48 protein-coding genes are annotated in these 56877 nt (G+C 73.7%); 28 read left to right on the top strand and 20 right to left on the bottom strand.

The features are described 5' to 3' along the window. Positions 1-41: 41 nt before the first annotated feature. The 5 genes from AB0J08_RS19375 (at position 42) to AB0J08_RS19355 (ending at position 3606) form a co-directional block, all read left to right on the top strand. Complete coding sequence (locus AB0J08_RS19375) at positions 42-503, top strand: SRPBCC family protein (protein ID WP_360635158.1); 462 nt, start codon at positions 42-44, stop codon at positions 501-503. 220 nt (positions 504-723) lie between these two features. Beyond that, positions 724-1383 (top strand): hypothetical protein, encoded by a 660-nt coding sequence (locus AB0J08_RS19370; protein WP_360635155.1) that lies wholly within the window; start codon positions 724-726, stop codon positions 1381-1383. Between the two features lie 93 nt (positions 1384-1476). Beyond that, positions 1477-2316, top strand: coding sequence for a thioredoxin domain-containing protein (locus tag AB0J08_RS19365; RefSeq protein WP_360635152.1), 840 nt, complete (start codon positions 1477-1479; stop codon positions 2314-2316). Further along, positions 2313-2927, top strand: a complete 615-nt coding sequence (locus tag AB0J08_RS19360; protein ID WP_360635149.1) for a vitamin K epoxide reductase family protein — start codon at positions 2313-2315, stop codon at positions 2925-2927. Before AB0J08_RS19365 ends, AB0J08_RS19360 begins: the two co-directional genes overlap by 4 nt. A 61-nt stretch (positions 2928-2988) precedes the next feature. Then, positions 2989-3606 (top strand): dihydrofolate reductase family protein, encoded by a 618-nt coding sequence (locus AB0J08_RS19355; RefSeq protein WP_360635146.1) that lies wholly within the window; start codon positions 2989-2991, stop codon positions 3604-3606. Here the strand turns inward: AB0J08_RS19355 and AB0J08_RS19350 are convergent. Further along, entirely contained in the window at positions 3579-4577 is a 999-nt protein-coding gene (locus AB0J08_RS19350; RefSeq protein WP_360635143.1) for an adenosine deaminase, read from the bottom strand. The genes AB0J08_RS19355 and AB0J08_RS19350 overlap by 28 nt on opposite strands. 261 nt (positions 4578-4838) lie before the next feature. On the opposite strand from AB0J08_RS19350, the gene AB0J08_RS19345 reads away from it, so the two are divergent. Further along, positions 4839-5123, top strand: a complete 285-nt coding sequence (locus AB0J08_RS19345) for a DUF6158 family protein (protein WP_360635140.1) — start codon at positions 4839-4841, stop codon at positions 5121-5123. A 124-nt stretch (positions 5124-5247) separates the two neighbouring features. Further along, positions 5248-6636, top strand: a complete 1389-nt coding sequence (locus AB0J08_RS19340) for an NADP-dependent succinic semialdehyde dehydrogenase (protein ID WP_360635137.1) — start codon at positions 5248-5250, stop codon at positions 6634-6636. Positions 6637-6684: 48 nt separating this feature from the next. On the opposite strand, the gene AB0J08_RS19335 is transcribed toward AB0J08_RS19340, so the two are convergent. Together AB0J08_RS19335 and AB0J08_RS19330 are read right to left on the bottom strand one after the other, a co-directional pair. Then, positions 6685-6966 (bottom strand): hypothetical protein, encoded by a 282-nt coding sequence (locus AB0J08_RS19335; protein ID WP_360635134.1) that lies wholly within the window; start codon positions 6964-6966, stop codon positions 6685-6687. Between the two features lie 40 nt (positions 6967-7006). Continuing rightward, a complete protein-coding gene (locus tag AB0J08_RS19330; RefSeq protein ID WP_360635131.1) occupies positions 7007-8083 on the bottom strand; it encodes a Ku protein in 1077 nt (358 codons plus the stop codon). Positions 8084-8238: 155 nt separating this feature from the next. Here AB0J08_RS19330 and AB0J08_RS19325 point away from each other — a divergent pair, with 155 nt between their 5' ends. Both AB0J08_RS19325 and AB0J08_RS19320 read left to right on the top strand, forming a co-directional pair. Further along, positions 8239-8448: a hypothetical protein gene (locus tag AB0J08_RS19325; RefSeq protein WP_360635128.1), complete on the top strand. Its 210-nt coding sequence runs from the start codon at positions 8239-8241 to the stop codon at positions 8446-8448. A 167-nt stretch (positions 8449-8615) separates the two neighbouring features. Further along, complete coding sequence (locus AB0J08_RS19320) at positions 8616-10865, top strand: MMPL family transporter (RefSeq protein ID WP_360635125.1); 2250 nt, start codon at positions 8616-8618, stop codon at positions 10863-10865. A gap of 47 nt (positions 10866-10912) precedes the next feature. Here the strand turns inward: AB0J08_RS19320 and AB0J08_RS19315 are convergent, their stop codons facing one another. Continuing rightward, positions 10913-12169, bottom strand: a complete 1257-nt coding sequence (locus tag AB0J08_RS19315) for a metallophosphoesterase (RefSeq protein ID WP_360635247.1) — start codon at positions 12167-12169, stop codon at positions 10913-10915. A gap of 407 nt (positions 12170-12576) precedes the next feature. Here AB0J08_RS19315 and AB0J08_RS19310 point away from each other — a divergent pair, with 407 nt between their 5' ends. From AB0J08_RS19310 to AB0J08_RS19295, 4 genes are all read left to right on the top strand, one after another. Further along, positions 12577-13902 carry an amino acid permease gene (locus tag AB0J08_RS19310; protein ID WP_360635244.1) on the top strand — a complete coding sequence of 442 codons (1326 nt, stop codon included), beginning with the start codon at positions 12577-12579 and terminating at the stop codon, positions 13900-13902. A 176-nt stretch (positions 13903-14078) separates the two neighbouring features. Next, the gene (locus AB0J08_RS19305) at positions 14079-15098 is read left to right on the top strand and encodes an EI24 domain-containing protein (protein WP_360635122.1); all 1020 of its coding nucleotides are present in this window, start codon (positions 14079-14081) and stop codon (positions 15096-15098) included. Positions 15099-15661: 563 nt separating this feature from the next. Then, positions 15662-16327: a transglycosylase SLT domain-containing protein gene (locus tag AB0J08_RS19300; protein WP_360635119.1), complete on the top strand. Its 666-nt coding sequence runs from the start codon at positions 15662-15664 to the stop codon at positions 16325-16327. Between the two features lie 239 nt (positions 16328-16566). Next, positions 16567-17601, top strand: a complete 1035-nt coding sequence (locus AB0J08_RS19295; RefSeq protein ID WP_360635116.1) for a glycosyltransferase — start codon at positions 16567-16569, stop codon at positions 17599-17601. Positions 17602-17665: 64 nt separating this feature from the next. Here the strand turns inward: AB0J08_RS19295 and AB0J08_RS19290 are convergent, their stop codons facing one another. After that, on the bottom strand, positions 17666-18292 hold the full coding sequence (locus AB0J08_RS19290; RefSeq protein WP_360635113.1) for a hypothetical protein: 627 nt from the start codon (positions 18290-18292) through the stop codon (positions 17666-17668). A 121-nt stretch (positions 18293-18413) separates the two neighbouring features. Here AB0J08_RS19290 and AB0J08_RS19285 point away from each other — a divergent pair, with 121 nt between their 5' ends. The 3 genes from AB0J08_RS19285 (at position 18414) to fxsT (ending at position 25684) form a co-directional block, all read left to right on the top strand. Beyond that, positions 18414-21308, top strand: a complete 2895-nt coding sequence (locus tag AB0J08_RS19285; RefSeq protein WP_360635110.1) for an FAD-binding and (Fe-S)-binding domain-containing protein — start codon at positions 18414-18416, stop codon at positions 21306-21308. A 135-nt stretch (positions 21309-21443) separates the two neighbouring features. Then, on the top strand, positions 21444-21935 hold the full coding sequence (locus AB0J08_RS19280) for a hypothetical protein (RefSeq protein ID WP_360635107.1): 492 nt from the start codon (positions 21444-21446) through the stop codon (positions 21933-21935). A gap of 44 nt (positions 21936-21979) precedes the next feature. Then, positions 21980-25684, top strand: coding sequence for an FxSxx-COOH system tetratricopeptide repeat protein (gene fxsT, locus AB0J08_RS19275; protein WP_360635104.1), 3705 nt, complete (start codon positions 21980-21982; stop codon positions 25682-25684). Between the two features lie 61 nt (positions 25685-25745). On the opposite strand, the gene AB0J08_RS19270 is transcribed toward fxsT, so the two are convergent. After that, positions 25746-26210 (bottom strand): CBS domain-containing protein, encoded by a 465-nt coding sequence (locus AB0J08_RS19270; RefSeq protein ID WP_360635101.1) that lies wholly within the window; start codon positions 26208-26210, stop codon positions 25746-25748. Continuing rightward, on the bottom strand, positions 26207-27247 hold the full coding sequence (locus AB0J08_RS19265) for a slipin family protein (protein WP_360635098.1): 1041 nt from the start codon (positions 27245-27247) through the stop codon (positions 26207-26209). The genes AB0J08_RS19270 and AB0J08_RS19265 overlap by 4 nt, the downstream gene beginning before the upstream one ends. A 149-nt stretch (positions 27248-27396) precedes the next feature. Here AB0J08_RS19265 and AB0J08_RS19260 point away from each other — a divergent pair, with 149 nt between their 5' ends. Continuing rightward, a complete protein-coding gene (locus AB0J08_RS19260; RefSeq protein ID WP_360635095.1) occupies positions 27397-28206 on the top strand; it encodes a uracil-DNA glycosylase in 810 nt (269 codons plus the stop codon). A gap of 154 nt (positions 28207-28360) precedes the next feature. Here AB0J08_RS19260 and AB0J08_RS19255 read toward each other — a convergent pair whose 3' ends face one another. From AB0J08_RS19255 to AB0J08_RS19245, 3 genes are all read right to left on the bottom strand, one after another. Beyond that, a complete protein-coding gene (locus AB0J08_RS19255) occupies positions 28361-30328 on the bottom strand; it encodes an anthranilate synthase family protein (protein WP_360635092.1) in 1968 nt (655 codons plus the stop codon). Beyond that, positions 30325-30999: an isochorismatase family protein gene (locus tag AB0J08_RS19250; protein ID WP_360635089.1), complete on the bottom strand. Its 675-nt coding sequence runs from the start codon at positions 30997-30999 to the stop codon at positions 30325-30327. The genes AB0J08_RS19255 and AB0J08_RS19250 overlap by 4 nt, the downstream gene beginning before the upstream one ends. A gap of 115 nt (positions 31000-31114) precedes the next feature. Then, positions 31115-32329, bottom strand: coding sequence for a 3-deoxy-7-phosphoheptulonate synthase (locus tag AB0J08_RS19245; RefSeq protein ID WP_360635086.1), 1215 nt, complete (start codon positions 32327-32329; stop codon positions 31115-31117). A 535-nt stretch (positions 32330-32864) separates the two neighbouring features. On the opposite strand from AB0J08_RS19245, the gene AB0J08_RS19240 reads away from it, so the two are divergent. Continuing rightward, on the top strand, positions 32865-33629 hold the full coding sequence (locus AB0J08_RS19240; protein ID WP_360635083.1) for a glucose 1-dehydrogenase: 765 nt from the start codon (positions 32865-32867) through the stop codon (positions 33627-33629). A 144-nt stretch (positions 33630-33773) separates the two neighbouring features. Here the strand turns inward: AB0J08_RS19240 and AB0J08_RS19235 are convergent, their stop codons facing one another. Then, complete coding sequence (locus AB0J08_RS19235) at positions 33774-34676, bottom strand: ScbA/BarX family gamma-butyrolactone biosynthesis protein (RefSeq protein ID WP_360635080.1); 903 nt, start codon at positions 34674-34676, stop codon at positions 33774-33776. A gap of 136 nt (positions 34677-34812) precedes the next feature. Between AB0J08_RS19235 and AB0J08_RS19230 the strand changes: the two genes are divergently transcribed. From AB0J08_RS19230 to AB0J08_RS19220, 3 genes are all read left to right on the top strand, one after another. After that, positions 34813-35466, top strand: a complete 654-nt coding sequence (locus AB0J08_RS19230) for a ScbR family autoregulator-binding transcription factor (protein WP_360635077.1) — start codon at positions 34813-34815, stop codon at positions 35464-35466. Between the two features lie 288 nt (positions 35467-35754). Then, positions 35755-36909 (top strand): transposase, encoded by a 1155-nt coding sequence (locus AB0J08_RS19225; protein WP_360635074.1) that lies wholly within the window; start codon positions 35755-35757, stop codon positions 36907-36909. Positions 36910-37485: 576 nt separating this feature from the next. Further along, complete coding sequence (locus AB0J08_RS19220; RefSeq protein WP_360635071.1) at positions 37486-38955, top strand: transposase; 1470 nt, start codon at positions 37486-37488, stop codon at positions 38953-38955. Positions 38956-39036: 81 nt separating this feature from the next. On the opposite strand, the gene AB0J08_RS19215 is transcribed toward AB0J08_RS19220, so the two are convergent. The 3 genes from AB0J08_RS19215 to car all read right to left on the bottom strand — a co-directional run bounded on the left by AB0J08_RS19215 (position 39037) and on the right by car (position 44698). Then, a complete protein-coding gene (locus tag AB0J08_RS19215; protein ID WP_360635068.1) occupies positions 39037-39744 on the bottom strand; it encodes a ScbR family autoregulator-binding transcription factor in 708 nt (235 codons plus the stop codon). Between the two features lie 545 nt (positions 39745-40289). Continuing rightward, complete coding sequence (locus tag AB0J08_RS19210) at positions 40290-41000, bottom strand: methyltransferase domain-containing protein (RefSeq protein ID WP_360635066.1); 711 nt, start codon at positions 40998-41000, stop codon at positions 40290-40292. A 209-nt stretch (positions 41001-41209) separates the two neighbouring features. Further along, positions 41210-44698: a carboxylic acid reductase gene (car, locus tag AB0J08_RS19205; protein ID WP_360635063.1), complete on the bottom strand. Its 3489-nt coding sequence runs from the start codon at positions 44696-44698 to the stop codon at positions 41210-41212. A gap of 491 nt (positions 44699-45189) precedes the next feature. On the opposite strand from car, the gene AB0J08_RS19200 reads away from it, so the two are divergent. Continuing rightward, entirely contained in the window at positions 45190-46593 is a 1404-nt protein-coding gene (locus AB0J08_RS19200) for an MFS transporter (protein WP_360635060.1), read from the top strand. A 154-nt stretch (positions 46594-46747) separates the two neighbouring features. Here the strand turns inward: AB0J08_RS19200 and AB0J08_RS19195 are convergent, their stop codons facing one another. From AB0J08_RS19195 to AB0J08_RS19185, 3 genes are all read right to left on the bottom strand, one after another. Next, positions 46748-47623: a CHAD domain-containing protein gene (locus tag AB0J08_RS19195; RefSeq protein ID WP_360635057.1), complete on the bottom strand. Its 876-nt coding sequence runs from the start codon at positions 47621-47623 to the stop codon at positions 46748-46750. Between the two features lie 90 nt (positions 47624-47713). Beyond that, entirely contained in the window at positions 47714-48100 is a 387-nt protein-coding gene (locus AB0J08_RS19190) for a hypothetical protein (RefSeq protein WP_360635054.1), read from the bottom strand. Further along, positions 48097-48522, bottom strand: coding sequence for a hypothetical protein (locus tag AB0J08_RS19185; protein ID WP_360635051.1), 426 nt, complete (start codon positions 48520-48522; stop codon positions 48097-48099). Before AB0J08_RS19185 ends, AB0J08_RS19190 begins: the two co-directional genes overlap by 4 nt. A gap of 500 nt (positions 48523-49022) precedes the next feature. Between AB0J08_RS19185 and AB0J08_RS19180 the strand changes: the two genes are divergently transcribed. The 3 genes from AB0J08_RS19180 (at position 49023) to AB0J08_RS19170 (ending at position 51481) form a co-directional block, all read left to right on the top strand. Then, entirely contained in the window at positions 49023-49700 is a 678-nt protein-coding gene (locus tag AB0J08_RS19180; protein ID WP_360635048.1) for a hypothetical protein, read from the top strand. Between the two features lie 226 nt (positions 49701-49926). Further along, on the top strand, positions 49927-50757 hold the full coding sequence (locus tag AB0J08_RS19175; protein ID WP_360635045.1) for a thioredoxin domain-containing protein: 831 nt from the start codon (positions 49927-49929) through the stop codon (positions 50755-50757). A gap of 64 nt (positions 50758-50821) precedes the next feature. Further along, positions 50822-51481: a vitamin K epoxide reductase family protein gene (locus AB0J08_RS19170; RefSeq protein WP_360635042.1), complete on the top strand. Its 660-nt coding sequence runs from the start codon at positions 50822-50824 to the stop codon at positions 51479-51481. Positions 51482-51543: 62 nt separating this feature from the next. Here AB0J08_RS19170 and AB0J08_RS19165 read toward each other — a convergent pair whose 3' ends face one another. From AB0J08_RS19165 to AB0J08_RS19155, 3 genes are read right to left on the bottom strand one after another with little or no spacing between them, the layout of a single operon-like run. Beyond that, positions 51544-52656: a serine hydrolase domain-containing protein gene (locus tag AB0J08_RS19165; protein ID WP_360635040.1), complete on the bottom strand. Its 1113-nt coding sequence runs from the start codon at positions 52654-52656 to the stop codon at positions 51544-51546. 58 nt (positions 52657-52714) lie between these two features. Continuing rightward, the gene (locus tag AB0J08_RS19160; RefSeq protein ID WP_360635037.1) at positions 52715-53254 is read right to left on the bottom strand and encodes a GNAT family N-acetyltransferase; all 540 of its coding nucleotides are present in this window, start codon (positions 53252-53254) and stop codon (positions 52715-52717) included. A gap of 24 nt (positions 53255-53278) precedes the next feature. Next, entirely contained in the window at positions 53279-53698 is a 420-nt protein-coding gene (locus tag AB0J08_RS19155; RefSeq protein WP_360635034.1) for an ankyrin repeat domain-containing protein, read from the bottom strand. Positions 53699-54127: 429 nt separating this feature from the next. Here AB0J08_RS19155 and AB0J08_RS19150 point away from each other — a divergent pair, with 429 nt between their 5' ends. The 3 genes from AB0J08_RS19150 to AB0J08_RS19140 all read left to right on the top strand — a co-directional run bounded on the left by AB0J08_RS19150 (position 54128) and on the right by AB0J08_RS19140 (position 56714). After that, positions 54128-54322: a hypothetical protein gene (locus AB0J08_RS19150; RefSeq protein WP_148646425.1), complete on the top strand. Its 195-nt coding sequence runs from the start codon at positions 54128-54130 to the stop codon at positions 54320-54322. A gap of 114 nt (positions 54323-54436) precedes the next feature. Beyond that, positions 54437-56059, top strand: coding sequence for a hypothetical protein (locus AB0J08_RS19145; RefSeq protein WP_360635031.1), 1623 nt, complete (start codon positions 54437-54439; stop codon positions 56057-56059). Between the two features lie 280 nt (positions 56060-56339). Further along, the gene (locus tag AB0J08_RS19140; RefSeq protein ID WP_030396357.1) at positions 56340-56714 is read left to right on the top strand and encodes an RNA polymerase-binding protein RbpA; all 375 of its coding nucleotides are present in this window, start codon (positions 56340-56342) and stop codon (positions 56712-56714) included. Positions 56715-56877 lie beyond the last annotated feature (163 nt).

The raw sequence follows: 56877 nt of genomic DNA, 5'->3' as shown, positions 1-56877 counted from the left end.
TGCACCACCGGAGGGCCCACCCGAGGAGGTCCGGTCCCGTCATGAGCACGCTCGAGGAACAGATCGACATCGATGCCCCGGTGCTGGCGGCCTGGGAGCAGCTGCACCGGGTCCACGACTACCCGCGGTTCGTGGGCGGGGTGCGCAGCGCCTACCCGCACGGCAGCAACCTCGCACACCTCGGTGTGGAGGTCGACGGCGCCGAGCGGGACGTCGAGACCGAGATCACCGACCGGGGCCGGGGCCGGGTGATGGCCTGGCGGACGCGGGACGGTCTGCAACTGCACGGCGCGTTCGCGCTGCTGCCGCTCGACCGGAGCCACACCCGGCTGCAGATCCGCGTCGAGTACGACCCGGAGGCGGTGCAGCAGGTGTTCGGCGGGCCGCGCGGCTTCGCCCAGGCCGGGGCGATCGAGCGGGTGGTCCGCGCCGATCTGGAGCTCTTCCGGGAGATCGTCGAGGCCCGGACGGCCGCCGCCCGGCCCGGGCCGGCCACGGCGTAGGGCCGGCCGCTCAGGCCCCGCCACCGCGTAGAGCCGACCGCTCAAGGCCGGCCGCTCAAGGCCGCGCAGGCTCGGGGGCACCGGCCGACGCCTCCGGCCGGCCTCCCGGGGTCGACCCGTAAGAAACGGATAAGCCCAGCTCAGAGGCGGTCGTGAGGATCTTCACAGGAGCCCTCCGCCCCGGTCGTCCAGCATTCAACCTGTGGCAGACTCGGATGTCATGAGTACCGGCCCGGGCCCCAGGACGCTTCGCGCGGCGATCTTCGCCGCGCTGGTGGTGCTGCTCGCCGGGCTCGGCCAGGTGCTGGTCACCGGGCGCCCGCTGCCGTTCGGCACGCTGGCCGTGGCCGGCGGCGCCGTCTTCGCGGTGGCGTTCGCCCTGGCGGGATCCGAGCGCGGTTACCCGGCGATCGCGGCGGTGTTCCTGCCGCTGGAGCTGGGCCTGAGCGCGCTGTTCGACCTCGCCCAGAGCACCTGCCCCACGCTCCCGCCCGGCTCCGCCCGCGGCTTCGAGCCGCTGCTGTGTGGCGGCGGCTCGCTCGGCGGGGTCCTGCTGGGTCACGGGGTCTCCCACTCCGCCGCCCTGCTGGCACTCCTGGGGCTGCATTCCGTGATCGCCCTGGCCGCGGCCTTCTGGCTGCGCCGCGCCGACGCCGCGCTGCACGGCCTCGCCCGCTCCGCGCGGGTGCTCGGCGACTTCGCACAGCGCTTCCTGACCGCCGCCGGCCGCTGGCTGCTGCTGCTCGCCGCGCCCGTCCCGGCCCGCCCGGTGGTGCGGATGCCCTTCCCGCGCGCCAGCCGGGTCCGTGTCCCCGTCGAGGACGTCCTGCTCAGCCCCGCCGTCCGCCGCGGGCCTCCGGTGCCCGCCCCGGCCTGCTGAGAACCCCCTCCCGCTTTCTCCGCCGGTCGTTGCCGCCGCGCGCCCCGCGCGCCCGCCCGTCCCACCGACCGAGAGCACAGGACGACACCCACCATGAGCAAGAAGTCCCAGCCCACGTCCAGCACGTCCGCCGGCACCACGTCCGCCAAGGCCACCCGCAGCGCCGCCCGGCGCGCCGCCACCGACCGGATGCGCGAAGAGCGCGAGCGGACCGAGCGGTCGGCGCGGATCCGCCGCCGGACCGTCGTCGGCGCCGCCTCCGCCGCCGTACTCGCCCTGGCGGCGGGTGGGGCCTTCGCCGTCGGCGGCTCCTCCGGCTCCGCCGACACCGCCGCCGCCGGACCGCTGGTCACCCCCGCCCACGCGGGCGGCGCCGACGGCACCGTGATCACCTACGGCAAGGCCGACGCCCCGCACACCCTGGAGATCTACGAGGACTTCCGCTGCCCGTACTGCGAGCAGCTGGAGACCACCAACGGCACGACCATCCAGCAACTCGCCGACGACGGCAGGTACAAGATCGAGTACCACCTGGCGACGTTCCTGGACCAGGGCCTGGGCGGCAAGGGCTCGCGCACCGCGCTGGCCGCCGCCGGCGCGGCGCTGAACGAGGGCGTGGACAAGTTCAAGCAGTTCCACGACGTGCTGTACGCCAACCAGCCCGACGAGCGCAACGACGGCTTCGCCGACGTGAACCGGCTGCTCGACCTGGCCGGCCAGGTCCCGGGGCTGAAGACCGACGCCTTCGTCAAGGCCGTCCAGGCCGGTACCTACACCCCGTGGGCCGACCAGGTGAACAAGGCCTTCGACAAGAGCGGCGTCACCGGCACCCCGACGGTGAAGCTGGACGGTACCAAGCTCGACGTCTTCGCGAACGGCGCGCCCGTCACGCCCGAGCGGTTCACCGCGATGGTCGGGCAGGTGACCGGATGACCTCCCCCACCCCCGCCCGGACCTACGGCGCGAGCAGGCCGTTCGCCTTCCTGCTGCTGATCGGCGGGGCGATCGGGCTCTTCGCCTCGGCCGTCCTCACACTGGACAAGATCCGGCTGCTGAAGGACCCGTCGTACGTCCCCAGCTGCAACATCAACCCGATCATCAGCTGCGGCTCGATCATGCGCAGCGACCAGGCCGAGGCCTTCGGCTTCCCCAACTCGCTGCTGGGGCTGGTCGGCTTCGCCGTGGTGGTCGCGATCGGCGCGGGTCTGCTCGCCGGGGCGACGTACCGGCGCTGGTTCTGGCTCGGCCTCCAGGCCGGGACGGTGTTCGGGATCGGCTTCGTGACCTGGTTGACGTACCAGGCGCTGTACCGGATCGGGGCGCTCTGCCCGTACTGCATGGTGGTCTGGGCGGCCATGATCCCGCTGTTCTGGTACACCACCCTGCACAATCTGCGCTCCGGCGTGATCCCGACCCCGCGCGCCCTGCGCCCTGCGGTGCGCGAGGCCGCCCGCTACCACTGGGTGGTGCCGGCGCTCTGGTACGCGGTGATCGCGCTGCTGGTCCTCAACCGGTTCTGGTACTACTGGAGCACTCTGGTCTGAGCCTCCCGTCGGCTCCGGGCCCGTCGTGGCCCGGAGCCCGCGACCCCCTCCGGAGGGCACCGTGCGAAAGATCATCCTCTTCATGTCGATCTCCCTCGACGGCTTCATCGAGGGCCCGGACCACGACATCGGCTGGCACCGGGTGGACGACGAACTGCACACCTACCTCAACCGGGAACTCGCCCGGATGGGCGGCTTCGTCAGCGGGCGGGTCACCCACCAGCTGATGGCCGACTTCTGGCCCACCGCCGACCAGGACCCTGACATCAGCGCCCCGATGGCCGAGTTCGCCGGGATCTGGCGCGCGATGCCGAAGACGGTCTTCTCCCGCACGCTTCAGCACGCCGACTGGAACACCACGATCGTCCGCGAGGTCACCCCCGCGACCGTCGCGGCCCTGACCGCCGGCCCGGGCGGCGACCTCGCCCTCAGCGGCGCGGACCTCGCCGCCGCCTTCCTCCGCCACGACCTGATCGACGAGTTCCGGATCCACGTGCACCCCGTGCTGGTCGGCCGGGGCAAGCCCCTGTTCCCCTCCGCCGACCACCTCACCGCCCTCACCCTGCGCGAAACCCGCCCCTTCCCCAACGGCGTCGTGCTGCTGCGCTACGACCGGACCGGGGAGAGGCGGGCGGGCACCCCCGGCGCGGGTCAGGCGCCGGCGGGTTCGAACGCGTAGGCCGCCACCTCGGCCAGCAGGGCCGCCCGGCGGTCCTCGTCCAGGAAGGACGCGCGGAAGGAGTTGGCGGCGAGCAGGCGCAGCGTCTCGGGGGCGAGGGCGAGGGCCGCCTCGACGGCGCGGAAGTTGTCGTCGACGTAGCCGCCGAAGTACGCGGGGTCGTCCGAGTTGACGGTGACCAGCAGGCCGGCCGCGAGCATGGCGCGCAGCGGGTGGTCGGCCAGGGTGTCGATGCAGCGCAGGCGCACGTTGGAGAGCGGGCAGAGGGTCAGCGGGACCTGCTCGCGGACCAGGCGGTCGACCAGTGCCGGGTCCTCCAGGCAGCGCAGGCCGTGGTCGATCCGCTCGACGCCCAGGACGTCCAGTGCCTCGGTGATGTACGCGGCCGGGCCCTCCTCCCCCGCGTGGGCGACCCGGTGCAGCCCGGCCTCGGCGGCGCGCCGGTAGACCTCGCGGAACTTGGCCGGCGGGTGGCCGACCTCCGCCGAGTCGAGCCCGATCCCGGTGATCCGGCCGAAGTACGGCCGGGCCGCCTCGAAGGTATCCAGCGCGGACTCGACGGACTCGTCCCGCAGGAAGCACATGATCAGGCGGGTGCTGATCCCGTACCGCTCCTCGCTGCGCTCCAGCGCCCGCCCGAGGCCCTCCACCACCACGCCCAGCGGCACCCCGCGCGCCGTGTGCGCCTGCGGGTCGAAGAAGATCTCGGCGTGCCGCACCCCCTGCTCGGCGGCCCGGGCCAGGTACGCGTCCGCGAGGTCCGCGAAGTCGTCCTCGGTGCGCAGCACCGCCATCAGCGCGTAGTAGAGGTCCAGGAACGACTGCAGGTCACTGAAGGAGTACGCCCGGCGCAGCTCCTCGGTGTCGCCGTACGGGAGCGTGACACCGTTGCGCCCGGCGAGCGTGAAGGCCAGCTCGGGCTCCAGGGTGCCTTCGATGTGCAGGTGGAGTTCGGCCTTGGGGAGCGGCATGGGTGATCGATCCGAGCTCTGGGAGGGGGATGAAAGGGTGTTCAGAAAGTAATCGTACGATCCGACCCGCCCTGCCATGCCGGAGGCGGGTCGCGCACGGCCCGCAGCGGCGGGGCCGCGCCTGGCGAAAGCCGCCGGGGGCGACGACACTGCCGGTACGGGACTTCCTGTCGATACTCCGGCGAACCCCGCGAACGGTGTACCGGTCACGGTGACGGGGCACTCGGGTAGCGGGGGCCCTACGCCGAGGAGGTGGTGGACATGCGGCACGCCGACGACGCTCCGCACATCAGGCCCGCGGGCATCTCCGCGCACGCCCTGGGCAACGACACGCTGCTGCACGAGCTGGAGCAGCTGCACCGGACCAGGCACGAGACGTTCCTGTACGGCTCCGAGGAGGCCCTGAAGCGGCACACGCTGCGGACCGGGCAACTGGAGGCCGAGTACCTGCACCGGTTCCCGAACCGGATGGTCACGGCCGGCCGGACCAGGGCCGGTGCCCGCGCGCGGGAGGCCGCGGCGCGGGTGGAGTCGCTGCCGGACTGAGGCCCGGGCGGCCGGTGCCCGGCGGGACACGCCGGGCGGCGGTGGTGCGCACGGGGCGGGGTGTCGGCCAGGGTGGAGCAACGACTCCGGAGCAACCCCCCACGGACACCTGGGAGCCCACCGCATGGCCATCGCAAGCGTCAACCCCGCGACCGGCGAGACCCTGGAGACCTTCGAGGCGCTGGACGCCGCCGGCATCGAGCAGCGGCTGGCCCGCGCCGACGCGACGTTCCAGACCTACCGCACCACGTCCTTCGCGTACCGTGCCGAGCGGCTGCGCCGCGCGGCCGACCTCCTGGACGAGGACCGGGAGGCCGTCGCCCGCACGATGACCGAGGAGATGGGCAAGCCGCTCGCGGCCGCCCGCGCCGAGGCCGCCAAGTGTGCGAAGGCGATGCGCTGGTACGCCGAGAACGCCGAGGCGCTGCTCGCCGACGAGCACCCCGCCCCGGCCGACGTCGCCGACTCCGGCGCCGCCCGCGCCTACGTCCGCTACCGCCCGATCGGCGTGGTGCTGGCCGTGATGCCGTGGAACTTCCCGTTCTGGCAGGTGGTCCGGTTCGCGGCCCCCGCCCTGATGGCGGGCAACGTCGGCCTGCTGAAGCACGCGTCCAACGTGCCCCGCACCGCGGTGGCGCTGGAGGAGCTGTTCCGCCGGGCCGGGTTCCCGGAGGGCTGCTTCCAGACCCTGCTGATCGGCTCGGGCGCGGTGGAGGGCATCGTCCGCGACCGCCGGGTCGCCGCGGTGACGCTCACCGGCAGCGAGCCGGCCGGGCGGGCGGTGGCGGCCGCGGCCGCGGACGAGGTGAAGAAGGCGGTGCTGGAACTCGGCGGCAGCGACCCGTTCGTGGTCCTGCCGAGCGCCGATCTGGACGCCGCCGTGGCCACCGCCGTCCGGGCCCGGGTGCAGAACAACGGACAGTCCTGCATCGCCGCCAAGCGCTTCATCGTGCACACGGACGTGTACCGGCCGTTCACCGAGGCGTTCACCGCCGCGATGCGGGCGCTGACGGTCGGCGACCCGATGGACGAGGCGACCGAGGTCGGCCCGCTGGCCAGCAGCCAGGGGCGGGACGACATCGAGGAGCTGGTCGAGGACGCCCGGGCGCACGGCGCCGGGGTGGAGTGCGGCGGCCGGCGCCCCGAGGGCCGGGACGGCGGCTGGTTCTACGAGCCGACGGTGCTGACCGGCATCACCCCGGCGATGCGGATCCACCTGGAGGAGACCTTCGGCCCGGTCGCCACCGTCTACGAGGTCGCCGACCTGGACGAGGCGGTGGCACTGGCCAACGACACGCCGTTCGGGCTCAGCTCCAGCGTCTGGACCACCGACCCGGCCGAGCAGGAGCGCTTCGTCCGGGACGTCCAGGCGGGCGGGGTGTTCTTCAACGGCATGACGGCCTCACATCCGGCACTGCCGTTCGGCGGCGTCAAGCGCTCGGGCTTCGGGCGGGAGCTGGGGGACCACGGGATTCGCGAGTTCTGCAACGTCACCACCGTCTGGGTGGCCTGAACCCCGGCCTGACCCGGCCGGGGTCCGGCAGCCGCCGCCCCGGCCGGGTCAGGAGGCCATCCGGTGCCTGCCCTGGCCGGGAGTCATCCAGCGCGCGACCATGCCGCAGAGCGCGATCAGGGTGATGCCCCACACGATGCTGAAGACGATCAGCCACGCCAGCGAGGTCACCTGGGCCCCGACGGCACCGAGGCCGAGCGAGAACGCGAGCAGCAGGATCACGGCCGTCGGGCCGAGGCCGAGCAGGCCGTGCCAGGCACGGTGCGCCAGGCTCGGGTGCTTCGGCGCGTCGGGGCCGGTGTCGAGCGCCTTGTAGGTCAGTAGGTCCATCTGGATCGCCTCCGGACGTCGGTGACTGCCGGTGATCAGCTCACGAGGCCTTGCGGGGAGCTGCGGACTTCCTGCTGGTGGTCTTCCTGGCGGTGCCGGCCGACTTGCCGGTCCCGGCCGACTTCGCCGTACCGGCCTCGGCCTTGCCCGCCGTGGTCCTGGCGGAGGTGGACTTCGTGCCCGTGGACTTCGTGCCCGTGGACCTCGTGCGCGTGGCCTTCTCGGCCACCGCCTTCTCGGCGGCGGACGCGCGTCCGCGGGGGGCCGGCTTCTCCTCGGCGGCCGGCCCGTGCTCCGCCGCCGGCTGCTCGGGTTCCGGCTCGGCCCGGCGGCCGCGGTGCCCGCCCTTGGCCTCCTTGAGGCTGCTGCGCAGCGCCGCCATCAGGTCGATGACGTTGTCCGGCGCTTCGCCGGGCTCCTCCTCGTGGGGCACCTCGACACCCTGGATCCGGGCCTCGATGACCTGCTGCAACGCCTGCTGGTAGTCGTCGTGGAGCTGGGAGAGGTCGAAGTCCTCGGAGAGCGTGTCCATCAGCGAGCGCGCCATCTTCAGCTCCTGCGGCCGTACGGTCACCTGCTCCTCGGGCGCGATCCCGGCCGCCGACCGGACCTCGTCGGGCCAGATGCAGGTCTGCAGCACCAGCGTCCCGTCGTGCACCCGCAGCACCGCCGGGGACTCCCTGGTCCTCAGCGCGATCTTGGTGACCGCGATCTGGCCGGACTCGGTGAGCGCGTCGCGCAGCAGCGCGTACGGCTTGGCGGCGGCCTTGTCGGCGACGCCGACGTAGTACGCCTTGGAGAACATCAGCGGGTCGATCTCGGCCGCGTCCACGAACGCCAGTACGTCGATGACCTTCTTGCTGGGCAGCGGCAGGTCGGCGAGGTCCTCGTCGGTGAGGGTGACGGTGCGTCCGTCGGGCGACTCGTAGCCCTTGGCGATCTCCCCGTACGGGACCTCCTTCTCCTCCTGCTCGCAGTACCGCTTCATCCGCACCCGGCCGCCGTCCTTCGCGTGCACCTGGTGCAGCGGGACGTCGTGCTCCTGGGTGGCGGAGTACAGGTGGACGGGGATGCTGACCAGCCCGAAGCTGATCGTCCCCTTCCAGGTGGTCTGCATGGGGTCGCCCCTTCCCGGACGGCTCCCCCTACCGGAGATATCCCACTCTGCCCGGATTCGCCCCGATCGGCCACACGGTCCCGGCCCGGGCGCACCGGGCCGCCGCAGCGGGCCGCGGCGGCGGACAATGGGCGGCGGAGCGAGGAGGTGGCGCCATGCCGGGGACGGACGTGCCCCCGCCGCCGGAGCGGACCACGTACGCCGTGTCCTACGCCGTGGCCGGGGAGCCCGGGGTGCGGCGGGCGGAGGTGACGGTGGTTCCCGGGTACTCGCAGGAGAGCGACATCCCGCGGATCCTGGCCGCCCGCCTGACCGGGCGGCCGGACGGCGGGCGGGTCGTCGTGCTGGAGCTGCGCCCGGCCTGACGTCCCGCTGGCCCGGGAGCCCGGGCCCGACCCGCCGAACGGAGGCACCGGCGCGTGTCACCCGGGGATCGGAGCGGATCACCCGGCTCCGCCCCCTAGCATCGGGACTTCGCGGTCTCGCCCGAGCAAGCGTGACAGAGCGTCACCTCCGGCCCCCAGGAGCGTCCATGCCCACGTCCCCGGGCGGCCAGGCCCGCATCCCCGGCCCGGCCCGGCCCGCGCAACCGCCCCGGCCCGGCTCCCTGCGCAGACTCGGCGAGTGGTGCGCGCGCCACTCCGTCCTGGTGATCGTGCTCTGGCTGGTCGCGCTGGCCGGCGTCCAGGTGATCGACCGCGCGGTCGGCGGGACGTTCTCGGACGACTTCTCGCTCTCGAACACCCAGGCGCAGGAGGGTCGCAACGTCCTCCAGGCGCACGAGCCCTCGGTCGGTGGCACCAGCGCCCAGGTGGTGCTGCACGACGCCCAGCCGCTGACCGGCTTCCAGAGCCAGGTCGACCAGGTGGTCGGCTCGCTGCGCGAACTGCCGCACGTGCAGTCCGCGCAGAGCCCGCTGCCGCCGGCCGGCCAGCCCGCCCCGCCCGGCGGCCCGCTCGCGGCGGATGGCCTCACCGGCTACATCACCGTCCGTTTCGACGTGAACCCCACGACCCTCGGCGCCGACTACCTCGACGGCGTGGACGCGGCCGTCGCCCCGCTGCGGGCGGCCGGGGTGGAGGTCGAGTACGGCGGGCCGCTCGGTGAACTGGCGCGTCCGGCGGCCGACGACCGGGTCAGCGAACTGATCGGCTTCGGGGTCGCGATCGTCGTCCTGCTGATCGGCTTCGGCAGCGTGATCGCGGCCGGCCTGCCGTTGCTCACCGCCCTGATCGGCGCCGTCGTCGGTCTCGGGCTGCTCGGCCTGCTGGCCGCGGCCACCACCTTCGCCACCGTGGCCCCGACCCTGGCGACCATGATCGGCATCGGCGTCGGCATCGACTACGCGCTCTTCCTGCTCACCCGGCACCGGCAGAGTCTGATGGACGGCAGGGACCCGGTGGCCGCCGCCGGGCATGCCGTGGCGACCAGCGGCCGCGCGGTAGTGGTCTCCGGCTGCACCGTGGTCATCGCCCTGGCCGGCCTGGTCGTCTCGCGGGTCAACTTCATCGCCAAGCTCGGCGCCGCCGCCGGGGTGACCGTGATCTCCGCCGTCCTCGCCGCGCTGACCCTGCTCCCCGCCCTGCTGGGCCTGATCGGCCGCCGGATGGACCGCTGGACGGTGCACCGGCCGGTCGCCGAGACCGGGGCCGCACCCGGGGAGGAGATCACCGGGACGTGGCACCGCTACGCCCAGCGGGTGGAGCGCCGCCCGTGGTGGTTCCTGACGGCCGGGGTCGTCGTCGTCGGCATCCTCGCCGTCCCGCTCTTCGCAATCCAGCTCGGCCACATCGACGACGGGGCCGACCCGACCAGCTTCACCGACCGGCGCGCCTTCGACCTGATGTCCGAAGCCTTCGGCCCGGGCTCCAACGGCCCGATCACCGTGGTGGTCGACCAGAGCGCCGTCCCGGCCGACGCCCGGCCCGCGCTGCAGAACTCCGTGCAGCAGGCGCTGGCCGGCACGGCCGACACCGCCGGCGTCACCCCGCTCCAGACCAGCTCCGACGGTGACGTGCTGTTCAACACCGTCACGCCCGCCCAGCGGCCGCAGGACGAGCAGACCACCCAGCTGGTCGGCCGGCTCTCCGACACCGTCCTGCCGCAGGCCGTGGCGGGGACCGGCGCCACGACGTACGTCACCGGCACGACGGCCGCCCAGGTCGAGTTCGGCGACATCGTCGCCGCACGCCTGCTGCCGATCATCGCCGTGGTGGTCGGCCTGGCCTTCCTGATCATCCTGCTCGTCTTCCGGGGCCTGCTGATCGCGGTGAAGGCCGCCGTGCTCAACCTGATCTCCATCGCCGCCTCGTACGGCGTCCTGGTGGCGGTCTTCCAGTGGGGCTGGGGCGGGCCGGCGCTCGGGGTCTCCGGCACCGTGCCGATCGAGAGCTACGTCCCGATGATGATGTTCGCCATCGTCTTCGGCCTCAGCATGGACTACGAGATCTTCCTGCTCTCCCGGGTGCACGAGGCCTGGCTGCGCACCGGGGACAGCAGGGGCAGCGTGGCCCACGCCCTGGAGATCACCGCCCGGGTGATCAGCTGTGCGGCGCTCATCATGGTCAGCGTGTTCGCCGCCTTCATCGTGAGCGACAACATCGTGATCAAGATGATGGGCCTCGGGCTGGCCGTCAGCGTGCTGATCGACGCCACCGTGGTGCGGCTGCTCCTGGTACCGGCCGTGATGACCCTGCTCGGGCCGGCCGCCTGGTGGACGCCCCGCTTCCTGGACCGGGTGCTGCCGCACATCGACACCGAGGGCGAGGGCGAGCAGGCCTGAGGGAGAGCGGGGCCCGGGAGCGAGCGGATCCCGCGCCCGCGCGACCCTCAGGCCTGGAGCGAGGCCAGCGTGACGACGGTGATGTCGGACGGGGCGCCGACCCGCACCGGCGGACCCCAGGCCCCCGCCCCCCGGGTCACGTAGAGCTGGGTGTCTCCGTAGCGTTCCAGGCCGGCGACGGTGGGGTTGGCCAGTTCCGCCAGGTAGTTGCCGGGCCAGAGCTGGCCGCCGTGGGTGTGGCCGGAGAGCTGGAGGTCGACGCCGTGCCGGACGGCGTCGTGGATGGTGACCGGCTGGTGCGAGAGCAGCACGGAGGTGCGGGCCCGGTCGCGGTCGCCGAGCGCCTTGCCGAAGTCCGGGCTGTCACCCTCGGTGCGCCCGGCGATGTCGTTGACCCCGGCCAGGTCGAACCCCGCGAGCTCCACCCGGGCGTTCTGCAGCGGGTGGACGCCCAGCTCGCGGACGAAGTCCACCCAGGGCGCCGCACCGGAGAAGTACTCGTGGTTGCCGGTGACGAAGTACGCGCCGTCGCGCGCCCGAAGCTGCGCCAACGGCTCGGCGGCGCGGCCGAGTTCGGGCACCGTACCGTCCACCAGGTCGCCGACGATCGCGATCAGGTCGGGCTGCGCGCCGTTGATCGTGTCGACGATCCGCCGGGTGTGCCCGCGACCGAGGATCGGCCCGAGGTGGATGTCGCTGACCACGGCGATCCGGTAGCCGTGCGACCGCGCGTGCAGCTTCGCCAGCGGCACGGTGACCTGCTTCAGGCGCGGCCCACGCAGCACCCCGTACGCGCCGGTACCGACCACGGCGGCCGCGGCCCCCGAGGCACCGATGGCGAGCGTCCGGGCGACGAAGAGCCGGCGCCCCGGCGACGGCGCGGCGGCCGACGACTCGGCGGCGGGCGGCGCGGCGGCCGACGGCGCGGCGGGCGGCTCGGCGGCGGCCACCGGGTGCTCACCCGCCGGCTCCGACGGGGCGGCGGCCCGCGGGCGCGGCAGCCGGAGCAGCAGCGGCCGGACGGCCTCGCCGACGGCCAGCGCCATCAGCAGGTACAGCAGCACCGCGAGCCAGAGGTAGCCCGGCCAGGCCAGCCAGCGCTCGACGGAGAGCGGGAGGGCCCGCCCGCCGACCAGCGCGCCCACCGAGAGCAGCGGCAGGGCGACGGCGAGCACGGTGCCCGTCCGGCGCCACCACCCGCCGGGAGCGGAGACGTCGCGCACCAGGCGCCGCCAGAGGTACCAGTGCGCGAGGGCCAGGACGGCGAGGACGGCGAGCAGACCGAGCACCACGAGGACGATCATCACGCGGCCAGTATGAACGGCCGCCCACCGCGCCCGGACGACGGCCCCCGAGGCCGCCCGACCGGCTGGTGCTGTGTCAGATTTGAGCTTTCCGCCTCCTCGCTTCACCTGCTCTGACCTGGCACTTTGCGTCCGCTGAGCGGACATTTCCCGAGGCCTTGTTCCGATACTCGTAGGGAGAAGTTAAGTTGCACCGCAATGCGCGGGTCCGTCCTCCCACCCTCCGGCGTACGAGCCGAGGGGCAGCCGCGCTGGAAAGGCACAGGGCACCCTCGATGAGTGCGGAAACCACCACCTCGGCCGGCTCGCCGCCGGCTGACGCCGCTCCGCAGCAGCAGAAGCAGCTCCACTCCGGTCACGGCGGCGACGGCCACCTGAAGGCCGGGCTCAAGAACCGCCACCTGTCGATGATCGCGATCGGCGGTGTGATCGGCGCCGGCCTGTTCGTCGGCTCCGGCGCGGGCATCGCGTCGACCGGCCCCGGCATCCTGCTCTCCTACACCCTGGCCGGCGTGCTGGTGGTCCTGGTGATGCGGATGCTCGGCGAGATGGCGGCCGCGGACCCGCAGAGCGGATCGTTCTCGGCGTACGCGGACCGGGCACTCGGCCGCTGGGCCGGCTTCTCCATCGGCTGGCTGTACTGGTTCTTCTGGGTCGTGGTGCTGGCCGTCGAGGCCACCGCCGGCGCGAAGATCCTCAACAACTGGGTGCCCGGGGTGCCGCAGTGGGGGTGGGCGCTGATCGTGATGGCGGTGCTGACCGCCACCAACCTCTTCTCGGTGGCCTCCTACGGCGAGTTCGAGTTCTGGTTCGCCGGCATCAAGGTGGTGGCGATCGCCGCCTTCCTGGTGATCGGCACGCTGGCCGCGTTCGGGCTGCTGCCCGGCACCCACGCGGTCGGCACCGAGAACCTGACCGGCCACGGCGGCTTCCTGCCACACGGCGTGGGCGCGGTGTTCACCGGCATGCTCACCGTCGTCTTCGCCTTCATGGGCAGCGAGATCGTCACCCTGGCCGCCGGTGAGTCGGAGGACCCGGAGAAGGCGGTCAGCAAGGCCACCAACAGCGTGATCTGGCGCATCGGGATCTTCTACCTGGGCTCGATCCTGCTGGTCGTGACCCTGCTGCCGTGGGACTCCGCGGCTGTCAAGGGCAGCCCCTACGTGGCCGTGCTGGAGCACGTCGGCATCCCGGGCGCCGGCCAGGTGATGGACGTGATCGTGCTGACCGCCGTGCTCTCCTGCCTCAACTCGGGGATGTACACCGCCTCCCGGATGGCCTTCTCGCTCGGTCAGCGCGGCGACGCCCCCAAGGCCTTCGCCTCCGTGACCGACCGCGGTGTGCCGCGCGTCGCGATCCTCGCCTCGGTGGTCTTCGGCTTCGTGGCGGTGTTCTTCAACTACACCTCGCCCGACACCGTCTTCTCCTTCCTGCTCAACTCCTCGGGCGCGGTGGCGCTCTTCGTCTGGGTCGTGATCTGCTTCTCCCAGCTGAAGATGCGCAAGATCATCGAGCGCGAGTCGCCCGAGCGCCTGACCGTCCGGATGTGGCTGTACCCCTACCTCACCTGGGCCGCGATCGGCATGATCGGCTTCGTGATGGCGTACATGTTCACGGACGCCGACGGGCGCAAGCAGATGTACCTGTCGCTGGTCGCCGCAGCGATCGTGCTGACGGCGTCGGCCGTGGTGGGCCGCCGGCGACGGGCCGCGGCGGTGGCACCGGCCGCCTGATCCGGGGACGCCGCCCGCACACCGGGCCCGGGAGCCGTTGCGGAGGCTCCCGGGCCCGCTGTCGTCCCCGGACGTGGTCGCGCACCGGAGGGCAGCGGCCCGGGCGCCGCCGCCGGTACCGGATCATGACGGGCCGGAGATGACCCGCCGACGGGCGAGCCCCTAACCTTCCCCCTATGCGAGATCTTGCAGCGGGGTTGGGGTACCTGGCCAAGGGCCAGAAGTGGGTGGGCCGGCACGGCCGCTGGTGGGCGTTCGGGATGCTGCCCGCACTGATCACCCTGGTCGGGTACGTGGTGGCACTGGTGTTCCTCGGCGACTGGTCGGAGGACCTCGCGCAGTGGGCCACGCCGTTCGCCGACGGCTGGGGCTCGCCCTGGCAGGGCCTGCTGCGCACCGCGCTCGCCGCGATCGTCTTCGGCGGCGGGCTGCTGATCTCCGTGATCACCTTCACCGCGGTCACCCTGCTGGTCGGCCAGCCGTTCTACGAGTCGCTCTGCGAGAAGGTCGAGGAGACCGAGGGCGGCGCGCCCACCCCGCCGGACGTCCCGCTCTGGCGCGAGCTGTGGATCGCCACGCGCGACAGCCTCGCCGTGCTGGTCCGGGTGCTCGGCTTCGGCGTTCTGCTGTTCGCCTGCGGGTTCATCCCCGTGGTCGGGCAGACTCTGGTACCGGTGGCCGGGTTCCTGGTGTCCGGGTTCTTCCTCACCGTCGAGCTCACCGCCGTCGCCCTCCAGCGGCGCGGGGTCCCGCAGCGCGAGCGGATCCGTCTGCTGCGCGCCCGGCTCGGGCTCGCCCTCGGCTTCGGCGTGCCGCTGATCCTGGCCTTCCTCGTCCCGCTGGTGACCGTCCTCGCGATGCCCGGCGCGGTGGCCGGCGCCACCCTGCTGGCGCGCGACCTGGTGCCGGTGGAGGAGGCCGGGGACGAGCAGGACGAGCAGGACGCGCAGGAGCAGCAGGACTCGCCGGACGGCTCGGGTACGGCGCCCGGCTCCTGGGGGCCCGCCCCCGAGGTCCCCGGGTACGGGTACGGGCCCGGGTACGGCGGGCAACGGCCGGCGCCGGGGAACCCGTACGCGACGGGCCCGGAGGGTGTGAACGCCGACGTGACCACTCCTTATGCGACGAACCCCTACGCGACGGCCCCGGAGGCGGCCCGGCCGTACGGCGGGCAGAACCCGTACTCCGCCCGCTGAGGGCCCCGCGGCGGTGACCGCCCGGTCACCGCGCGTCGCACCGGGGCCGTCGCGCTGTGAGGCCGCCCACAGGGCTCCGCACCACTACTGCCCTCGATAGTTGTCGATGGGCCCAGGTCGGCCGACGTGCCCGCGGAGCGGTACCGACGGGCCCCGCCGGTCAGGCGGACTGCGCCGGACCGGACCGCGAAGAACGCAGGCCACCGCGCCGATTCACCCACGGCTCCGACGGACGGGCGGGCGATCGGCCGTCGGCCGGAGGGTTCGGCCCCCTCACCTCGAAGCGCCCGGCTGCGGCCGGGCGCTTCGCCGTTCCGGCCGCCCCATCCACTACCCGGCGTAGTAGCCGCCGCCTTTGCCGCCCCCGCCGGGCTCTGCGAAGAATGGCAGGTCGCCAGGCAGCGCGGACCGGTCCGTCCGTCGCGCGTCCCGCCCGCCCCGCCGTCACGGCCGGGGTGCCATGGCCGTCCCGGACGGCATCGCGGGCCCTGTCCGCCCGTGTCCTCGTGCCGGAGCCCCCGTGCTCCCGGCACGGCCCCCGACGGAAAAGGATCGTCCGCTCCATGCAGCTCAGCCATGCCCGCCGCAACTCGCTGATCACCGGTATCACCACCCTCGTGGTGGCGGGTGCGGCCACCGCCGCCCTCGCCGTCCCGCAGAGCGGCGGCAACGTCGCCGAGGCGGCCGCCCCGGTGGCCGGTGTCTCCGTGGACGGACAGCCGGTGGCCGCCCAGGCCGACGCGGCCGCGGCCGACGCCGCTGCTGCTGCCGCCGCGCAGGCGCAGGCGCAGGCGGACGCCGCCGCCCAGGCACAGGCCGCCGCCCGGGCGCAGGCCGAGACCGAGGCGAAGGCCCAGGCGGACGCCAAGGCCAAGGCCGACGCGGAGGCCGCCGCCTCCCGCTCGCAGGAGCGCGCCGCGCTGAACGCGAAGCCCGCCTACTCCGGCAGCCCCCGCGAGATCGCCGCCCAGATCGTCCCGGCCGGCCAGCTGCAGTGCTTCAGCAACATCGTGTCCCACGAGAGCAGCTGGAACCACCTCGCCGTCAACGCCTCCTCCGGCGCCTACGGCCTGGTCCAGGCCCTCCCCGGCTCCAAGATGGCCTCCGCCGGCTCCGACTGGCGCACCAACCCCGCCACCCAGATCAAGTGGGGCCTGGACTACATGAACTCCCGCTACGGCAGCCCCTGCGGCGCCTGGTCCTTCTGGCAGACCCACCACTGGTACTGAGCCGACCCCGGCACCAGGATGCGAGGACCTCGCGCGGCAGAGCCCGCGCGAGGTCCTCGCCCGTTGCGCCTCCCGAGGTCTCGCCCGCGCCGCCGGCCCCGATGCGATGCCGACGTGGACGCGTCAGGCATGACGAGTGAAGATATGGCGCACGCTCGTACGATTTGACGCGGATTGCTCAGAATTACAGGCCGTCAGGGCTTTGCCACCTTCCGCGTGCGCTCCTACGCTCCGGCCTCATGCCCTCACCCCTGATCAGCGTCGTGCTCCCCGCCTACGACCAGCAGAAACAGCTGGCGGAATGCCTGGACTCGCTCCTCGCGCAGTCCTTCCGCGACTTCGAGGTCATCCTGGTCGCGGACCGCTCCCCCACCTCCCCGGCCGACCTCGCCGACGCCTACGCGGCACGGCATCCGCGCGTCTCGGTGCTGCACCTCAACGCCGCCGTCGGCGTGGGCGTCAGCCGCGACGCGGGCGCCGCCCGGGCAGCCGGCGAGTACCTGCTCTTCCTGGACGCCGACCACCTGCTGCCCCGGGACGGGCTGCAGGCGCTCGCCGACCGGCTGGAGCAGACCGGGCCGGTGGACGTGCTGCTGTTCGGGCACACCCGGCGGCACGGCGGGCGCGACTGGCCGGGCGGCGCGGAGGCGCTGCTGGCCGACGCCGGGCCCGACGTGACCGGCCCGGCGGGCCGCCCCGAGCTGCTCGGCGCGCCCGCGCTGATCTGGGACCGGCTGCTGCGGCGGGACTTCTGGCAGGACCGCGGGCTCGCCTTCCCGGACGGCCGCTACGAGGAGATCCCGGTCGTCCACCAGGCCATGCTCACCGCCGGGCGGATCGCCGTGCTGCCGCGCGCCTGCGTCCAGCTGCGGCGGCGGGAGACCGTCCACCCGGTCGGCTCGCCCGGCAGCAGCCAGTTCGACATCTTCGACCAGTACGAGCGGAGCTTCGCCCTGGTCGACGAGGTGGCGGCCTGGCAGCCGGAGCTGGAGGCGGTCCGCGACGCCCTGTTCACCCGGATGATCCGGCACTACCTGTTCGTCTTCGACCTGGCCGGGTGCGTGGCGCGGGCCGAGCGGCCGCAGTTCTTCCACCGCGCCGCCGAGCACCACCGCCGCTTCCAGCCGGCCGGGCACCGGCGGCCCGGCGGCCGCGAGGGAGTGAAGTTCTCCCTGCTGGCCGGCGGCGCCTACCCGGCCTTCGAGATGGCCAAGCTCTCGCACATCGCCAAGGGCACCCTCACCGGATCGGCCCGCCGCAAGGCCTCGATCTGACGCCGGGCCGCCGCCTCACACCAGCCGGTGCCCGACGGCGGGCCGGCCGCGGCCCGACGGGCCGCTACACGTGGGCGGTGCCCCCGTCGGCGGCCATCGCGGCGGCGATCCGGCGGGAGGTGTCGGCCCACTCCTCGGCGGGGGCGGGCGGCAGGGCGTCCATCCACAGCGCGAGGGTGGACCCACGCAGCTGCATCATGCCCGCGGGCCTGGCCATCAGCCAGAGGTGCAGGTGCGTGGCACCGTCGCCCCACTTGTTGACGTGCACCCGGGCGATGCCGCCGAGCGACATCAGCGCCGCCTCGACCCGCTGGAGCATCGGGCCGAGTTCGACGGCGCGCTCGGACGGGAGGTCCAGCAGGTCGTGGTGGGCGCGGGGCTGGAGCAGCACGACGGCGGGCAGCCCGGAGGAGGCGTTCGGGGCGCTCAGCCGCCAGTGCGCGTCCGTCCAGAGGAAGTCCTCGTCCGGGCGGGCGCACTGCCCGCAGGCGTCCGGTCCGTCCTCCCCGTGCCGGGGCGGCTCGGGCAGCTCGGGCGCGTCCAGCACCTTGATCCGGATGTCGCCCTCGTACGGGAAGATGTCCCAGGACTGGGCCCCGTCGGCGCGCAGCGGCGGCCGCTCGCCGATCGGCAGCCGGGCGAGGAAGCGGCCGGGGTCGGCGGCGTCGCCGGCCGAAGTGTCGGTGATCATGACAGTCGAGCGTGCCAGATGACACCTCGTCGGCCGCACACCGGGGTGGCCGGAGGCGGCCCGCCCGTCCGGCTGGGATGATCGGCGGCGGTACGCCAGCCCGCCCCCCGGGAGGACCCACGTGAGCCGACCGTCCGCCGCCCCCGGCGCCGACCTCGCCCGGGAGCTCGCCGCCACGCTGCGCGGCGACGTCCGCTTCGGCGCCGCCGAACGCACCGTCTACAGCCACGACGCTTCCAACTACCGCCATCTGCCGCTCGGCGTGGTCAAACCGGCCGACCTGGACGACGTACGGACGGCCGTCGCGCTCTGCCGCCAGTACGGGGTGCCGGTGGTGCCGCGCGGGGCCGGTACCAGCATCGGCGGCCAGGCGATCGGCCCGGGCGCGGTCGTCCTGGACTTCCGGCGCCACCTGGGCGCGGTCCTCGGCGTGGACCCGGAGCGCCGCACCGCCCGGGTCGAGCCGGGCACCGTGCTGGACCACCTCCAGCGGGCCGCCCGCCCGCACGGACTGCGGTTCGGACCGGACCCGTCCACGCACAGCCGGTGCACCCTCGGCGGCATGATCGGCAACGACTCCTGCGGCGCCCACTCGGTGGTCTGGGGGCGCACCAGCGACAACGTCGAGTCCCTCGACCTGCTGCTCGCCGACGGCACCGAGCTCACCGTCGGCGGCCCGCTCGGCCCCGCCGAACGCGCGGCGCTGCGTGCCCTGCCCGGGCGGCCCGGCCAACTCCACCGCGACCTCCAGGAGTTCACCGAGCGCAACCTCGCGGTGATCCGCCAGGGCATGCCGGATCTGCCGCGCCGCACCTCCGGCTACCCCCTGGACGCCCTGCTGCCCGAGCGCGGCCACCACCTCGCCCGGGCGCTCACCGGCACCGAGGGCACCTGCGCCCTGCTGCTCGGCGCCACCGTCCGGCTGGCCGAGGAACCTCCCGCCCGCGCCCTCGTGGTGGCGGGCTACCCGGACGAGACGGCCGCCGCCGACGCCGTGCCCGCGCTGCTGCCGCTGCGCCCGCTGACCGTCGAGGGCATGGCCGCGGACCTGATCGCCGCGCTGGTCGCCGCCGGGCCGCGCCCACCCGCCCTGGACCGGCTGCCCGGGGGAACGTGCTGGCTCTTCCTGGAGGCCGGCGGCGCGACGCCCGCCGAGGCACTCGACGCGGCCCGCCGACTCGCCGACGCCGTCCGGCGGGAGCGCTCCGCCACCACCGCCGTCGTCACCGACCCGGGCGAGCAGCGCCAGCTCTGGGGCGTGCGCGAGGCCGGCGCCGGAATCGTCACCCGGCTGCCCGGAGGCGGCGAGGCCTGGCCAGGCTGGGAGGACTCGGCCGTCCCGCCGGAGCGGCTCGGCGACTACCTGCGCGACCTGCGGGCGCTGCTGCGCCGGCACCACCTGCGCGGCGTCCCGTACGGGCACTTCGGCGAGGGCTGCGTCCACCTGCGGATCGACTTCCCGCTCACCACGCCGCACGGGCCGGCGGTGTTCCGGGAGTTCCTGGAGCAGGCCGCCGACCTCGCGGTCTCGTACGGCGGCTCGCTCTCCGGGGAGCACGGCGACGGGCAGGCCCGCGCCGAACTGCTGCCCCGGATGTACCGGCCCGAGATCATCGCGCTCTTCGGCGAGTTCAAACGGATCTGGGACGGCGGCAACCTGTTCAACCCGGGCGCCCTGGTGGATCCCCGCCCGCTCGACGCCGACCTGCGCCTGAGCGGACCGGTGCGCCTGCTGCCGCTCGCCCTCCCGTACGAGCAGGACGACGGCAGCCTGGCCAAGGCCGTGCACCGCTGCGTCGGGGTGGCCAAGTGCGTGGACCCCGACACCGGCGTGATGTGCCCGAGCTACATGGCCACCGGCGAGGAGCGCCACTCCACCCGCGGCCGGGCCCGGCTGCTCGCCGAGATGCTGCGGGGCGGGGCGGGAGCGATCCCCGACGGCTGGCGCTCGACGGAGGTCCGGGAGGCGCTGGACCTCTGCCTCGGCTGCAAGGGCTGCGCCGGCGACTGCCCGGTCCACGTCGACATGGCGACCTACCGCACCGAGTTCCTGTACCAGCACTACCGGCGCCGGCCCAGGCCCCGGCCGCACTACTCGATGGGGTGGCTGCCGCTCTGGCTGCGGGCCGTCGCGCTCGCCCCCGGCGCGGCCAACCTGCTCGCCCGCTCGCCCGCCGCGGGCCCGCTGAAGCGCCTCGGCGGGGTGGACCGGCGGCGGGTGATCCCGGTCTTCCCGCCCGAGACCTTCACCCGCTGGTACCGACGCCACCGCGCCGCGCGGCCGGCCCCGGCGGACGCCCGGCCCGTCCTGCTCTGGCCGGACACCTTCTCCGACCACCTCCAGCCGAACGTGCTGCGCGCCGCCGTCGAGGTGCTGACGCACCTGGGCTTCGACGTCCGGCTGCCCGCCGGCCCGGTCTGCTGCGGGCTCACCTGGTACTCCACCGGCCAGCTCGGCACCGCCCGGCGGGTGATGCGGCGCAGCCTGCGGGCGCTCGCCGCCACCGGCCTGCCCGCCGACACGCCGGTGGTCGGCATGGACCCGAGCTGCACCGCCACCCTGCGCGAGGACCTTCCCCGGCTGCTGGGCGACGACGGCCGGCCGCTCGCCGCACGAACGCGCACCTTCGCCGAGTTCATCGACCAGTACGCGCCCGACGCCCCGCTCCCCCGCCTCCCGTTCGACGCCGTCACCCAGACCCACTGCCACCAGCACGCCGTCCTCGGCACCGCCGCGGACCGCCGGGTGGAGGCCCGGACGGGTCTGCGCAACCGCGTGCTCGACTCCGGCTGCTGCGGCCTGGCCGGCAACTTCGGCTTCGAGCAGGGCCACTTCGAGGTGTCCGAGGCGATCGCCGAACGCGTTCTGCTGCCCGAGGTGCGCGCGGCGGACCAGGACACCGTGATCCTGGCCGACGGCTTCAGCTGCCGCACCCAGATCGCCCACCTCGCCGAGGGCCGCCGGGCCCTGCACCTGGCCGAACTGATGCAGCGGGCCCTGCGCGAGGAGACCTGACGGCCCGGCGGTCGCAGGCCGGCTTCCGTCGCCGGCCGGTACCGTCGAAGGTCTTCTCCTGGTGGAACCATGGGAGTTGAATGGCCGTCACGACGACGGGCGAGATCCTGCTCCGATCTGCAGGGGGTTGCGGGGATGCTGGTGGAGGCTTTCACGGCGCTGGCGGCGGCCGGCGGGGCGGGGATCGTCCAGGCCGCCGGGACGGACGTGTGGACGGCCGTCCGGGAGCGGGCGGCCCGTCTGCTGGGGCGGGGCCGGCCGGAGGTCGAACAGGCCGCGCTGGAACGCCTCGACCGGACCGGGCAGGCGCTGGAGTCGGCCGCTCCCGAGGAGCGGCAGGGCGTCGCCGGCCGGCACGCGGCTGCCTGGCAGACCAGGCTGGAGGACTTCCTGGACGGGCTGGACCCGATCGAGCGGGCGGCGGCCGGCGCACAGCTCCGGGCCCTGATCGACCTGGCCGCGACCACCGCCGCGCCCGACCGCGTCCAGGTACGGGCGGCGGACAGCGGGGTGACCGTCGGCGGGGCCGTCACCAACCACGGCGGCGCCATCGGCCGCGACTTCGCCGGCCCGGTCACCATCGGCGTCCCCGACCGCCCTACCCCGCCGGGAGCGGCTCCGCGCTGACCGCTCCCGGGGCAGTTCCCGGCCCCGCCGCCCCGCAGGGCGGCGTGTCCAGCCGGCGCGATCTCGTCAACTCGGGCGGCGTGGTGGCGGCGCGCATCCGCGACGTCCACCTGCACGGCCCGCACGCCGTCGCCGTACCCGTCGACGGCCGGCCGGTCCAGATCGGTACCGTCCCGATGCTCGCCGACTGCTTCCGCCACCGGGCGGCCGTCGACGGTGCGCTCGCCCTCCCCGGTGCCGCCGGCCGCGCCGGTGCGGCCGGCACCCTCCCGTCGGTGGTGCTCAGCGGCCCGGCCGGCACCGGAAAGACCCAGGCCGCCGCCCACCACGTCCAACTGGCGCTTCGCACAGCGGCGGTGGACGTGGTGGTGTGGGCGGACGCGGTCAGCGGCGCGTCGATCCGGCACGCCTACGCCTCGGCCGCACAGCGGCTCGGCCTCGGAGCCGGGGCCGGGGCGGAGGAGCTTCTGCTCGCCTGGCTGAACACCACCGACCGACGCTGGCTGATCGTCCTCGACGGCCTGGCGCACCCCGCCGACCTGCTCGGCCTCTGGCCCGCCCCGAGCGCCACCGGCCGGCTCCTGGTCACCACCCGCCGGGCCGACCAGGGCCTGCGGACCAGCCGGCGCCGGCTGGTCCGGGTCGCGCCCTTCACACCCGAGGAGGCGGCCGGCTACCTGGCCGACCGGCTGGCCGTGCACGACCTGGCCCTGCCCGCCCGGGAGCTGTCCGAGCTCGCGGCCCGCGTCGGGCCGCTCCCCGCCGACCTGGCGGAGGCGGCCGCCCGGATCCTCGCCGGCCCCGACGCCGGGGCCGGGATCCACCCGCGCCGGGGCGCCCCGCTCCCCGGCGCGGGTGGATCCCGGTTCAGCGACTGCGCACTGTGCCGGCTCCCGTTCGAGAGCGCCGCGGTCACCCTCGTCCACGCTCCCGAGGACGCGCTCTGGGCCCGCTGGGCCGAAGCCGTCCTGCGCCGGGCGGGCCTGACCGTCCTCCCGGAGTCGGCCGACCGGACGGTCACCCTGCTCTCTCCCGCCCTGCTACGCGATCGCGCCGTCCGGGCCGGGACGGAGGACCCGCCCGGAGCCCGGCCCGAGGCCCCGCCGGCCGACGGCCCGGCCGTCACCGTCCGCATCGAGCCGGTACCCGTCGACGGCCCGGTGGTGGACCTCGTCGGGCTCGACCCCGGCCAGGCCGCCGCGGCCCTGCTCGCCGCGCTGGGCGGCGGCCAACAGGTTCCCGACCTGACCGGCCTGCGCCACCCCGGCTCCGTCCCGACGCACTTCAAGGTGCCGCCACGCCACCCGTCCTTCACCGGCCGCCGGGCGGTGCTGGAGCATCTGCACCACCGGCTCGGCGCGGGCGTGGCCGCCGTCCTGCCGACCTCGCAGACCCTCTACGGGCTGGGCGGCATCGGGAAGACCCAGCTCGCCCTGGAGTACGCGCACCGGTACCGGGCCGAGTACGACCTGATCTGGTGGATCGACGCCGAGCAGACCGAGTCGGTGGCCCTCGCGCTGGCCGGCCTGGCCAGGCGGCTCGGGCTGCCGGTCGGCGACTCGGTCGCGGAGGCCGCCGAGGCGGCCCGCGAGGCGTTGGGCCGCGGCACTCCGACCACGCGGTGGCTGCTGGTCTTCGACAACGCCGATGAGCCGGCCGACCTCCGTCCCTACTTCCCCGACGGGCCGGGCCGGATCCTGGTCACCTCACGCAACCTCGGCTGGACCAGGGCCGCCGACGCCCTGGAGGTCGATGTCTTCACCCGCCGGGAGAGCGCCGAGCACCTGCGTCGCCGGGTGCGCGGGCTCACCACCGGTGACGCGGACGCGGTGGCCGAGGCGCTCGGCGACCTGCCGCTGGCCGTCGAGGTCGCCGCCGCCTGGCTGGACGCGACCGCGATGCCCGTGCCCGCGTACCTCGCCCAGCTCCGGCACGCACTCTCCGCCGAGGGCGCCTTCGACTACCCGCGCTCGGTGGCTGCCACCTGGGGCGTCTCGATCAGCCGGCTGCGCGTGCAGTCCCCGGCCGCCGCAAGGCTGTTGCAGCTCTGCGCCTACTTCGCGCCCGAGCCGATCTCCACCGGCCTGCTCTACGGCGACCGGATGGTCGAGGCCCTCGGCGAGGCCGATCCGGCGGTGACCGACGCCTTCGCCGTCGCCGCCGCCGTCCGGGCCCTCGGCCGCTACTCCCTCGCCCGGGTGGACGCCGAGGCCGGCGGGCTCCAACTGCACCGGCTGGTCCAGGCGGTGGTGCGGGACGAGCTCGGCACGCCACTCGACCGGGCCCTCGCCAAGCACACCGTGCACCGGATCCTCACCGGCGCCCGGCCACTCGTCGGTGAGACCGACGACCCGGCCAACTGGCCCGCCTTCGAGGAGATCTGGCCACATCTGGAACCGTCCGAGGCACCGCTATGCGACGAGCCGGAGACCAGGGTGCTGCTGATCGACCGGGTCCGCTACCTCTGGAAACGTGGCGAGCTGAACCAGGCGCTGGCCGTCGGGCGCTCGCTCGACGCCCTCTGGGTCGAGCAACTCGGCTCGGACGACGAACAGACCCTGCTGCTGCGCTTCCAGACCGCCAACGTGCTGCGCGCCCAGGGCAAGCACGCCGCCGCACTCGCCCTGGACGAGTTCACACTGGCCCGCCAGCGGGCACTGCTCGGCGAGCACCACCCGCACACCCTGCTGACCGCCGGCTCGCTCGCCGCCGACTGCCGGGCCCTCGGCCGGTTCCGGGAGGCGCTCGACCTGGACCGGCGGACCCTCGACCAGGTCCGAGCACTGTTCGGCGACGAGCACCCGCGCACCCTCGCCATGGCGAACAACCTGGCGATCGACCACCGGCTGGCCGGCGACAGCGCGGCCGCCCGCGACCTGGACCGGGAGAACCTGGAGCGACGCACCGCGGTCCTCGGCCCGCGGCACCCCTACACCCTCTCCACCAAGACCTGCCTCGCTCGGGACCTGCGCGAACTCGGCGACCACGAAGGCGCGATCGAGCTCCTCGGGGAGGTGATGGCCGACCTCGACGGTGTCCTCGGCCCCGATCTGCCCGAGCACCTGCGCAACGCGACCCTGCTGGGCGCCGCACTTCGCCGCGCCGGCCGGCTCACCGAGGCCAGCCGGATCACCGCTGAGACCTTCGAACGCTACCGGGACCGGTACGGTCTCGAGACACCCGACGCGCTGGTCTGCGCGCTCAGCCGGGCCGCCGACCACAGCGCCGCCGGCGACCAGACGGCCGCCCACGAGCTGACCGTCCGCGTCCACGGCGCGTACCGGCGGATGTTCGACGACGAGCACCCGTTCACCCTCGCCTGCACCAACAACCTCGGCGTCTACCTGCGCCGCGCCGCCGACTCCCGCTCGGCGGTCCGGCACGGCCGCGCGACGGCGGACGCCCTGCACCGGGCGGTCGGACCGGCGCACCCCTTCACTCTGGCCGCGACCGCCAACCTCGCCAACGCGCTGGCCGACGAGGGCGGTTGGGACGAGGCCGAACAACTGCACCGCCGCGCCCTGGTCGGCCTGACCGGCCGCTACGGGCCGGACCACCCGGACGCCCTCGCCGGCAGGGCCGACCTGGCGCTCACCCTGATGCGGAGCGGGGGCGACCCGGCGGCCCCGGAGCGGCACCGCCGGGCGGTCGCCGACCTCGCCCGGCGCCTCGGCGAGGAGCATCCGGACACCCGCGCGGCACGCGCGCTGCGCCCCATCGACCGTGAACTGGAGACCCAGCCGACCTGACCGGCCCCGCCCCCGGCCACCGCCCCGACCTCCACCCCATGACCCGGACTCCGACCAGCTCCTACCCGGCCTGCGGCTGCTGCACCTCCGTCGATCGCGGCGGATCCTCCGCGCAGACCGCCGAGACGAACTCCGCCAGCCGGGCCTGCGGCAGCCCGCGCGCGATGTCCGCCTCGCTGATCATCCCGACGATCTGGTGCTCCGGGTGGCTGATCACCGGCAGCCGGCGCACCCGGTACTGCTCCATCATCCGCAGCACCTGTTCGGCGTCCTCGTCCGCCTCGACCGTCATCGGGCGGCCCTGGGCGAGTTCGCCCGCCGTCACCTGCGCGGGGTCGCGGCCCTCGGCGACGCACTTCAGCACGATGTCGCGGTCGGTCACGATGCCCAGCAGCTTCTGCCTCTCACCGCAGATGGGCAGCGCCCCGACGTCGCGTTCCCTCATGATCCGGGCGGCGGCGGCGAGGGTCTCGTGCTCACGGACGCACTCCGCACCCGGGTGCATGATGTCGCTGGCTTTGGTCATGATCGGCCTCCTGACGTGCCTGCCACTCCCGTTACTCCATCGTGGGCCGGGCCCGGGGGCGCCGCCACCGGGCCCGGCACGTCGCGCTCGGACCCGTTCGTCACCCGGTCGGCCTCCTCGGCCGCTGCCCGGTCGGCGCCGTCCGGCCCGTCGAGCGGTGAGTGCTCCAGCAGCTCCTCCAGCGGCGGCAGTTCGAGCTGCTCCACCTCCGGACCACGCGGCGGCCCGACCGGCGACTCCCCCGACGCCTCCTCGCCGCCCGTGCCCGCCGTCTTGCGGTTGACCTCCACCGCGCTGTCCAGGAACCGCAGCAGCTCCACCGGGAACGGCAGCACCAGGGTCGAGTTCTTCTCCGCCGCCACCTCGACGACGGTCTGCAGCAACCTCAGTTGGAGTGCCGCCGGAGTCGCGCTCATCACCGCCGCCGCCTCCGACAGCCGCGCCGAGGCCTGGTACTCGCCGTCCGCCGTGATGATCCGCGCGCGGCGCTCCCGCTCGGCCTCCGCCTGCCGGGACATCGAGCGCTTCATCGACTCCGGCAGGGCGACGTCCTTGATCTCGACCCGGTCGATCTCGATGCCCCAGCCCAGCGCCGGGCTGTCGATCATCAGCTCCAGGCCCTGGTTGATCGGCTCGCGGTTGGCCAGCAGGTCGTCCAGCTCGCTCTTGCCGATGATCGACCGCAGCGAGGTCTGGGCGACCTGCGAGATCGCGAAGTTGTAGTCCTGGACGTTGACGGTCGCCTTCACCGGGTCCTCCACCCGGTAGTACACGACCGCGTCCACCCGGACGGTCACATTGTCGCGGGTGATGCCCTCCTGGGCGGGGATCGGCATCGTGACGATCTGGACGTTCACCTTGCGCAGCCGGTCCGCCACCGGTACCAGCCGCACCAGCCCCGGCGCCCGGACCTCCTCCCGCACCCGGCCGAAGCGGAACACCACGCCCCGCTGGAACTGCTGCACCACCCGGACGCTCAGCCCGGCCCACACCGCCACCAGCACGACGGCCGCCAGCACCGCATCGAATATCAGCATCGCGGTCTCCTCGCGCGCGCACCACCGCCCCGGCGGTCGCCGCCCCGGCCCTGCCGGGGGCCGCCGGAGCAGCCGATTCCACGCTACGCCTGCGGGGGCGCCACCGGAACGGCCGCCTGCCCGCGGCCGCCGGCCCTAGGATCGTCCTCATGTCCCAGCCTGCCGACGAAGGCCCGGCCACCGACCCCGCGGACCCGCACCACCCGGCCGGGGCCGCCGCCCGCGCGGACGGCATCGCCGCGCTGGACCGCGTCGTCACCGGTTGCCGCGCCTGCCCCCGCCTGGTCGCCTGGCGTGAGGAGACCGCCCGCACCAAGCGCCGCGCCTACCTGGACTGGGACTACTGGGGCCGCCCGATCCCCGGTTTCGGCCCAGCGGACGCGCCGCTCGTCCTGGTCGGCCTCGCCCCCGCCGCACACGGCGGCAACCGGACCGGCCGGATCTTCACCGGCGACCCGTCCGGCGATCTGCTCTACGCCGCGCTGTACGAGCTCGGGCTGGCCAATCGCGCCGAGTCCGTCCGGCACGGGGACGGCCTGCGCCTGCACGGCGTCCGGATCACCGATCCGGTGCGCTGCGCGCCGCCCGACAACAAGCCGACCACCGCCGAACGGGACACCTGCCGCCCGTGGATCACCCGGGAGCTGGAGCTGCTGCGGCCGACCGTACGGACCGTCGTCGCGCTCGGCGGGTTCGCCTGGCAGGCGCTGCTCCCGGCGGTGGCGGCCGCCGGCTGGCAGGTGCCCCGGCCCCGGCCGGCCTTCGGCCACGGCGCCCACGTCATCCTGCCGGCCGCCGACGGCGGACCGCCGCTGGAGCTGTACGGGTGCTACCACGTCAGCCCGCGCAACACGAACACCGGCCGGCTGAGCACCGTCATGCTGCGCGGACTGCTCCGCACAGCCGCCCGCTCGGCCGGCCTGGACCCGCACCCGGAGCGGCCGGCCCCCGTCGGCTGAACACGGGCCGAGCACCGGCCGGGGCCGGCCGAGAAACGGCCGGGCGGGGTCGAGCGCCGGCCAGGGACGTGGCTGCGGTGCCCGCACTCCCCTGGTACCGGTCCCGCCTCCGGCCCGCACCCCGCCGAGGAGCTGACCCCGCCGTGCTCGCGGCTCAGCCGGCCAGCACCTCGGTCAGCAGCCCGCCGACCAGCCGGACGCCGTCCTCGGTGAGGATCGACTCGGCGTGGAACTGCAGCGAGGCGAAGTGCGGCCCGCGCAGCGCGTGCACCTCGCCGGTCTCCGTGTCCCGGCTCACCTCCACCAGGCCCACCCCCTCGCACTCCACCTTGGCCTCGACGCTGCGGGCGGCGAAGGTGTTGTAGAAGCCCACCCGCTCCCGGGCGCCGAAGAGGTCGATCTCCCGCTGCACACCCTGGTTGGGCGCCTCCCGGCGCACCAACGGGAGGCCGAGCCGCAGACCGAGCACCTGGTGGCTGAGGCAGACCGCGAAGAACGGTCGCCGCTCCTGGAGCAGCACGTCGATGGTCGACCGCAGCCGCGCGATCTTGGGGTGCCCAGTCTCGCGCGGGTCGCCCGGTCCGGGGCCCATGACGACGAGGTCGTACCCGTCCGGCGGGTGCGGCTCGTTGAACCGACGGACCGTCACCGAAAGCCCGAGCGCCCGGAGTTGGTGGTCGATCATCGCCGTGAAGGTGTCCTCCGCGTCCACCACCAGCACCCGGCGCCCGGTCAGGAGCGGCTCCGGCCGGGCCCGCGCCGCGGCCGGAGCCAGCCAGAAGCCGGCGATCGTCGCATTGCGCCGCTCCAAGGCGGCCAGGACGTCCGGGTGCCCGGCGAACCGGACCGGACCGTCCGCGGGCGGGACCCCGGGAACGGCGGCCCGAGCGGCGGGGGCGGTGCCACGGCCCGCCGGACCGTCCGCCCGCAGGGCCGCGAGCAGCCCGGCCGCCTTCGCGCTGGTCTCGGCCACCTCCTGGTCGGGATCGGAGTGGCGCACCAGCGTGGCGCCCACCCCGATCCGCACCCGGCCCGCGGCGTCGATGTCGGCGGTCCGGATCAGGATCGACGAGTCCAGGGCGGCGCCGCCGTGCTCGTCGCGCCCGATCAGGGCGACCACGCCGCTGTAGTAGCCACGGCCCTGCGGCTCGTACCGGCGGATCACCCGGCAGGCGCTCTCCAGCGGGCTGCCGGTGACGGTCGGCGCGAACATCGTCTCGCGCAGGATCTCGCGCGGGTCACGTGTGCTGCGCCCCTCGATGACGTACTCGGTGTGGGCGAGCCGGGCCATCTCCTTGAGGTGCGGGCCCACCACCCGGCCGCCCGTGTCGCAGATCCGGGCCATCATCTTGAGTTCCTCGTCGACGACCATGTACAGCTCGTCGGCCTCCTTGCGGTCGGCGAGGAAGTCCATCACCTGCGGCAGTGTGGGGCCCGCGGGCGGGTACCGGTAGGTGCCGCTGATCGGGTTCATCACCGCGTTGCCGCCGGACAGGCTGAGGTGCCGCTCGGGGGTGGCACCGACGAAGGTGCGCGCCCCGGTGTGGACGATGAAGGTCCAGTAGGCGCCCGACTCCCCCCGGACCAGCCGCCGGAAGAACGACAGCGCGCTGTGCGTCGTGTAACCGGTGATGTCGGCGAGGAACGAGCGCTTGATGACGAAGTTCGCCCCCTCGCCCTGGCCGATCTCGTCCGCGACGACCCTGCGCACCGTGTCGGCGTAGGCCTCGTCGGCCACGTCGAAGTGGCCGCCGGCCAGCGTGATCGGCACGTCCGGGAGCCGCCGCAGCACCTCGGCCAGCGGCAGGACGCCCTGATCGGTGACGGTCATCGCGATCAGCGGCTCGCCGTCGTCGGCGCAGGCGAAGCCGCGCTCGGTGATCTGCCGGTAGGGGACGACCGCCAGCACCTCGTGCCGCGCCCCGCCGGTGGGCGCGGGCCCCTCGGGTACGGGGAGGTCGGCCAGCGTACCCGGCGTCGACACCGTGCCTACCAGCACGTCCAGCGCGTCCGGCCCGGTCGACTCCGGGCGGTGGATGAGGGCGAAGGCGGGCGGCAGCGGCGCCAGGACGCGGTCGAGCAGGTCCACGGCGAACGCCGGCGGCGCCCCGGCCCCGGTCATACGCCGGCCTCCCGGACGCCGCCGGCCGCGACGGCGGACGGTCGGAGCCGGGCGAGGACCTCGTCGGCGGTGACGACCACGGCGCAGCGCTGCGCCGCGTAGTCGAGGGCCAGCCGGTGGTACTCCTCGGAGAAGTCGGCGGTCGCGTCGGCGACCAGGAACGGCTGGATGTCGTTGGTGAACGCCTCGACCGCGCTCATCAGCACGCCGACGTGGGCGTAGACGCCACAGATGACGAGCTGGTCGCGGCCGCGCTCGCGCATCCGCTCCAGCAGGTCGGAGCGGAAGAACGCGCTGTAGCGCCACTTGGTGAACACCCAGTCGTCCGGCGCCGGTTCGAGCGGCTCGACGACCTGCCGGTCGACCGGGTCGACCCGCATGCCCGGTCCCCAGAAGTCCTTGAGCAGGCCGCGCTGCTCCTCGGTCATGCCGCCGGGCTGCGCGGTGTAGGCCACCGGGATGCCCAGCGCGGCGCTGCGCTCGCGCAACCTGGCTGCGTTGCCCACGAGTTGGTCACGGACGGCCTCGGGGAACGGCCGCAGGAAGTAGCGCTGCATGTCGTGCACGAGCAGCACCGCCCGGGCCGGGTCCACGGTCCACCGGGCGGTGTTGCGGGGCAGGTCGGCCGCGGTCGGCATCGGGTACGGCGCGATGGGGGGTATGCCCGCCATGGCCTTCCTCTCCTGGATCGGATCGCTGGTGGGGAGCCGGGAGTTCCGGCGCAGTCGGACGTGCCGGCGTGGTGGGACGCTCCGGCGCTGCCGCCGTACGTGGTCTCGGCCGGGGTCAGGCCTGGACGCCGGCCGCGCCCACCGGGGTCGACCGGCCGGTCAGCCACCAGGCCGACACCACGGACAGGGCCTGGCCCGGGTTGAGTCGCGGGTCGCAGAAGCTGGTGTACTTGGCCCCGACCTCGTCGAGCCAGGCTTCGCTCTGGACGCATTCGGTCACGTCGTCGGGGGTGGTCTCCAGGTGGAGCCCGCCCGGCGTTCCACCGGCGTTGCGGACCGCGTGCTGGAACTCCCTGACCTCACGCGAAATCGCCTGTACGAAGCGGGTCTTGAGCCCGTCCGGAGTGCTGACGGTGTTGCCGTGCATCGGGTCGGTGAGCCAGATCACCGGGTGCCCCGCGCCGCGGACGGCCGCGACGAGGGCGAGCAGCCGCTCGGCCACCGCCTCGACGCCCATCCGGGCGATCAGCGTGAGCCGGCCCGGCTCACGCCGGGGGTCGAGCCGTTCGCACAGGGCCAGCAGTTCGTCGACCACCATCGTCGGGCCGACCTTGCAGGCCACCGGGTTGATCACCTCGGCGAGCAGTGCGACATGGGCTCCGTCGATCTGCCTGGTCCGCTCGCCGATCCAGGGCCAGTGCGTGGAGGCGAGGAGCAGCCGCCCCTCGTCGTCCCGGCGCAGCATGGGGACTTCGTAGTCGAGCAGCAGCGCCTCGTGGCTCGTCCAGACGGGCGTACCGACGGAGAGCGGACCGCCGCGGCTGCGCCACCCCAGGTATCCCATGACGTCGTGGGCGGCCTGATAGCCAGTCAGAAGTCTCAACGGGTCGGGACGACGCAGCTCGGGGTCGGGCTCCGGGCTGTTGACCATGTGTCCGCGATAGACCGGCAGTTCGACGTTCCCGACCCGCTCGGTGGGGTTGGAGCGGGGCTTGGCGAACTGTCCGGCCATCCGGCCGGCGCGCACCACCGGCTTGCAGGTGTCCAGTTGGAGCGCTCCCGCGAGCAGGTCGAGCACAGCGACCTTGCGCGCCACGTAGCCGGGGGTGCATTCGGCCGGGTCCTCGGCGCAGTCGCCCGCCTGCACGACGTGGGCCTCGCCCGCGGCGACCCGGGCCAGCAGCGCGCGCAGCGTGCGGACGTCCTCCGCGTCGACGAGCGCGGGCCGGGTCGCCAGTTCCCTCCTCACCTGTCGGACCAGCGCAGCGTCTTCCCAGGGCGGCTGCTGCAACGCGCTTTCCAGTCGGATATCGAGCAGAGTACCTTCCACCGATTTCTCCAAATCGCGAACGGGCGATGGGCGCAGTCGCCCCACGGCCGAGCAGGCGGGCATTTCGCGCAACTGTCAACGGAGCCGGAAATCGAATCCACACGGACCGGGGCCGCAGTCGCCGCAGGGGCGGCGCGGCCGTGGATCTCCTCGCTCACCCCGCGTGAACATCGATGAAACACGAGAGAGCCGCGGGCGGAGAAGGCGAACTGAACCGCTGTACCGAATCGATTGGCACCGAACCGTCCGCGACCCCCGCAACCCCCTGAATCATGTAACAGAACGGTGGGGCCGCCAACGTTCGTCGCCGCACTTCGTCAGGTGACCGGCAGTTCGTCAGGTGACCGGTACTCCGTCAGGTGGCGAGTAGTCCGTCAGGTTGTCGCGGGCTCGTAGCACCGCCGTCCGCGCACGGGGCCATCGGAGCAGTCGGGGGAACCGTCCGAGCGATCTGAGTCATCGTCATATTCCTTGGTGAGTACGGGTAGAGGCGAACCTCGCGACCCCCTCGGCGATGGCCTGCGAGACTTCAGCCATGGACAACGATCTCCTTTCCGGCAAAGTCGCCCTCATCACCGGCGCGAGCAGCGGCATCGGCGCGGCAGCGGCCCGGGTCTTCGCCCGGGAGGGCGCCGCCGTGGTCCTCACCGCCCGCCGGGAGGAGCGCCTGGCCGCCCTGACCGCCGAGCTGCGGGACAAGGGCGCCCGCGCCGCGTACGTGGTGGGCGACGTCACCGTCGCCCGGGACGCCGCCGCGGCGGTGGACTTCACCGTGGGCGAGTACGGGCGGCTCGACGCGGCCTTCAACAACGCGGGGATCGGCGGCGACCGCACGCCGCTGCACCTGATGGCGGACGACGTCTACGACACCGTCATGGACACCAATGTGCGCGGCGTCTTCAACTGCCTGCGGTACGAGATAGCGGCGATGCTGGAACACGGCGGGGGCAGCATCGTCAACAACAGCAGTGTGGCCGGCCTGGTGGCGATCCCCGCCGCCGCTCCCTACATCGCCTCCAAGCACGCGGTCATCGGCTTCACCAGGGCCGCCGCCGACGAGTACGCCAAGCAGGGCATCCGCGTGAACGCGGTCGCCCCCGGAACCACCCGCAGCGAGATCACGGCCGACTGGTTCGGCCGCAACCCCGGCCTGGAGGATCTGGCCAACTCGCTGACGCCACAAGGGCGTACGGCGGCTCCGGAGGAGATCGCGGAGGCGGCGGCCTGGCTGCTGAGCGACCGCTGCCCGTTCCTGACCGGCACGGTCCTGCCGGTGGACGGCGGCTTCACCAATCAGTGATCCGACCGGTGACCCGATCGGCGACGCAGTCGGCGACCCGGCCGGTGACCCGACCAGTGATCAGCCAGTGCTCAGCCGGTGATCAGCGAGTGCTCCGCCGGTGCTCGGCCGGTGAGCCGCCCATCGGGGGCCGTCGCCCCCCGGTCACCGCCGCGCGCCGGTGAACTCGACCCGGAAGGCCTGCTCCCCGTCCTGCGTGCCGGTGACCCGGACGGTGCGCAGCGCGGGGTGACCACCCGGCACGTACTCGGCCTCGATCCAGCACGGCCGGTCGAGCTCGACGTAGCGCCGGTAGCCGGTGGCGACACCGGTGGGCAGGAAGGGCGACCGGCCGTACAGGGCCTGGGCGGCCTGGGCCGCGGCCTCCAGGAGCGCCAACCCCGGTACGTGGTCCACGGGGTGGTCGAAGAGCAGATGGTTGGCCGGGTCGTTGCGCAGCAGCCAGCGGTGCGGCCGGTCACCCGGCGCGAGGGCCACGTCGGTGGAACGGAGCCGGCCCACGAGGCCGGCGGCTATCGGCTCCGGCAACGGCCAGGCACCCCAGCGGACCCCGAGGCCGTCGCCTCGGACCCGCCGGTAGGCCGCGGGCGAGATCCAGCCGAACTCGGAGTCCGCCCGGGCCACCGGGGCGCCGTCGCACCGGACCAGGATGCCCATCCGCAGGGCGCTGACGGCCCGTCGGCTCCGCTCGGCGGACGACACCGTGACCCGCACGTCCAGCGTCGCGGTCCGGCCACGCGGCAGCCGGAAGTCCGGATCGATCGTGAAGTCCAGGGTGCTCAGCACGGTTTGATGAGTCAGCGGGACGTCGTACTCGGCGTGCGCGACGACCAGACCGCTCTGCCGGATGGTCTGGGCGAGTATGCGCGGGTCGTACGGCAGGTCCACCTGCACGGCCGGCCATCTGACGTCCAGCCCGAACTCGTCGGCCCCCAGCCGCTCCCAGCCGGCGACCAGGATGGAGGTCTCACGTCGAAGATGTGCGTAGGCGCCGAGGAGAGTCGGCGAAGGAGTGGATGAACGCGGTGCGAGAGTGACGTCTTGCAAGGCCCCCCCTTAGTCTGACGGGTCGGCACAGCTCAGCGGACTGTGCTATTCAAGTACCGGCTCTCCGGTCGGTTTCGAGCCATGACGGGCAAGTCTAGTTCAAGTAATGGTAAAGAGAATGCAGTGGAGGCATAAAGTGTCAAGGCAGGAGCGCGCGATCCACACCCGCCGAGTGATCCTTGAGGCCGCGGCCGAGATGTTCAACGAGCTCGGGTACGACGCGACCACCATCGGCGGCCTCATCGAGCGCATCCAACTCACACGTGGCGGGCTGTACTTCCACTTCACCACCAAGGAGCAGCTGGCCCGTGGCGTGCTTGCCGAGGCGGTGACCATGGAGGGGCTGACCCCACAGACCTTCAAGCTGCAGGAATGGGTGGACCTCGCACTGCTCCTCGCCCACCGGCTGCCCCGGGAGCCGATGCTGAGCGCCGCGATCCGGCTGTCCGTCGACGTCAAGTCCCGCGGGCTGTTCGGCACCCGGTGGCCCGACTGGATCGAGGTGGGGCAGGGGCTGCTGACGGAGGCGAAGGAGCGCGGCGAGCTGCTCACGCACGTCGACCCGGCGGAGACCGCGCGGCTGTTCGTCGGGGCGTGGACCGGGGTCCAGCTGATCACCGAGACCCTGCCGGAGCGCACCCTGTCCCAGGAGATCTCGAACCTGTTCGCACTCGTCCTCCCCAACATCGCCAGCGCCGGCGTGCTGGCCAGGCTGGACTCCTCCCCCTACCGCGCGAAGCGCCTGCTGGAGGAGGCCGGGCGGCCCGAGGTGCCGTCACAACTCGGCTGAGGCCTCGGGAGAAGGCCCGACCTCCGGCACACCCCGCCCCCCGGAGCACCCGACCCCCGGAGCACCCAGGCACCCGCGCCCCGGCGACCGTGCCGGCCGGCCGGCACGGAATCGCGCCGCGACGCGTACGGCATCTCCGCAGCGAAACAGGGCAGCCAGCGCCCGCGCCGGCCTGTATAAAATAGAACAGGACAGCAGTCCTCTTTTGGGAGTTCGAGCCGGACGACACCGATGCGGGGCGGTGGTCCGTCCGGTCGGCTGGGGTGGCGGACCACAGGGGGATCAACCATGCGACACCTGCACCAACCTGTTCGCGCAAACAACGAGTCGGCCCCCGCGACGGCCCTGGACCCCGAACTCAGCGGCGAACTCTTCGGCTCGCTGCGGCGCAGCGGCCAGCGGCTCAAGGCGGAGCAGTACGTCCGCGGCCTGCTGGCACTGGAGGGCCGAAAGACCCTGCGCGGCATCGCGGCACAGTTCGAGGGCGCCGCGGCGCAGCAGAGCGTGCACCACTTCATCAGCGCGTCCCCCTGGGAGTGGATGCCGGTGCGGCACGCCCTCGCCCGCCGGGTGCAGCGGACGTTGGCGCCGCAGGCCTGGGTGATCAGGCCGATCCTGATACCCAAGGCCGGCTCCCACTCGGTCGGCATCGACCAGCAGCTGCTGCCCCTGGGGCGGACCGTCAACGGCCAGCGCGCGGTGGGGGCCTGGCTGGCCTCCGGGCACTGCGCCGTCCCCGTCGACTGGCAACTGCGGCTGTCCGCCCGGTGGCTGGCCGATCCACTGCGGCAGCGGGCGAGCGTTCCCGCCGACGCCGCGGTCGCCACCATCGAGGACTGCGTCCGGGCCGCGGTGGCCAACGTCCAGCAGATCGGCGGCGTACTGCGCGGGCCGGTCGTCGTGGACGTCGCGGAGGTGGACGCCGTGGCGGTCGCACGCTTCCTCGCGTCGATCGGGGTCGCCTTCGTGGTGCGGACCGGGCCGCAGACGCAGCTGTGGCTCGACCGGACCGAACTGCCCGGCTACAGCGGCCGGGAGCGCACGGCGGGCGAGCTCGCCGAGTCCCTCCCGCGGCTGCGCCGGCAGGTCAACCCGGGCGACGGCCCGACCACGGCGGTGGCGATCCCGGTGGTGACCTCACCGTCGCGCGGTGACCGCATGCTGCTGCTGGGCGAGTGGTGCCCGGCCGGGCGCCCGCGGCGGCGGCTCTGGCTCACCAACGCCGACGCCCCCTCCGTCCTCACCGCGCTGCGGCTCACCCGTCTGCCGCGGGTGGTCGTGCGGGACTTCACCGCGATCTCCGACAGCGTGGGGGTGCGGGACTTCGGCGGGCGGTCGTTCCCGGGCTGGCACCGCCACATCACACTGGCCTCGGTCGCCCATCTGATCGCCACCCTGGAGTCGCGGGGGCCCGCGGCACGCGACTGCCGGACCGACGGCTGACCCGACCGCCCCGAGTTCACAGGACTACTGTCCGGTAACGTGACACTCTCGCTCTCCGTGCCATGCCATCGGCCCCGTTCGCTCCTTACTGTCTGGGGCAGCGCGCAAGGACCTTCGCGACCGTCGCCGGCATCGGAACAGGAGTGTCTGTAGTGGAGTTCACCCTCACCAGACCTCCCCGCCGGCACACCGGCGGCGGTCCGCCGCACACCCCGGAATCGTCACAGGATGGGCGTCCGCTCAGCAGCCCGTCCCCCAGTCGCCCTGAACGACCAAGGCTCGGCCCGCCGGCCGCTCCGCCGCCGACGAGGAGGTCGGCGCCCGCGCCCTCCGGCGGCTGACCCCGACGCATGCGGTGCACGCCCCCGGCGACGGCTGACCGGGCCCCGGCCCCGTTCCCGTCGGGCCGGACTCCCTACCGGTCCGGCCCGACCGGCGAGCACGCATGCCGCGACCAACCCGGCGCAGCCGGCCCGGCCCCGTTCCCGCGCGCCCCGGCGCCCGCTCACCGCGCGAGCCCGAGCTCCGCCACCCCGTACGGCGCGTCCCCCCGAACACCACGACAACGGAGACGACTTGACCACTCAGACGTTGGCACAGCGGCGGCGCGTCACGGCTCCGGTCACCGACAACGACCGGTCGAAGCCCTACACCCGCCCCGCGAGCCCCGCCGGATTCCCATCGTCGGCCCCGACCGGCGCAGCCCCGAGCACCGCCGCCCCGCTGCGCCCCGCCACCCCGGGCAACCACGGCTCCGGCGACGGGCCGCCGTCCCCACCCGCACCCGGAGACGCCGCGGTGGCCACCGACGAGCCGGCCGTGGCCGCCGGATCGTCCGGTCCGGGCGCGGGGCAGTACGCCCGCGCACCGTTCCCGCCCGGCTCGCACGACGTCCTGCTCACCGAACTCTGCTCGGTCCTGTTCACCTCCCTGTCCCGCAGCGACCAGTGCAGAAAGGGCCTGCAGTACCTGCGCGGCCTGCTGGAGACCGAGGGACGCAAGTCGATCCGGAACATCGCGGCACTGCTCGGCGAGCCGGCGTCGGAGCAGAACCTGCACCACTTCATCTGCAGTTCCACCTGGGACTGGGTGCCCATCCGCCGAGCCCTGGCCCACCACCTGCTCGGCGCGGCCGCCCCGCAGGCGTGGGTGGTGCAGCCGATGATCATCCCCAAGACCGGCCGGCACTCGGTCGGCGTGGAGCGGCACTTCTTCCCCGCCCTGGGCCAGGTGCTGAACGCCCAGCACGCCATCGGCGTCTGGGCCGCCTCGGAGGAACTGAGCACCCCGGTCAACTGGCGTCTCCACCTTCCCGAGGTCTGGCTCAAGGACGATCTGCGGCGCAGTCAGGTCTCCATTCCGGACGAAGTCGGTGTGGAGACCCTGGGCGAGTGCATGATCGAGGCCTGCCTGGAGACCACGACGGGCTGGGGGCTGCCGGTCCGGCCCGTGGTGCTCGACATCGGCGAGCCTCAGGCCATGACGATCTTCGGGAAGCTCAGTGCCCACGGCGTGCCCCTGCTCGCCAGGGTGGGCGGCGACCTCCGGCTGGCCGTACTGGGCCCGGTCCTGCCCGGCGCCGGGAGCAGGCCGCTGCCCGCCCACCTCATCATGAGCCTGGCCAAGGACATGCGCCGGCCCGTCCCGGGCCGGCAGCACGGACCGCAGGGGGTGTTACGGGCCGGTCTGGCCGCCACCGTCCGCGTCGGCCTGGCGTCGACGACCGCGCCGGCCGCGGCGACCACGGCGGGCGCCGGGCAGGCCGGGGCGGGTGGAGAGCTGCTGCTGCTCGGCATCGGCGAGGAGGGCGGGCACTGGCCCGCGGAGCTGTGGCTGACCAACCTGACCGCCGTGTCGCCGGCCACCCTGGTCCGGCTCAGCCGGCTCACCGAGAAGGTCGACCGGGACTTCACGGAGATCGCGGACCGGGTGGGCATCCGGGACTTCACGGGACGGTCCTTCAACGGATGGCACCGTCACGTCACCCTGGCCTCGGCCGCCCATGCGGTCGTCGCGCTCGCCAACCGCCGCGAGCGGCCCGTCTGACCGACCGTCTGACCAGCCGTCTGAACGGCCGTCTGACCGGCCGGCCGGTACGCCGGGTCGGCCGACGGCAGCACGAGCGCGTCAGCAGCAGGACAGCGCGTCACAGGGCTGCGACGCCCTCCGGCCGCCGTCGTCGGCTCGGTCGGCGGCCGGCGGCCGGCCCCCCGGGGGCTCCGCGCAGCTGCCCTCCGGGACGATCCCCGCCCGTACCTCGGCCGCCGCGAGCTGCGGCAGCATCAGCCGCCAGAACGGCGTGACCGCCTGGCGCGAGTGCCAGTGGGGGTCGCGCCGCCCCAGCACCTCCAGACCCGCGATGACGGCCGTGATGGCGGCCACCGCGTCGTCGAGCACGATGTCGGCGGCCAGACTGCCCCGGGCCCTGGCGACGGTCAGCATCAGCTGGACCCAGTCCTGCCACTGCTGCCACAGGTTCGCGCCGCCCGGCCAGGTCGCGTCACTGCCGAGGCAGAATCCGGCCCGCAGCACCGCGTCGCCGGACAGCCGCTGGGCCAGCGTGTGCGAGGTGTCGACGAGGAGTTGGAGCGGTGCGGGGTGGCGCAGCGGAATGTTGCCGGTGATGTGCAGCAGGGTTTCCGCGGCAGCGGATTCGACCGCCTCCCCGAGTGCTCGCTTGTTCCCGAAGTGGAAGTGCAGCGCACCATGGCTGAGACCGGCCCGGACACAGATCTGCGTAATGGAGGATTCCGCGAATCCGGATCGGGTGAAGGTCTCTGCGGCAGAACGGATCAGTTCCTGCCGTGTGCGGACGGCACGATTCTGCTTGGCCATGGGAGCGCTCCGGAAATGTGGTGAGCGACGGGTGAAACGCACGGAGACATGCCGCAGGGCGACAATGGAGGCGCTGATTCCGGAAGCCGTCACACGGCCCGGCGGGATCATGCCCGACGGAACTCGCGCCGGGGTGAATCGCGCCCGGTCCCGATAGGCCTTGGATCGACACCCCGAGAAAGCTGCCGGGGCCGCCGCCCCCGGCCTGATCGACAATGCGCGCATTCGCATGCACCGGGTCGGATTCTATCACATCTGCAACTCTCCATGCACAGAACGTAATGACTCGGAGCGCGATCGGGCTCGAATTGCTCGCCCCTCAGTTCGAGCACGCCGGCGGCCGCCGGAATACCCGTGCCGACGGAATATTCCGGCCCGTGCCCGACCCCCGCCCGGCTCTCGACCAGCCCCGATCGGCCCCCGGCCGGCCCCGTCGCCGCATGCGGAGTCGCCCGGAGGGCCGACCCGACGAAGCGGGCCGGCCCTCCGGGCGACCGGGTGTGCGGGGTCCTGCTGCCGGTCCTGCCTCGTCAGGCGGCGTGCGGTCAGCGCCCGAGCCGGCGGATCTCGAAGAGCTTGTAGGTGACGTCCACCCCCGCCAGCTGCCGGTCGGCGCTGCCCAGCATCGTCAGCGAGCTGCCCGCCCCGGCGGCCAGTCCGGCGATCCGGTCGGCGTCGCCGAAGCTGTTGAAGGTGACCAGGGCCCGGCCGCCGGGCAGCAGCCGGTCGTGCACCTGGGCGAGGTAGCGGCCGAGGGCGCTGTAGCCGCGGTCGAAGATCGCCCACTCGACGTCCTGGGTGAACTCGAAGTCCTTCGGCGCCTCGAAGACGCTGCAGTTCCAGAAGACCGTGTCGAAGCGGGCCTCGGGGTCGAGCGCGTCGAACACGTCGCTGCGCAGCACCCGTACCCGGTCGGCGACTCCGTGCCGTTCGGCGTTGCGGGCGGCGCTGTCGACCGCGGTGTCGGTGATGTCGGTGGCGGTCACCCGCGCACAGCCGCGCAGGGCCGCCCAGACCGCGGTGACGCCGGCCCCGCAGCCGATCTCCAGGAAGCTGCCGCCCTGCGGGTAGGGGATCGCCCCGGTGTACCACTCGGTGCCGGTACCCTGCCGCGGCTCGTAGGTGCCAGGGATCAAGTCCCACTCCAGACCGAGGAGTTCGAACGTGGTGGGCTCGGTCTCCGCCGTGCCCAGCTGCTCGACGAGACGGCGTCCGAGGCCGTAGCGCTCCTCGAACTTCTCGGATGTCTGCTCCATGGTTCTCTTCTCCAGGTGTCGATGTCCGATGGGCGTGGTTCGTTCCTGCACCCGGGCCGGTCCGGCTCCCGGCCGGCCCGTCCCGGGTTGGGGGGGTGGCGCGGCGGCGGCCTACTCCCTCGGCCGGCGCCCCCTCCGCCGGCGCCCGCTGGGGTCCGCTCCGGCCGGTCGCGCCCGGCACGATCGGCCGGAGCGGTCCGGCCGAGGACTCACCAGCCGAGGCGCTCGCCGAGCAGCGACAGGTCGGCGGCGTACTTGGCGATGAACTCCGGCGACAGCTGCGGGATGTCCCGCGCCGGCCCGACCCCGGCGGCCCGGACGGCGGCCCGGAACCGGGCGGAGGGGATGACCGACCCGGGCACCGCGGCCTCCGGCTGCTTGAACCCGTGGACCAGCGGCAGCGCGGAGTGCTGCCGCTGCCCCTCGGGCAGGGCGCGCATCGCGGCCTCGAAGCGGACGAACCAGTCGTCGTAGTCGGCCACCCGCTCGATCCGGTGCCCGGCCTCGGAGAGCCAGTCCACGAAGCTGTCGAGCGAGATCCCGTCGTCGTTCGGGTTGACGAGGCTGAAGGTCCGGTAGCCCTCGGCGCCGTACCCGCCCAGGGCCACGACGGCGGCGGCGGTGAAGTCCACCGGCAGGCCGTCGTAGTGCGCCCGCCGCCGGTCGCCCCCGTCCTCGGTGCGGTAGAACGACTGCGGCGCGATGCCGGTGGCGATGACGCTGAGCAGCAGCCGGGTGAACTGGTCGGGGACGTTCAGCTGCCCGGCGTAGCGGCTGTGCGCGAGGATCATGTTCGACCGGAAGGTGGTGACCGGGAGTCCGCACTGGTCGTGCGCCTCGCGGAGCAGGACCTCACCGGCCCACTTGCTGGTCGCGTAGCCGCCGGCGTAGCCCTCGTCGGTCTGCTGGACGGGGATGGCGACCCGGACGTCGGAGTCCTCGTCCAGGGGCCGTCCCGCCCGGGAGGTGGCGACGGCCACGCTGGAGATGTAGGTGAAGGGCTTGATCCGGCCGGTGAGCCCCAGGCGGATCAGTTCAGCCGTCCCGACCACGTTGGCCTCGAACAGGTGCTCGTACGGGAGGACGTGGTTCACCAGCGCGCCGGCGTGGACGATCACGTCCACACCGTCGGAGAGCCGCTTCCAGGTCGTGTCGTCCAGGCCCAGCCGCGGCTCCGCGATGTCGCCCGCCAGGACCTCCAGATGTCCGTCGGCGAGCTCCCGGTAGCGGCGCACCAGTTCGTCGTCCCCGCTGACGAAGGCCTCGTCGAGGCGCTTGCGGGCCGCGTCCGCGTCCCGTCCGCGCACGACGCAGATCACCGTCCCGCCCACGGGGGCCAGCCGCTCCAGCCACTCCAGGCAGAGGAAGTGGCCGAGGTAGCCGCTCGCGCCGGTCAGCAGCACCGTCCGGGGCGCGCCGCTCGGCCCGGGGAGGGTTCGGGCCTCGGCGATCGTCCGGGTGTCGAGGAACTTGTCCAGGGTGAGGTCCTTGGCGTGGACCCTGGTGCCGTCCTCGCCGTGCACCGACGCGAAGGTCGTCCCGTTCAGGCCCGTCGCGCGCTTGGTCTCGATGTAGCCGGCCAGTTGCCGCAGGTCGTAGGCCGGGCTGATCACGGTGTCGACGGGGACCCGCACGCCGAAGATGTCGTGGAGCAGGTTGGAGAAGGAGACGGCGGTCAGGGAGTCCCCGCCGACGTCCCGGAAGTGCGCGGCGGGGCCGACCTCGACGGTGGAGCCCGCGAGCAGCGCCCGGGTGGCCCGCTGGACGGTCTCCAGCACCGGCCGGTCGGCGCCCGTGCGGCGCAGCTCAAGCAGTTCCCGGCTCTCCCGGGCGGCGATGTCGGCGTACAACTCCTCCAGTTGCCGGCCGTAGCGCTCCTGGAGCCGGGGCCGCAGCAGCTTGCGGTGGTCCGAGAGCAGGCCGTTCGCCTGGTCGAACGGCTCGGCCTCGATCAGGACGTCGCGCGGGATCTCGTAGGAGTTGAGGCCGGCTTCCCCGGCGATCTGCTGAAACGATTCGCTCAGGAGCTGGCGGAGGTTCTCCGGCTCGTCGCCGAACTGTTCGAGGGCGGCCGGCGTGGGCACCACCACGGCCAGCAGGTAGGACCGCTCGCTGTTGCCGTACACGAAGATCTGCCGGACCAGCGGGCTGGCCGCGAACTCGGCCTCCAGTCGCGCGGTGGCCACGAACTCGCCCTGGGACAGCTTCAGCACGCTCTTGCGGCGGTCCAGGATGGTGAACCGGTCCGGCCCGAGCTCCGCGACGATGTCGCCCGTCCGGTAGTAGCCGTCCTCGTCGATGATCTCCGCCGACAGCTCGGGCTGCTTGTAGTAGCCGGGGACGACGGCCTCGGACTTCAGCAGCAACTCCCCCCGCGGGTGCGGGGAGTCGGTCCGGTAGTAGCCGAGTTCGGGCACGTCGACCAGCTTGTAGTCGATCACCGGCGGCCGGAGCAGCCTGTCGTCGACCGAGACGGCGGCGGCCTCGGTGGAGCCGTAGATGATGGTCAACTCGAAGCCCAGCAGCGCCTCGACGAAGACCCGCAGCTCGGCGGAGAGCGGCGCGGAGCCGCAACTGGCCCAGGCGAGCCGGCCGCCCAGGAGCTTCTCCCGCAGCTCGGCCAGGACGTCCGCCTCGACCGCCTGCCGGTCGGCGCCGGCGAGCACCCGCCGGTCGAGCTCGCTCTGGTACTTCTGGTAGAGCATTTCGCAGACCCGTGGCACCAGCGACAGTTCGGTGGGCCGGACCATCGCGATGTCCTCGAAGAAGGTCGACATGTCACTGCTCGCCGTGAAGTAGCTGATCCCGCTGCGGGCGAGGGTGTTCTTCAGTGACGAGTGCCCGGCGACATGGCTCATCGGCATGTAGTTGATATTGATGGCGAGGAGGTCGGAGAACAGCTTCGACCAGGCGCCGCCCCACATCGCGCTCAACAGCCGGTCGGTGTACATCGCGCCCTTGGGCGTTCCGGTGCTTCCCGAGGTGTAGATGAGCATCGCCAGCGGGTCGTCGTCGTCCTCGGGTACGAACAGCGGCGCGTCGGGCAGCGCGGAGCCGCGGCCGACGACCTCCGCCAGGGTGTCGACGACCACGTCGCGGCCGGCCCGGGCCAGCCGTTCCCGGGCGGCGGTGAACTTCTCGAACTGGTCGCTGACTTCCGGGTGGTAGTCGAAGACCACCAGTCGCCGGGCCGAGGAGTTCGCCAGCAGGAGGTCGACGGCGACGTGCAGCCGCTCGATGCTCGCGGCCACGACGAAGGGCTCGGTCTCCTCGACGATCGAGGCGAGTTGCGGGAGCGGGGCGCTGGTCTGCAGCGGGACGCTGACCACGCCGAGGTAGTTGCAGGCCAGATCGACGACCGCGTAGTCGCCGCTGGCGAAGCCGAGCAGCGCGATCCGTTCGCCGGGCGTCAGCGGATGGTCCGGGTGGCGGTGCCATTCCGCGGCCACCGCGCGGACCCGCCCCCAGAGTTCGCTGTAACTGGTCGTCTCGTAGTGGCTCAGGAGGCGGAGCGAAACGCGGCCGGTGTCGGGTTCCCGCACGAACTCCTTCGCGCGTTCACCGATTGCGGGACGATCCGTGTGGCGCTGCATGACATTTGCTAACGTTTGCGCAAGCCGCATTCTGGGTCTCCGCATCGCATCGCTGGCAGACTGTTGTGGCTGGAATTCGAAGGACCGGTGCTCGTCGGCCTGCACGCCGACGACGGCACACTCTTCTCCCGGACGATCCGTCCGTCGCTCCGAGTTGGTGCCCCGATGCTAACCAGAGCCGAACCGGGTTCCTGAACAAACGAGCGACGATCTGTCAGGTCGGCCGTATGCCGGCCGCCGCACGGCGAGTTCTTCCGGATGCGTACAAAGTCCTTCGCCTGCGGTCTTGTTGCCGACCCGGCGTGGTGACGGGCGAAGCGGCGCGGGCTTCGGCGCCGCGGGCCGAGCGCATGCGACGCGGCCGAACGACGCCGTCCGGGCCCGTCCACCGGAGCCCGGGGGCCCGTAGTTGACACGCTTGCCGTGTTCGCCTTGCGAAGGTCTGGTTACTTAGGGCAGCATCAAGCTTATGCAATATAGCGCGCACACAATTATCGCGGACGCGGGTTGAGCGCGCTCAAGATCATTCTAATGGGAGGGACGTGCCCATGTCAGGCAGCTCGGCTCCGAGTGAACACCGGACGGGAGGCGACGCCTTGGCGGCATCCGAGGCAGCGCCCGAGACGGCAGCACCCGAGGTCCAGCAGGACCCCCTGCGCTGGTCGGCACGGTTATGGGTGTCGCTGCTGATCTTCAGCGGCGTGATCCTGCTCGACGGGCTCGACGTCTCGATGATCGTGGTGACGATCCCCGAGATCCAGAACGAGCTCGGGATGACGGCGGCCACCGCACAGTGGCTGGTCGGCGCCTACATCCTGGCGTTCGGCAGCTTCCTGCTGCTGGGCGGGCGAGTGGCCGACCTGTTCGGCCGACGGCGGGTGCTGGTCATCGCCATGGCCGCGTTCGCGGTCGTCTCGCTGTTCGGCGCGCTCGCCGACAGCTCGGTCCTGCTGATCGTCTCCCGCTTCGTCAAGGGCATGGCGGCCGGCTTCGCCGCCCCGGCCGCGATGTCGTTGCTGACCACGACGTTCGCCGAAGGACCCCAGCGCAACAAGGCGTTCGGCATCTTCAACGTCTTCGAGGCGTCCGGCTACTCCTCCGGCCTACTGGTCGGTGGCATGCTCGCCGCCCTGAACTGGCGGTCCATCTTCATCCTGCCGATCCCGCTCTCCATCCTGCTGCTGATCGGCGCCCTGCGCTTCCTGCCGCCGGACCCGCCGCGCACCGAGCGGCCGCGACTCGACATCGGCGGCGCCGCCACCCTGTTGCCCGGCACCCTGCTCCTGGTCTTCACCGTGGTCTCCGCCGCCGAGGCCGGCTGGGGATCGCTGCGGACGATCGGCGGATTCGCCCTCTCCGCCGCCCTGTTGGCCGCCTTCCTGATCATCGAGCGCAGCGTGCAGGAGCCGCTGATCCGGCTCGACATCTTCCGCAACCGCGGCCTGGTGGGCGCCAACATCAGCATCGCCCTGCTGTACGGCGGCGCGATGGGCTTCCAGTTCCTGCTCGCGCTCTACCTACAGGACCTCCAGGGCTGGAAGCCGTGGCAGATGGCACTGGTCCTGCTGCCGGCCGGCCTGATGGTGGTCATCATCGGCCCCAAGCTCGGCGCCCTGATGGAGCGCTTCGGCGTCACCAAGGTCCTGATGGTCGGGCTCGTGGCCTTCCTCCCCTGCTACCTGCTGATGCTCTTCATCGGCCAGGAGCCGGACCTCTGGCGGATCCTGCTGCCCGCGTCGGTGCTGTGGGGCGTGGGCTTCGCGCTCAGCATCGCGACACTGATGGTGGTCGGCACCAACGGGATCGCGGACGAGGAGCAGGGGCTCGCGGCCGGCCTGCTCAACAGCTCGCTGCAGGTCGGCGGCGCCTTCGGCCTCGCGGTCGTCACCGCCGTCATCATGCCCGGCACCGAGCTGTCGATGTTCTACCCCGGGCTCGCGGTCATCCTGGGCTTCGCCGTCCTCACACTCATGGCACAGTTGACGCACCGTCAGAAATGATCCCACCAGGCCGACCGGCGCGGCGGGGGCCGGAACTCCGGTGCACCGCGGCGCCGGCCGGGCCCGATCCCTACCGGACGGCCGACCGGTTACCGTCCGAGCGGTTACCGTCCGAGCGTCGAACCCGCCACCACGGCACCACGGTCGGGCCGGCTCAGGCGAACCGCGCCAGCCGCCGACCGGCCGCCCGCGCCCACACCGCCGGGAGCTGGGCCCGCGCCGCCTCGGCAGCCGCCAACTCCAGCCCGTACAGCACGCCGTAGCCGAACGCCTCGCCGGAGCCGGCCGCCCGCTCCCGCAGCGCGGCCGCCGCCACCACCGCGTCCTGGTGCTCCCCGAGCACCTCCTGGACGGCCTTCATCCGGGCGACGTACCGCTGCGCCGCCGAGCCGGCCACCGGTACCGCCGTCTCCCCCGCGTAGCGGGCCCGCTTGGCCGCCTTCCGCGCCTCGTGCAGCGCGGCGTCCCGCCCCGGCCCGCCGGCCTCCGCCAGCCGGATCCGCTTCGCCGTCCGCCGCTGCTCCCGCGCCGCCACCCGGGCCAGCTCCGGCACGGCGACCCGCCCCGCCCGCCCGCGCAACGGCGGATCCGCGAGCAAGGCGGCCAGGCCCGCCGCCAGGGCACGCCGCCGCCAGCTGTCCAGCGCCGCGACGACCTCCTTCCGGACCTCGCGGTGGTCGTCCCGGCTCCACCGCTCCAGTCGCCGGACGAGCCGCTCCGGCCCGCACGGCGCCGGCAGCTCCCGGGCCCGCGCCACCAGCCGCTCTCCCAGCACCTCGCCGTCCCGGGCCCGGCCGAGGGCCTCCCCGAGCCACCGCAGCTCGGCCACCAGCTCGTCGGTCGCGCCGGGCGCGAACAGTCGCCGGTACGTCCGCAGTGCGCTGCGCAGCCGCCGGCAGGCGACCCGCATCCGGTGCACCGCGTCCGGCTCGTCCGCCCGCACCGCGTCGTCGAGTCCGGCGAGCACCTCGGCCTGCGCCGCGATCCGGTCGAGCACCACCGCGCCCACCGTGGTGTCGGTTGCGGCCATGCGCGTTCACCCCTCCCGTCGGGGCCTGCGGGACGCCTTCCAGGCTAGCCCGCCGGGGGCGGGAGGGGCGGCCGGGCGGCCGGACCGGGATCACGGCCTCAGCTGGACGGCCAGCGACATCGTGTAACCGACCAGGGCGGCGAAGAAGCAGACGGCGGTGGCGTGGCGCGGGGTGAAGGGCAGTCCGGACAGCGAGGGGAAGAGGAGCACGGCGGTGCCGGCGGCCAGGTCGGCGATGTAGAGGCCGCCGGGCGGGACCACGCCGGTGGTGCGGGCCGCCCAGCCGGTGGCGACCAGGAAGCCGGTGAGCAGGACGAATCCGGAGAGCAGTCCGGAGCCGATGCTGGCGAGGGCGGGGTGCGGCTCGGGCGGCTCCTCGCCCTCGGGGAGGGCGGGGCGCAGGCGTTGGGCGACGGCGAGGGCCGTGACGGCGACGGTCACGGCCGCGGCGGCGCTGAGCAGGGGGCCAGGGTTCACCTAGGGCTCCTGGAGGTCGGGGGGTGATGGCCGAGGGCCGCGGCCAGCGCGGCCGGGACGAGGACGGTGAGGATCACGACGGTGGCCCAGACGGACGGTTCGAGCGCGGTCGGCGGTCCGTCGACCGGGGGCGGGAGCGCGGGTGCCCCGACGATCGCGACCGTCGCGAGCGGGCCCGGGGTCGGCGCGAGAGCCGGCGGGGCGGTCCGGGCCGGGGGCGAGGTGACGGTCGTGACGGCCGTCGGGCGGGGAGTGGCGGCCGTTGCCGGGGGCGCACCGACGAGCGGGGCGGCGGACGGCGGTCCGACCGGAGGCGGGTGCTGCGGCACGGCGGGCCCGGGCGGCGCGGGCCGGCTCGGGGCGGGCGGCGCGGCAGCCGGCGGCGCGGGCGAAAGCGCGGACGCGGACGGGAGCGAGGACACGGTGGGCGACGGTGACGGCGTCGACGGCTGCGCCGGTACCGGACAGTGACTCGGCGGTGGGTGGACGGTCGGCGGCGCGGGTGGCTCGGGCAGCTCGGGCAGCTGCGGCGGCGAAGGCCAGTACAGCGTGGGAGGGGACGGAGGCGAGGGAGGCGACGGAACCGGCGGCCACGGCCGGAGCGGCCCGTGCACCAGGGCCTGCCCCGAGGCCTGCACCTGGATCTGCCCCTGGGCGTGCGCCGGGGTCTGCGCTGCGGAGGCTGCGGGTGGACGGGGGTGCGCCGGGCCGGTGGCGTGGTCCATCGGCCGATTGTCGGATCACCTCCGCCGCCGACGGCAGTCCCTGACGCCCGCTCACCCCCGCTCACCCACCCAAACCCATCCCCCCGGTGAACTCCCGGCCCCCGCACCCCGAACGAACGGCCGATGGCGGACCCTCCGTTCGCCACCCGCCGACGCACCCTCGTGCCGCGTGTGAGCGTCGTGGCATACTCCGGGACATGACGACTTCCACCCCTGCGACCAGGGCCCTGCGGGCCGCGGTGTTCACCGCGCTCGCCGTGCCGCTGTCCGCGCTGGGCCAGGTCGTCATCACCGGTCGCCCGTTGCCGCTCGCTCTGGTGGCCGCCGCGACCGCCGTCGTCTTCGTGGTCGCGACCGCACTGGCCGGCCGGGAACGACGGCTGCTGCACATCTCGGCCGTGCTGGTCCCGGTCGAGCTGCTGCTCAACACCACCTTCAACCTGGGCCAGACCGGCTGCGGCCCGGTCCTCGGGGCCGAGCACGCCCCCGCGCGCGGCATGAACCTGCTGGTCTGCGGCGGCGGTTCGGTGGACGGGTCGCTGTTCTCGGGGCCGCTGGGGCACGCCGGGCCGGTCGCGCCCGCCGCCACCCAGCTGCTGGTCCTGCTGGTCCATCTGCTGGTCGCGCTGGTCGCCGCCGCCTGGCTGCGGCTGGGCGACGCCGCCCTGTCCGGCCTGGCCCAGGCCCTGCGCGCACTGCGCCAGTCGCTCGCGGCCCCGCTGCGGGCACTGTTCCTGCTGCTGGCGCCGGTGCCGGTCCGCCCGGTGCGGCGGGTGCCGCTGCCGGCCTCGGACCGCCCCCGGCCGCGGCGCGAGGCCGTGGTGCTCAGCCCCGCGCCGCGGCGCGGTCCGCCGGCCTTCGCGCCTGCCTGCTGACGCCCGGCGTCCGGTACCGCCCCGTCCGTGAGGGCCGCACGCCCTGACACTCCGGCGTCCGGACACCCCGAACGGGCCCCGGGCCACCGCCCGGCGCCCCGCAGGCAGCGCGCCCGACTCCCGCGTTCACCGATCCGAGCCCCCTCGCGCCCCGCGGCGCCCCGCGCCGCGCCGAGGCGGGCACCCCCGCGCGCGTTCGCGCGCCGCGTACAGGAGTTGACCCACCATGGCCCAGCCCACCGAACAGCCGCCCGGCCGCACGCAGTCCCAGCGCGTGAGCGCCCGCGAGCGGATCCAGGAGGCGCAGCAGCGCGAGCGGCTCGCCGCCAAGCGCCGGCAGCGGATCGTCGTCGGCGTCTCGATCGTCGCGGTCCTCGCCCTGGCGGGCGGTACGACGCTGGCGATCAACGCGGCGGGCGGCGACACCTCGTCCACCGCGTCCACCGCCGCCGAGCCGACCGCGCTGGTCGTCCCGGCCAACACCACCGGCCCGGACGGCACCGTGATCGTCTACGGCAAGGCGGACGCCGCCCACACCCTGCAGGTGTTCGAGGACTTCCGCTGCCCGGTCTGCAAGAGCTTCGAGACGACCAACGGCGAGACCGTCAGGAAGCTGGCGGACGACGGCACGGTCAAGGTGGAGTACCACCTGGCCGCGTTCCTCGACAAGAACCTCGGCGGCAAGGGCTCGCGCACCGCGCTCGCCGCCGTCGGCGCGGCGCTCAACGAGGGCGTCGACAAGTTCAAGCAGTTCCACGACGTGCTGTACGCCAACCAGCCGGACGAGCGCGAGGACGGCTTCGGCGACGTCAACCACCTGCTGGAGCTGGCCGACCAGGTGCCGGGCCTGAAGACGGACGCCTTCGTCAAGGCGGTCACCGAGCGCACCTACGGGCCGTGGGCGAAGAAGGTCGCGGACGCCTTCAACGACAGCGGGGTGACGGGGACGCCGACGGTCAAGCTGGACGGCAGGCCGATCACCCTGTTCAGCGGGAAGAACGCGGTGACGCCTGAGCAGTTCACCGCCCAGGTGAAGCAGGCCGCGGGCTTGCAGTGAGCACCACCGGCCCGGCCGATCACCCGGCCGGGCCGGCCCTTCACACCCACCGGAGTGCTCTGCCATGACCGCCCCGACCGCCGTGAACCCGCCCCGCCCCGTCTCCACCGCCGCCGCACCGCCGGGCCGTACGCCGATCGGCGCGGGCCGGGCGTTCGCGCTGTTCCTGTTCCTCGGCGGACTCCTCGGACTGGCCGCCTCGGCCGTCCTGACCTTCGACAAGCTCCGCATCCTGGAGAACCCGTCCTACGTCCCCGGTTGCAACATCAACCCGGTGATCAGCTGCGGTTCGGTGATGCGCACCGAGCAGGCGGAGGTCTTCGGCTTCCCGAACCCGCTGCTGGGTCTGGCCGCCTTCGGCGCGCTGGCGGCGGTCGGCGCCGGGCTGCTGGCCGGTGCCGCCTACCGCCGCTGGTTCTGGCTGGGCCTGCAGGCGGGCACCCTGGCGGGCGTCGTCTTCGTGCACTGGCTGATCGACCAGGCGCTGTACGACATCGGGGCGCTCTGCCCGTACTGCATGGTGGTCTGGGCGACGGTGGTGCCGCTGTGCTGGTACACCACGCTGCACAACCTGCGCTCCGGGGTGATACCGGTCGGTCCCCGGCTTCGACCGGTGGTCCGCGAGGCCGCCCGCTACCACTGGGCGCTGCCGGTGCTGTGGGCCGCCGTGATCGCGCTGCTGATCCTGAATCGGTTCTGGTACTACTGGAGCACCCTCCTCTGAGCCCCCCGCCGGCCCGTGGCCCCGCGCCCGCCGGGCAGGGCCACGGGCGGCCGGGCAGGGCCTCAACCGAAGACCGCCCGGCGGAAGGCGTTGCGCAGGTCGGTGAGCGGCTGGATCTCGCGGCCGTAGTGCACCTTGTTGGTCAGCAGCAGCGCCCAGCGGCCGAGCCGGCGGGAGACCCAGATCCCGGTGCCGGTGAAGCCGTAGTGGACGAAGGTGCCCTCGGCGGGGTCGGTGCCGGGGGCGCAGAGCCAGGACAGCCCGCGCGTGGGGGTGAGCCCGCCGGTCTGCTCGCGCAGCGACTCGGCGATCCAGGGCCCGGCCCAGGCCGGCCTGGCCGGCGGGTCGAGCGGCCGCGGATCGAGCAGCGGCGGGTCGAGCAGCGCGGTGAGGAAGCGTTCGAGGTCGCGGGCGGTGGAGAAGACGCCCGCGTTGCCGGAGACGCCACCGAGCAGCCGGGCCGACGGGTCGTGCACCACCCCGCGCAGGTGGGCGCCGGCGGCCTCGTCGTACTCGGTGGGCGCGGTGCGCGCGGTCCAGGCCGGGCCGAGCGGGCCGAACCGGGTGTCGGTCATCCCGAGCGGGCGCCAGACCTGCCGTTCGGCGAGCGTGTCGAGGGGGGCACCGGCCAGGTCCTCGACGAGGTGGCCCAGCAGGACGGCGGCGCGGTCGGTGTACTCGACGGCGCTGCCGGGCGGGCGGTGCAGCGGGGCGGCGAGGATACCGGCCAGGATCGCCTCGCGCTCCCGGCCGTAGCGCTGCTCGAACTCGGTGCGCGGCGGCATTCCCGCCGTATGGGTGAGGAGTTGACGTGCCGTCACCAGTCCGGTCGGCTGCCCGGCGGCGGGCGGCCAGTAGGTGCCGAGCGGGCGGTCGAGCGGGAGCCGGCCGGCCTGCCACAGGGCGCCGGCGCAGGGCCAGAGCGCGACGATCTTGGTGAGGCTGGCGAGGTCGAAGAGCGTGTCGGGCCCCATCTCCAGGCGCCCGTAAGGGCCTTGACCGAGCAGACCGGCGCTGCCGCGCTCGCGCACCCCGCCGGCGTCGCCGACGGCCCAGACGCCGCCCGCCCCGACCCTGTGCAGCCCGGCCGTCACCAGCCGCGCCAACTCCCCGCCGGGGGCGGCCCGGACGGCCGCCGGGTCGGGGGCGGCGGCCCCTCGCGGATGCTCGTCCATGCCTGCCCCCGCCCGCTCGGCCACCGGTCCGCCGGGAGCCTACCCAGCGGGCGGGCGGTCAGACGGCGGGCGCGCCGCCGAACTCCTTGCCGAGGCAGATGCTCTGCGGGTGGTCGCGGTAGATGCCGAACTTCCGGATCGGGTCGTACCCCTCGGAGCCGTAGAGCGCGACCGCCTCGGGCTGCTCGGTGCCGGTCTCCAGCACGAACCTGGTCCGCCCGGCCTCGGCGGCGGTCCGCTCCAGCCGGCGCAGCACCGTCCGCGCGAGGCCCCGCCCGCGGGCGGCGGGGACGACGAACATCCGCTTCAGCTCGGCGTCGCCGTCCCGCATCCCGTGCGGGCCGGCCTGCTTGGCCCGCCAGCCGCCGCAGGCCACCGGCTCGCCGTCGAGGTAGGCGATCAGGAACAGACCGGCCGGCGGCTCGAAGTCGTCGGGGTGCAGCTCGGTGAGGTCGCCCTCGCCGTAGCGGCGGACGTACTCCTGCTGCACCTCGGCCGAGAGTCGCTGGGCGTCCGGGTGACCGTAGCCGGTGACGCGGATCTCGATGCCGTCGCCCTCGCTGGCCCGCGTGCCGGCGGTCGCGGTGATGCTCTCCATGGTCCAAGAGCCTACGACCCCGGGTCAGCGCCCCTCGAACCGGGCGACCAACTCGTCCTTGCCGAACATCCGGGCGGTGTCGACGGCGGACGGCGTACCGGCCGCCGGGTCGGCGCCGCCGGCCAGCAGGGCGGTGAGCACGTCGTCGGCGCCCTTGAAGACGGCGCCGGCCAGCGGGGTCTGCCCCCGGTCGTTGGCCCGGTTCGGGTCGGCGCCGCGGGCCACCAGAGCGGTGACGGTGGCGGCGTGGCCGTGGTACGCGGCGAGCATCAGCAGGGTGTCGCCGCGGTTGTTGGCGAGGTTGGCGGGCGCACCGGCGTCGACGTAGGCGGCGAGGGTGTCGGTGTCACCGGCCCGGGCCGCATCGAAGAGCTTCCCGGCCAGCTCGATCACCTCGGCGTCCGGGGCGTCGGCGGCGGGCTGCTGGCTGGCGGCGTCGGTCATGGCGGGCCTCTCCTGGGCATCTCGGGCGCCCCCGGGACTCGCCCCGGGAGCTTCTCGGTCGATCGGTCGCGCGTACCGCACCGTAGCGGCCCGGTACGCGGGCGATCCAGCGCGCGTCCGGTACGCGGACGGCGGCCGGATGGCGACATCCCCCGCACGACACGCGTGCGGGAAGGTGTCGCAGCCATTCGAGCGAACTTCGCGATGCCCCCGGAAGCTTCCCGCCCGGCCGCCGGGAATACCTCGGCGCCGGTACACGGGGCCGCCAGGCCCCCGTTCGGGGCGGTTCGCATACCTCCACGCGGCCCGCAGGCCGGTATTGACCGATAAAACCACCCATTTGCACCGTTCCATCATCTATTACTTTTTGTCACGATTAGGGAACTTTTCGTGACACTGTCCCCGTCCCCCTCCCCCGAGGAGCAGACCGTGATCCTCTCGATTTCCGGCATCGTCCTGTTCGGCACCATCGCCTTCCTCTTCTTCCGCAGGGACGGACTAAAGGTCTCCCACGCCATCGTCTGCGCCCTCCTCGGCTTCTACATCGCCGGTTCCTCGATCGCTCCGAGCATCACCGCGGGCGGCGCCAGCCTGGCCAGCCTGCTCGGCGGCATCAAGTTCTAGCGCGGCCACTCCCCCGTACGGGCCCGGGCGCGGATCCCACCGCCCCGGGCCCCGTCGTACACCCGCCGCCGACCCCCTGAACCCGACCGTCCCACTCGCCCGGGGAGCCAAGGAATGCCGCTCAACCGCCACCTCAGCAAGGGCCGCGACCTCGCCCGCACGGCCGGCGACCACGCCGGCGACATGTTCGCGCCGCTGACCGTCATCGGGCGCGGACTGCGCCACCACGTCGCCTGGACCAAGGAGCGCTGGCAGGCCACCCCGAAGGAGCGGCGCGGGCCGACGATCTTCCTGACCGCCGCCATGCTGCTCGGCATCTACCTGCTGCCGCACGGGCTGCTGTTCGCCCTGGTCGCCCTGATGGCCAGCGCCGCCTGGACCGGACGCTCCCCCAAGGGGCCGCCGAACCCGCCCGAGGCGGACGTCGCCGACGTCAAGCTCACCGCCCTGTACGCCGCGCTGACCCCGTACCTGGCCGGGCCGGACGACCTCGCCCCGCTGTACCACCACGAGGGCGGCTACAAGGACGTCTTCGGCTCCTGGGAGTTCGACGCCGAGGGGCGGCTCGCCCGGCTGGAGCTCGTCTACCCGGCCTACTTCACGGACACCGAGCCCGCCGCCCGGGCCCGGATCGAGCAGGTCGTCCAGGGCAAGGCCGGCCGCGCCCGGGAGTACCGCTTCGACTGGGACGAGGAGTCCAACCGGCTGCGGATCGCCGCGCTGAGCCCGCTGGCCACCGACATCGCGGCCCAGCGCTTCGTGACCACCCCCGGCGAGATCGTGCTGGGCTTCACCGACGAGGACGGCAGCGCCCGGACCATCCCGGTGGGCCAGGGCGGCACCATCACCCAGCAGCCGCCGGTGGTCTGGCGCACCGGCCCCCGCTCGGGCGAGCCGCACCTGCTCGCACTCGGCGTGACCGGCTACGGCACCTCCAGCCTGATCCGCTCGATCGCGCTCCAGGCACTGCCCTTCGGCGACCTCGTGGTGATCGACGGCGCCGGCACCGGCGAGCACGCCTGCCTGGTCAACCGGCCCGGCGTGCACACCGTGGAGACCAGCCTGCACGGCGCACTGGCCGCGCTGGAGTGGGCCGCCAAGGAGACCGAACGCCGGCTGACCGCCCTGAACACCGCCCGGCACGCGGGGACGGCGCCACCCGAGGACGTCACCCGGCCGCTCTGGCTGCTGCTCGACCACCCGACCGAGCTGAGCGAACTGGCCCACGCCGAGGGCCGGCCGGACCCGCAGGACCTGCTGGAACTCCCCCTGCGGCACGGCCGGGCCGCCCGGGTCACCGTGGTGATCGCCGACGGCATCGACGCCCGGGACCGGATCACCCCGACCGTCCGGGCCACCACCCGGGCCCGCGTCCTGCTCGGCCCGACCGGCCCCGAGGAGAGCTACGCCGCGCTCGGCGCGCCGCTGGACATCGTGCCCGCCGCACACGCCCCCGCCGGCCGCGGCTACGCCCGGATCGGCACCGGCACGCCGGTCCGCCTCCAGGTGCCGGCCACCGTCGACCCGCTGGACGAGGAGGCGCCGGCCCAGCTGCGCGAAGCGGTGATCGCCCTGCTCCCGCACCGCGACACCCGGACGGAGGCGGCCGCACCGGTCGACCTCCCGCCGCGCCCGGCGGGCCCGCCGCCGATGCCTCCGGCCGAGCCGGTCCAGCAGCCGCAGCCGGTGGAGCTGGGCAAGGAGCACACCGCCCTGCGGCTCCGTCCGCCGGCCTGAACGGGCCGGCCGGGGCGGGGCGGCGTAGGCCGACGGAACCCGCCCCGGTAGGCTCGTGGACGGAAAGGCCGACCGGTCACCGGATGTGAAATAGGTGACACCTGGGGTGATATCCACGGCCAGATGTGACAAATCGGGCGCCGGTGGGTACAAACAGGGGCGGCACGACAGACGACGCATGTCCCGGGACGGGAATCTTCGTCGGAAGCCGAGCGTTGACCGAACGACGAAGAACAGCGACCACTAGTCCTGTGGGCCATAAGCCCGGGAGGCACGATTCATGAGCGAGCGAGCTCTCCGCGGCACGCGACTCGGGGCCACTAGCTACGAGACCGACCGTGGTATCGATCTGGCTCCCCGCCAGACCGTCGAGTACGCATGTCAGAACGGACACCGATTCGAGGTTCCTTTCTCGGTCGAGGCGGAGATCCCCTCGGCCTGGGAATGCCGCTTCTGCGGCCAGGAAGCAGTACTCCTCGACGGTGACGAACCTGAGGAGAAGAAGACCAAGCCCACGCGTACCCATTGGGACATGCTGATGGAGCGCCGCACGCGCGAGGAGCTGGAGGAGGTGCTGGCCGAGCGGCTGGCCGTTCTCCGCTCCGGAGGGATGAACCTCGCGGTACACCCGCGGGACACCCGTAAGAGCGCCTGACCCCCGCTCCCGCCCCAGCGGGAGCACGCGAAAAGGGACCCTGGCCCCCAGGGTCCCTTTCGCGTTGTCCGCGGGTGCCGCACCCCGGCACAGGTAGGCCGAGCGGAGGACGTCGTCGGAGCCCTGCGGCGTGGCCGCCTCGGCGCCGGAGACGACGCGGAAG

The organism is Kitasatospora sp. NPDC050463, assembly GCF_040655255.1.
Lineage (GTDB): Bacteria > Actinomycetota > Actinomycetes > Streptomycetales > Streptomycetaceae > Kitasatospora.
Note: the sequence above shows the minus strand (reverse complement) of the source record. Positions and strands in the feature narration are given on the sequence as shown.

Bases quoted from the DNA above. Each gene is read 5' to 3' on its own strand.
- AB0J08_RS19360 (WP_360635149.1), top strand. From the start codon at position 2,313: ATGACCTCCCCCACCCCCGCCCGGACCTACGGCGCGAGCAGGCCGTTC.
- AB0J08_RS19365 (WP_360635152.1), top strand. From the start codon at position 1,477: ATGAGCAAGAAGTCCCAGCCCACGTCCAGCACGTCCGCCGGCACCACG.
- AB0J08_RS19210 (WP_360635066.1), bottom strand. From the start codon at position 41,000: ATGGAGCAGACATCCGAGAAGTTCGAGGAGCGCTACGGCCTCGGACGC.
- AB0J08_RS19335 (WP_360635134.1), bottom strand. From the start codon at position 6,966: ATGGACCTACTGACCTACAAGGCGCTCGACACCGGCCCCGACGCGCCG.
- AB0J08_RS19170 (WP_360635042.1), top strand. From the start codon at position 50,822: ATGACCGCCCCGACCGCCGTGAACCCGCCCCGCCCCGTCTCCACCGCC.
- AB0J08_RS19310 (WP_360635244.1), top strand. From the start codon at position 12,577: ATGATCGCGATCGGCGGTGTGATCGGCGCCGGCCTGTTCGTCGGCTCC.
- AB0J08_RS19345 (WP_360635140.1), top strand. From the start codon at position 4,839: ATGCGGCACGCCGACGACGCTCCGCACATCAGGCCCGCGGGCATCTCC.
- AB0J08_RS19195 (WP_360635057.1), bottom strand. From the start codon at position 47,623: ATGGCCGCAACCGACACCACGGTGGGCGCGGTGGTGCTCGACCGGATC.
- AB0J08_RS19325 (WP_360635128.1), top strand. From the start codon at position 8,239: ATGCCGGGGACGGACGTGCCCCCGCCGCCGGAGCGGACCACGTACGCC.
- AB0J08_RS19145 (WP_360635031.1), top strand. From the start codon at position 54,437: ATGCCGCTCAACCGCCACCTCAGCAAGGGCCGCGACCTCGCCCGCACG.
- AB0J08_RS19240 (WP_360635083.1), top strand. From the start codon at position 32,865: ATGGACAACGATCTCCTTTCCGGCAAAGTCGCCCTCATCACCGGCGCG.
- AB0J08_RS19140 (WP_030396357.1), top strand. From the start codon at position 56,340: ATGAGCGAGCGAGCTCTCCGCGGCACGCGACTCGGGGCCACTAGCTAC.
- AB0J08_RS19370 (WP_360635155.1), top strand. From the start codon at position 724: ATGAGTACCGGCCCGGGCCCCAGGACGCTTCGCGCGGCGATCTTCGCC.
- AB0J08_RS19265 (WP_360635098.1), bottom strand. From the start codon at position 27,247: ATGCTGATATTCGATGCGGTGCTGGCGGCCGTCGTGCTGGTGGCGGTG.
- AB0J08_RS19160 (WP_360635037.1), bottom strand. From the start codon at position 53,254: ATGGAGAGCATCACCGCGACCGCCGGCACGCGGGCCAGCGAGGGCGAC.
- AB0J08_RS19255 (WP_360635092.1), bottom strand. From the start codon at position 30,328: ATGACCGGGGCCGGGGCGCCGCCGGCGTTCGCCGTGGACCTGCTCGAC.
- AB0J08_RS19330 (WP_360635131.1), bottom strand. From the start codon at position 8,083: ATGCAGACCACCTGGAAGGGGACGATCAGCTTCGGGCTGGTCAGCATC.
- AB0J08_RS19340 (WP_360635137.1), top strand. From the start codon at position 5,248: ATGGCCATCGCAAGCGTCAACCCCGCGACCGGCGAGACCCTGGAGACC.
- AB0J08_RS19305 (WP_360635122.1), top strand. From the start codon at position 14,079: ATGCGAGATCTTGCAGCGGGGTTGGGGTACCTGGCCAAGGGCCAGAAG.
- AB0J08_RS19250 (WP_360635089.1), bottom strand. From the start codon at position 30,999: ATGGCGGGCATACCCCCCATCGCGCCGTACCCGATGCCGACCGCGGCC.
- AB0J08_RS19155 (WP_360635034.1), bottom strand. From the start codon at position 53,698: ATGACCGACGCCGCCAGCCAGCAGCCCGCCGCCGACGCCCCGGACGCC.
- AB0J08_RS19225 (WP_360635074.1), top strand. From the start codon at position 35,755: ATGCGACACCTGCACCAACCTGTTCGCGCAAACAACGAGTCGGCCCCC.
- AB0J08_RS19375 (WP_360635158.1), top strand. From the start codon at position 42: ATGAGCACGCTCGAGGAACAGATCGACATCGATGCCCCGGTGCTGGCG.
- AB0J08_RS19290 (WP_360635113.1), bottom strand. From the start codon at position 18,292: ATGATCACCGACACTTCGGCCGGCGACGCCGCCGACCCCGGCCGCTTC.
- AB0J08_RS19300 (WP_360635119.1), top strand. From the start codon at position 15,662: ATGCAGCTCAGCCATGCCCGCCGCAACTCGCTGATCACCGGTATCACC.
- AB0J08_RS19315 (WP_360635247.1), bottom strand. From the start codon at position 12,169: ATGATCGTCCTCGTGGTGCTCGGTCTGCTCGCCGTCCTCGCCGTCCTG.
- AB0J08_RS19270 (WP_360635101.1), bottom strand. From the start codon at position 26,210: ATGACCAAAGCCAGCGACATCATGCACCCGGGTGCGGAGTGCGTCCGT.
- AB0J08_RS19350 (WP_360635143.1), bottom strand. From the start codon at position 4,577: ATGCCGCTCCCCAAGGCCGAACTCCACCTGCACATCGAAGGCACCCTG.
- AB0J08_RS19280 (WP_360635107.1), top strand. From the start codon at position 21,444: ATGCTGGTGGAGGCTTTCACGGCGCTGGCGGCGGCCGGCGGGGCGGGG.
- AB0J08_RS19175 (WP_360635045.1), top strand. From the start codon at position 49,927: ATGGCCCAGCCCACCGAACAGCCGCCCGGCCGCACGCAGTCCCAGCGC.
- AB0J08_RS19180 (WP_360635048.1), top strand. From the start codon at position 49,023: ATGACGACTTCCACCCCTGCGACCAGGGCCCTGCGGGCCGCGGTGTTC.
- AB0J08_RS19295 (WP_360635116.1), top strand. From the start codon at position 16,567: ATGCCCTCACCCCTGATCAGCGTCGTGCTCCCCGCCTACGACCAGCAG.
- AB0J08_RS19215 (WP_360635068.1), bottom strand. From the start codon at position 39,744: ATGGCCAAGCAGAATCGTGCCGTCCGCACACGGCAGGAACTGATCCGT.
- AB0J08_RS19260 (WP_360635095.1), top strand. From the start codon at position 27,397: ATGTCCCAGCCTGCCGACGAAGGCCCGGCCACCGACCCCGCGGACCCG.
- AB0J08_RS19165 (WP_360635040.1), bottom strand. From the start codon at position 52,656: ATGGACGAGCATCCGCGAGGGGCCGCCGCCCCCGACCCGGCGGCCGTC.
- AB0J08_RS19320 (WP_360635125.1), top strand. From the start codon at position 8,616: ATGCCCACGTCCCCGGGCGGCCAGGCCCGCATCCCCGGCCCGGCCCGG.